The following is a 57,671-nucleotide window of genomic DNA, read 5'->3' on the forward strand; positions in this document are numbered from 1 at the left end:
TTAGCATTACACGTATTGTTGTACAGAGCTTTTGGTTGGACTGCACCAAAATTTGCGCATTTACCATTAATCTTAAAGCCTGTTGGTAAAGGTAAGTTAAGTAAACGTGATGGAGATAAATTAGGTTTCCCTGTTTTCCCATTAGAATATACCAATGAAACAACAGGAGATGTTTCACGTGGATACAAAGAAGACGGTTATTTCCCAGAGGCATTTGTAAATATGCTATCGTTATTAGGATGGAATCCAGGTACTGAGCAAGAGCTTTTTAGTTTAGAAGAGTTGATTCAGTTATTTGATTTACAAAGAGTTAGTAAATCTGGAGCTAAGTTTAGCCCTGAAAAAACACAGTGGTTTAACGAACAATATTTACAACAAAAATCAGACAAGGAATTAGCTGGTTTATACCAACCTATTTTAGTAAATAACGGAATATCTGCAGATGCAGAGTATGTAGAGAAAGTAGTTGGTTTAATAAAAGAGAGAGCTACGTTTGTGGCAGATTTCTGGGACTTATCTAACTTTTTCTTTGTAAACCCTTCAGAATATGATGCAAAAGCAAGTAAAAAGCAATGGAAAGAAGGAACACCTGACTTAATGAAAGAATTGGTAAAAGTAATTGATAACATTGAAGACTTTAGCTCAGAAAATACAGAAGCAAAAGTAAAAGAATGGATTACTGCTAAGGAAGTTGGATTTGGTAAAGTAATGCAACCGCTTCGTTTAAGCTTAGTAGGAGCTTTAAAAGGCCCTCACCTATTTGATATCATATCAATGATTGGTAAACACGCAACTATTGATCGAATAAACAATGCAATAGCAACATTATAAAAACAAAAAAGCGGCCTTAAGAGCCGCTTTTTTTATGTTTATATATGTCTAATACTGTTAGAAACAGTGTAAGTTTCCTTTTGCTGTTCTAGCGGCGTTATTACCACCTGTAAAGATGTTATCCCAGTTCAGTCTAAATACCACACCTAAAGTACCTTGTAAGTGAGAACGCATACTTTCAAACCCTTCAAAAGAGTGCTTGTAATATACCTGAGGATTAATACCAATAGCCTGATTTATCCAATAAATACCACCGGCACCAATATTTAAAGTAGGTGTCATTTTTCGATCTGAATCTACAATACTACCACCTGCAAATACATAAGGAGCAAAGTTCTTAAACAACGGATTAAAATTGTAGCGAACAGAACCATCCATAGAAAAATACTTTGCAGAGTTTTTTATAAAACCAACATCAATGGTGTTAAAGGAAATCGCTCCATCAATAGAAAAACGTTCACCAACTGGCATGGTAAGGTTTAAACGTGGAACCTGAAATAAGTGTTGATCTCCAATATAAGCTCCATCATTTTTTCCAAACTTTACAATACCTATCCCCGCTCCTATTTGCCAGGAACTATTGAGGTTTTGAGAAATAACGCTTGTAGTAATTGAAAAAATAAGGGCTAAAAAGAAAGCTTTTTTCATCATCTGTAATAGTTTTTATAGTAGTATAACAAGTTTACAGCAAATTTAGTATGTTTTAGTTATACTGCATTTACTTTTTTTATCGCAGATGTAAAATCCTCTAAATCATTGTCGTTCATGACTAAGTGAATGGCTTCATCACAAACTTTTTCAACATTGTCTAAAGGAAATTGTAGAGCTACAGCAATTTTGCGCATTAAACTAACTTGGTCTTTATCAATGTTATCATCTGCAAAAATCATTTTAGTTAATCGGTATAAACGTTCAATACGTTCATCATAGCTAACAGGAGCATTAACCGGAAATTTTTCTGGAGATTTTAATATCTCTTGATACTCATGTTCATTAATATGTAATTTTTTAGCAGCAAGATCTAAAAGTTTTTGTTCACCTTCAGTAATTACATTATCTGTTTTTGCAATTTTAACGATGCTTGCAAAATGACCAATTTCTTGTTTGTGTTTTCCGCTTGAATATAAATCTGAGATTGACATGATATTTTATATTTTAATAGTTAAAAATTCTTTATACTTTTTTAGAAGCAGGGTTGCATAAAAAGTCACGAAAAACTTTTTTACTAAAGTTAAAAAAATCACTTTGAAAATCAATATTAGTTTTTCTTATAATGATTAAGATTAAAATAAAAATACATAATAAAACTGACTTTTTTTAAGGGGGTTTTTAAGATTTTAAAAAAGTGAGTAGATAGATTCGTTGTTTTTAGTATGAAAACCTCTAAAAAAGGGATTAAAATAAGTTTTTACCCTTGTTGCAAACAAAATTAAGAAATCTAACATTTTCCGTTATTAAGAGAATTTTTCCGCATCAATTTTTGAGTAAAATTTTAAAATATGACATTCACATAAAAAATTGAAATTCTCAATTTTTAGTAGTTAAGTTTTTTTAGAACGTCATTGCGAGTGAAACGAAGCAATCTGTTTTTTTTAATTTTTAATTTTAGTTTTAAGTGTCACTTCGAGTGAAATTATATGAAGCGTTAGCCGAACTTAATTTAGTATGGAGAAGTATATGTTTTGAGAATTGTTCTCGATACAATTTTTTTTCTTTTCAGCCAGAAAAATCACTCGAACTGACAGTAATTTTTGCTCGTCATTGCGAGGAGGCACAACGAAGCAATCCGTTAAAATTGTATTCTGAGTTATCAATGTACAGATTACTTCAGTCATAAATCCCTTCGTAATGACGTTTGTTTTTATCTTTTTGTTAGTGTTTTTACTCGTCATTGCGAGTGAAACGAAGCAATCTGTCTGTGGTTAGTTTTAACTAAAAAAGCTCTCCTTGGTAGGTAGAGCTTCTATTTTTTATATGTTTATAGTCTTATGAACCGATAGTAACACGCCTTGTTTGAATAGTAAGTTCACCCAAACCTGTTGCATGTGGAACAATGGTTTCCCATTCTAAACAAGCAGCATCAAACCATACTTGTCCTACATTGGCATCTTGTGCGTTTTGTGCGTTTTGAGTTTTAGTAATTATTTGAGAAAGTTCTGTTCCTAAAGAAGCCCATGATACTCTAAGAACTTGTAATGAACTAGCAATTAAATTCATATCATCTAAAACAATCCCTGTTCCTAATAAAAGCGACTTTAAAGAAGCAATTTCTTTTTGGTCTTTTGATAGGTTTGCTTGATCAGATACTATTGATTTTTGGTACTTAGAAATAGAACTTTTCATATCTGATATTTTATCTTCAGCTTCAGCAATAGAAGCAACTCCGATACCTGCTAAAATAAGAGATGCTCCAAAAGTAAAAGGAGCAAAAATTACCCCGAAAATTGTTTCAATAATTCCTTTTTTACGAGCAGCTTTGGCTTTAGCTATCGCCTCTCTATCTGTTTTAATTTGTGCTTTAAGATTGGCTATTTTTTGATTGATTTCGTTGATTTCACTTTTAATAGTTGCTTCTTGTGCTTGTATTTTACCAATGGTAGTTTCCATATTGCTATGAATTACCTGCATTTTTTTACCAAAATCAGTTAGTTTTTGTGAATAGGCATCAATTTGAGTTTCAATATTGGTAATTGGTGCACTTAAGCTTTGCAATTGACTTACAATTTTAGCTTTAAGTGAATCGGAATAATTTGCGTTTAATTCGGTAAAAAGCTCATCAATATTCTTTTGATTATCTAAAAATTGATTTCCAGTAGTGGTCATCGTATTTAGAATAGCAGATTTAAAATATAAAAAACCATTATTTCTCCATTGAACAACTAGTTCCTCTGCATTTTTTAATTCGCCAGAGAGTGTTGCATACCAAGGAGAATCAACACGTTCTATATTTGACTGTATAATACCTTGACAAGAAGAGTTTAGCATTAACATGGCATTCATGCTAGTATTTGTTTCTTCTTGAATTTTAGATGCTTGAAAACCCATAATATTTTATTTTAAAAAGAAAAGGTTGTTTAAAATCACTTTTAAACAACCTTTTTGTTATGAATGATTAAGCAGCTTGTGGTTCAATAGACATTTCGTGCTTAGTCGTTTCTACTTTTTGGTTAAGTAATGATTGTGCAAACTCCATTACAAGAGCCCACTCCTTCTCTGCTGCATCTGTAAATGTTCCTGCAACAAGAGTACTTAATGAAGCTTCTCCAGCCTTTAATTTAGTAACAATTCCTTCTAATTCACCTTGGAATACTCCCCAAGAAGCACGGAAGTCAGCTAATGCAGCAGTAGCATTTGAAATAGATGAAATACATAAGTTACTTGCTTGTGCTAATCCTTGTAGTGCTACAAGTTGTCTCTTATCTTGATCTAATTCTTTTTGATCTTTTGCTATTTGATCATATTGCTCATTAATTTTGTGTTGCATAATTCCCCAAGTAACAGCTCCACCAACTACAGCAACTGCTCCAGCTCCAGCAACAACTGCTCCAGCTCCGAAAGTAACGAAAGCTAATGCGATACCTGCGATCATAGCAAAAATTCCAACTCCTACAGCAATAGCAGCAGCAGCAATGGCTTTGTTTTCTCCATCGATCATCTTGTGTAAATTCGCAATAGCGCTATTCATTTTGTCAATATCAGCTTTTAAGTCTGCTTCTGCGGCTTGAATATTGGCAGCACCAGTAGTTAAATTATCATGAGCAGCTTGCATTTGCTCTCCCCAAGTCTTCATACTTTCACTTACCTTTTCAACATTTGATAAGATCTCATTAAGCGCTGTTAAAAGCGTTTCAATTAATGTATTTACTTGCTTTACGTATTGATTATCTGCTCCAGTAGCATCTGGGTGTGCATTAGCAATCTCTCTAATTCTTTGAGAAAAAGCAGCATAATCGGTTCCATAATCAACAATTGAAGTAGGAATACTCTTAGTTACTTCAACCGAAATGTTATTAACCCAATCAGCAGCTACTGTTTTAGCATTTACCAAGGCTGAATTTAAAGCATCAAACCAGTCTGGTTTCGGATCTGGTGCCGTAAATGTAGTGTTTTGTACAGCTAAACAACTTGCTGTAATAATGTGCAGGGTAGACCAACCTGCCCAGGTGTTTTGGTTAAGGTCCTTACTTTGATCAGTTTTTAACATAATATCTAGTTTTTATGAGTTTCAAGTTTTTTTTGAGGATTAAGAATCACTTCTTGACCAGTTTTAATTGGCATGTTTACAATTTGGTTAGTAAATGCTAATAATGCCTCCCAATTTTTATTGGCAAGATCCATGGTTAGTATATCAAAGAAACTAGCCGGATCTGCACCTGCATTAATAGCATTAATGGCTTGCGTTATTTTATCCTTTTCATTTTTCCACATGGTTAGAAGACCGTTTCCGTGTTTTTTAAGTGATAAAAATTGAATTTCAATGCCATACAAGTATTGAATTAATGCCTTGGTGGCAGCAGCAGCTTGTGCTTCTTCACTAGCTTTTACTTGCAGTTCAGTAATTTTTTCCAAGTCTTCGTTTATTTTGTTGGTATCAGAAATGATATCATAAAATGTTTTACCAATGGTATAAGCCAAGGTTACAATAGAAAGGTATGGAACGGCTACTTCTCCTGCTGCAGTTATAATGCTATAGGCAATTTTCACATTGGTTTGAACAAATGTTTTTCCTCCTGAAATTGCCGAAGAATCTATTTTAGATTGTAAGCTTGATATTTCATCTTGTAATTGCGTGATTGCTTCTGCAATGGCAATCATTTCAGCTTCTTCTTCTTTCAATTCTTCCCATCCAGATTCAATACTTGCATTTAACGAAGGAAAAACATTAGTAAACTTCTGTTCCATGCCAGTTAAGGCATCTAATGCAGCACTTGTTTTAGTAGCATTTGTTTGTAATTCAGATTGTAAAGATTGAAGCATTTCAACAACCTGTGCTTTTGTTAAGGTTTTTACGTTCTTTGTTATTTCTGCACTAAAGGCAGAAAAAGTAGTTCCGTAATTCACAAAAGCGGTTAATATTTCAGGCCAATACTCAGGATATGAATTCACCCAATTGGCTCCTGCTTTTGATAGTAATCCCATTTCGGTTCTAACAGCGGGAATCCAGTCTGGTTCTTTGGCTAAAGTTCCTATTAGTGTGTCTTGTACACCAATTGAGTATCCGGTAACCCCTTTCATTTCATTAACTAAGGTGGTTAATTGGTTTTTTGTGGTATTAATATCTGGTGCAAACATAATGTTGGATTTAAGATTTGTTAATCAGTAGACTTTTTTAAACGCTTACTACTAAGTAAGGATCAAATGTCATTGCTTTTCCGTCTATTGACAGTGTTGCATTGTATTGAATTGTTTGTGCTTTTCCTTGCACTTCAACACGTCCTTCCCAATACTCTTCTCCAGTAAGTCCTTGCTTTTGAGGGTTACAGAAGTTTCCAGTAATCATTTGTCCAGAAAAGCTTACGATTTCTACATCATTTCCTGGATTAATTGCAGCTACCCGCCAGTTGATAATTTGACCGTCTTTACAAGCAGTTCTTAATTCTGCCTGTCCTTCACTGCCAGAACCCACGTATTTGTTTGTGTCTATTAAATAAATGTTTGAAGTAAGATCGTTACTTGCCAACGCTCCTAGAGTGTCAACAACCATTAAAACATCAATTTGTTTCATAATAATAAGTGTTAAGTTTATATAATTTATAAGTTGGTTATACTACTTTGATATATGCATCAAAAGTCATTGCTTTCCCGTCAATAGAAAGGGTAAGATTGTATTTGTATTGTCCAATTCCTCCATGAGATTGCACGTTACCTTTCCATGATTCAGCTCCTGAAATTCCTTGTTTTTGTGGATTACAGATATGACTGCTTACCATGGGGCCAGAAAAGCTTACAATATTTACTTCGTTACCAGGGTTTACGCTTGTAACACTCCAGCTTAGACCTTGTCCATCTTGACAAACAGAAACGAGTTGAGAAGTTCCTTCGTTCCATGATCCTTCGTAGCCATTTGTGTCTACTATATAAGTGTTGTTTTTTAAGTTTCCAGATGCAATTGCACCTACGCAGTCTACTACAACTAATATGTCAATAGTTCTCATTTGTTGGTTGTTTAAAGTTTAAATCTCCAGAGAGACATACAAGGTTTTAGATTTCTCTAAACCGTATTTAACTATCTAATTGGTTAATTAGTAGTTATTTATAGTAGTAGGTTTTCCAAATTTCTGAATTAAAAAGTCTGTATTTTTAAATAAACCCATAGAGCTTGAATATTTGGGTACGAGAGTAAAAAATGGAGTGTTAAAAGAAAATATGCTGTTTTCTTATTCGTCATTGCGTGCAATTGAAATAATCTTTCGATTGGTAGTTTTCAGTGTTTAGTTGTGAGTTATTAAGTCGTTTATTAAGTCGTTTCTACCGTCATTGCGAGGAAGTATGACGAAGCAATCTGCCGGTTAATAGTTTTGAATTTTTAATTATTAGTTTTTAGTGGCACTTCGAGTGAAATTAGATAAAGCGTTAGCGGCATATAATTTATTATCGAGAAGTAGGTGTTTTGAGAATTGTTCTCGATACAATTTTTCTTTCCTTTTCAGTCAGAAAATCACTCGAACTGACAGTGTTTTCTTATTCATCATTGTGAGGAAGTATGACGAAGCAATCCGTTAAAATTGAGTTCTAAGTTTTCAATGCACAGATTACTTCAGTCGTAAACTCCTTCGTAATGACGTTTGCTTTTCTTTTTATTTCGTCTGTTTTCTAATAAAATAAACAGATAAAGCGTATATAAAACAGAACAAACTATCATAGAATCTTATGATAGTTTGAAAATAGGTTGTTGTTATAAACAACAGTAAGCAATTAGAATAGATTGCTAGTTTATTTCTTTTTTTAATTAAAAGTACATTGAATATCGATTTCACCGTTGTACGTACCTTCTAAATTTACATAAAGCTCATTCGCATTTGCTGGGATATTTGTTTCTATTTGAGCATCGCCTAATTTGTTAGCATGTACTTTAATTGTCAATTGCGAATCATGAGAATTAGACTCTAATTTGATAGGTCCATAGATTCCTCCTCCGGCAATTTGGGGTGTAGATAGCTCTAAAGCATCTTTCGGAAAAAAATGCACCACAGCATTTACATTATCACCACCTTTTACAATGGCGTTTAAGTTGTTCCCCACTTTTACGTTTGTTGTTTTAATACTCATTTTGCAGTAGTTTAAGTAGTTAGTATTAGGTTTATTACAGGTTTTTAAATTGTAAGTGTTTGAAATTAAATTTGTTACCTGTTGTTTTACTCAAAATTCAGAAATAAAAGAGCCAATTTTAAGAAGAAAGTCATGGAGATAAGATATTGAGTCACAGAAGTAAAAAAAATGGCGATAAAAGAAAACGACACAAAAAATAACCCCGTATCTTTGCTTAAATTTTTAGTACGTTGAGCAAGCAAACTATTGTAAATTACTACCAACAGTCTGCTAGAGTAAGCAAGATTGTTAGTGCGCTTCAACAAGAACAAAACCATTTTCAAATATCGAATTTGGTCGGTTCTTCGTTGTCTTTTGTTATTTCCGAAACTTTTAAACAAGCCAATAAACCTTATTTATTTATCTGTAATGATAAGGAAGAGGCTGCCTATTATTTAAACGATTTAGAGCAGTTGTTAGGTGATAAAAATGTACTCTTTTATCCAGGGTCATATCGCCGTCCGTATCAAATAGAAGAAACCGACAATGCCAACGTGCTTTTACGTTCTGAGGTATTAAATCGTATCAATTCGCGTAAAAAACCTGCGATTATTGTTACCTATCCTACTGCCCTATTTGAAAAAGTAGTGACTAAAAAGGAACTCGAAAAGAATACCTTAAAAGTATCTATGGGAGAGCAATTATCGCTCGATTTTGTGAATGAAGTATTGTTTGAATACAATTTCAATCGTGTTGATTTTGTGACAGAACCTGGTGAGTTCTCGGTACGTGGTGGAATTATTGATGTTTTTTCATTTTCGAATGATGAACCTTATCGCATTGAGTTTTTTGGAGATGAGGTAGACAGCATCCGTACTTTTGATGTAGAAACCCAATTGTCTACTGATAAGCTGAAGAAAGTAAGCATTATGCCTAATGTAGAAAACAAGGCATTGCAAGAAAGTAGAGAAAGCTTTTTAAAATATATCTCTTCAAAAACAGTGGTTTTTTACCAAAATTTAGAGTTATTGTCTGATAAACTAGACAAGTTTTATCGCAAAGCAGAATTGTCTTTTGAAGAATTATCTAAAGAAATCAACCATGCAAAACCAGAAGAACTGTTTTGCAACGGAGCATTGATTCGAAAAGATTTAGAAAGTTTTACGAGAGTAAACCTAGGAAGAGAACGTCATGCTGAACTTGATTCAGCATCGCATCCTTCAGAAACGATTCTTTTTGATACCCATCCGCAACCTTCCTTCAATAAAAAATTCGACCTGTTAATTCAGAATTTCAACGAATTTTCAGTAAAAGGATTTACCAACTATATCTTTTGTGCTAACGATAAACAAGCGCAGCGTTTTAAGGATATTTTTGACGATAACGAACAAGAGGTTTCTTATGAAACAATTGTGTTTCCGCTGTACCAAGGATTTGTTGATTTAGATAACAAAATTGTGTGTTATACGGATCATCAAATCTTTGAACGTTACCATAAATTCCGATTAAAAAACGGATATGCTAAAAAGCAATCGATTACCCTTCAAGAACTCACAAAATTAGAAGTGGGCGATTATGTAACACATATAGACCACGGAATTGGAAAGTTTGGAGGACTGCAAAAAATTGATGTAGAAGGAAACAAACAAGAAGCCATTAAGTTAGTGTATGGCGATCGTGATATTTTGTATGTAAGCATACATTCCCTGCATAAAATTTCTAAGTTTAACGGAAAAGACGGAAAGCCACCGAAGATTTACAAGCTCGGATCCAATGCTTGGAAGAAAGTAAAACAGAAAACCAAGAAACGTGTTAAAGAAATTGCTTTTAACCTAATTCAACTGTATGCAAAGCGTAAGCTAGAGAAAGGCTATGCTTTTGGACCAGATACGCATATGCAACATGAGTTGGAAGCAAGTTTTTTATATGAAGATACTCCAGATCAGTTTACAGCTACACTAGATGTAAAAACCGATATGGAAAAAGAGCAACCCATGGATCGTTTGGTATGTGGTGATGTAGGATTTGGTAAAACAGAAGTTGCCATTCGTGCTGCATTTAAAGCAGTAGACAATGGAAAGCAGGTTGCTATCTTAGTACCAACCACAGTTTTAGCGTTTCAGCACTTTAAAACCTTTTCTAAGCGATTAAAAGACTTTCCGGTTACAATTGACTACTTAAACCGTTTTAGGACCACAAAACAGCGTAAAGGGGTTTTAGAAGGCGTAGCCGATGGAGGTGTAGATATTGTGATAGGAACACATCAGTTAACCAATAAAAGTATCAAGTTTAAAGATTTAGGACTGTTGGTGATTGATGAAGAACAAAAATTCGGAGTAGCGGCGAAAGATAAATTAAAGACCATTAAGGAGAATGTAGATACTTTAACGCTAACTGCAACGCCTATTCCGCGTACCTTACAGTTTAGTTTAATGGCAGCGCGTGATTTATCGGTTATTAAAACACCACCGCCTAACCGTCACCCTATTGAAACCAATGTGATTCGTTTTTCTGAAGAAACCATTCGTGATGCCATTTCGTATGAGATTTCACGTGGTGGACAAGTGTTTTTTATCCATAACCGAATTGAAAACATCAAGGAAGTTGCTGGTTTAGTACAACGACTAGTGCCAGATGCAAAGATTGGTATAGGTCATGGGCAAATGGAAGGAAAAAAGTTAGAAGAATTGATGCTAGCTTTTATGAACAATGAGTTTGATGTACTGATTTCTACGACTATTATTGAAAGTGGATTAGATGTACCAAATGCAAATACCATTTTTATCAATAATGCCAATAATTTCGGATTGTCAGACTTGCACCAAATGCGTGGTCGTGTAGGACGTTCGAACAAAAAAGCATTTTGTTATTTTATCACACCGCCATATCATCATATGACCGATGATGCCCGTAAACGTATTCAGGCTTTAGAAATGTTTTCTGATTTAGGAAGCGGATTAAATATTGCCATGAAAGATCTTGAAATTCGTGGTGCCGGTGATTTATTAGGAGGTGAACAAAGTGGATTTATCAACGATATCGGGTTTGATGCTTACCAGAAAATCTTACAAGAAGCTATTGAAGAGCTGAAGGAAAATGAGTTTAAAGAATTATATGCTTCAGAAGGAAATAATGAACCAAAAGAGTATGTAAAAGAAGTTCAAATTGATACCGATTTTGAGATTCTATTCCCAGATGATTATGTAAACTCTGTAAGTGAGCGTTTAATCTTGTATAACAAGTTATCTACTTTGACTACAGAAGAAGAATTATTAGCGTATGAAAGTGATATTACTGATCGTTTTGGAGAGTTCCCAACACAGGTAGTTGATTTGTTTGATAGTGTTCGTATTAAGTGGTTGGCAAAGTCGTTAGGATTGGAAAAAATCATCCTAAAAAAGAAGCGTATGATTGGGTATTTTGTTTCTGATCAGCAAAGTGATTTTTATCAAACAGAGGCATTTACAAGAATGTTACAGTATGTACAAAAGAACCCGAAGAGCTGTGTGATGAAAGAAAAGGAAACCAAAAGTGGTTTACGCTTGTTAATTACATTTATAAAAATAGATTCTATAGGAAAAGCGTTGAGTACGTTGCAGAAGATATAACAGCTTACTAATTAGTAGTTTTTAGTTTTGAATTATTAGTTGGAAGCTGTTTTCCAACTTGTCATTGCGAGCAAAGCGAAGCAATCTGTCAATTCTGAGTTCTTAATAGGCAGATTACTTCGTCGTGCCTCCTCGTAATGACGTCATTTGTTAAGGTTTTTCTATAACAAGAACCTTCTACTCGTCATTGCGAACAAAGTGAAGCAATCTGTTAAATAAGAGTTTTGAATAGAAAGATTACTTCAGTCGTGCCTCCTTCGTAATGATGAGGATTTGTTGAGGTTTTTCAATAACAAGAATATCCTTACCCGTCATTGCGAACAAAGTGAAGCAATCTGTTAAATATGAGTTCTTAATAGGCAGATTACTTCAGTCGTACCTCCTTCGTAATGACGTTGTTTTATATTCATTGCGAATGAAATCAAGCAATCTGTTAATCGGTTAATTCTTATCAACATTAAAAATCAAAAATCCATCCTTCGGATAAATCTAACCAATCTGAATTTTCGTTATTAATTAGATCTTCTTTTCTTTTTCTATTGCTCGCTTTTAATTGCTTTTCTCTAGCAATAGCATCCTCCATTGTAGAAAATTGCTCGAAGTAGACTAGTTTATCGCAATTGTATTTATAAGTAAATCCCTTATATTTTCCTGATTTATGCTCGTAAATCCTTTTGATAAGATTGGAAGTAACACCGATGTAAATAACGGTATTGTTTTTATTTGATAAAAAGTATACGCAAGGCTTTTTCTGTTTCATAGTATTAAATTACAAATTTTATTGAATGTTGTTATTACACGTGAAACAATTTTATTCTGTCATTGCGAGTAAAACGAAGCAATCTGTTAAATATGAGTTTTTAATAGGCGGATTACTTCGGTTGCATACTCCCTCGTAATGACGTTTTGTTTTATATTGCAACTACTAAAAAACCTCAATAATAATAATGGCATCAATCTTCGGACATGCACTTACCGCAGTAGCAATCGGAACTAGTTTTTCAAAGGCAATTCAAGACAAAAGGTTCTGGATTCTAGGGATTGTTTGTACTATTATACCCGATGCAGATGTATTGGGGTTTCAATACGGAATTCCTTATGAAAGCTTCTGGGGACATCGCGGTTTTTCGCATTCCATTGTTTTTAGTGTGCTTTTTGGAATACTTATAACCCTGTTGTTTTATAGTAAGGTTCTTTTAAGTAAAAAAGGGCTATTGTATATCCTGTTTTTTAGCTTATGCACCATTTCACACGCTTTATTAGACGCCTTAACCAATGGAGGAATGGGCGTTGCATTATTTGCTCCTTTTGATAATACGCGTTATTTCTTTCCTTGGCGTCCAATTCAAGTATCTCCACTAGGAGCAAGTCGCTTTTTTAGTGAATGGGGATTGCGTGTGATTTATAGTGAACTACTATGGATTGGAATTCCTGCTATAAGTTATATGGTTCTTGCACTTGTAGGAAAGAAAATGATAAGAAAACAGTAATACTTACCATTGTCCTTCATAGTAGGTTATTCTTTTTTTGTTGTTAACAATCTCAAAAGTTCTACTTTTTGAGAAGTTATGATCTTTATAATGCATGGTATCTACTTTTGTGCTTATCGGTAAATCATAACTTAAGGAAAAAGAATAATCAGGTAAAAAACCTTCATACTCGTAATTATAACTAATGTTTTCAGCACCTTTAGGTATTGTAGGAAACCATTTAATTTTAGTTATTTCATGGTACTCTTTTTCAGTTAAGTTTTCTGCAATGTTACCAAACCAACTTCCTTGATAAGGTTTTACTTTTTGAATAACTTGAGCACGCAATTCTTTGTTAATAAAACGATTGTTGTAAATTCTTCTGCTATAGTCTATATAAAAAGAACTGCTCAAAACAATTACCAAACAACTTGATAAGAGTACTCTCTTAGAGTTAATTTTAAAGTGACGAAAGAGAAAAACCAGTATTCTTAATAGCAAAAGAAAAAGAATTGATAATCCAATTAGTTTAAGAGATTCAAAAAAATAAGCGTCTTTGTTAAACTCAAATTCAAAGTTGTCTAACCACGCTAAAAGTAAGAGCCATAATATCATGAAATTGATAAAGACAACGGCCAGATATTTTAAAGATTTCCTAAACATTTTAAACTTATTTTAAGCTAGAGATTTCATCATTTTTGTAAGTAATTGAACTACATCTTCTTTGTTATACTTCCAAGATAAATAAGAAATAGGAACAATTTGAATACCTACACGATGTAAAATACGATAGCGTTCTATGTCAAAAGCTGCTGTATAACTTCCAGGATATCCGATTAAATCAATTCCGAGGTATTTATGGTCCTTTTCTAGCAATAAATCTATATTCAACCCTGCAATGACATATCCAACATGAATAGTGGCTTTAAATGGCTTTAAAAAGGCTTGTATTTCTTTACTAAACGTATCTTCCTCACTATTTGAACTTGGTTGTTGAATAATTCTTTGTTCAAAAGAACTCAAATAATGTCGTAATTGAGATTTTTCAGGAAGTTCTTTAGGGTCTACCGAGTAAAAAATATGCTGTTCATTACGGGCTCTGGTGATGGCTACATTAAATACATCTTCTTTGTTTAAGTAGTTTAAACTAGCAAAATGAGATTGACTGCTTACCGCCATTGATAGTAACATCACATCACGTTCCTCTCCTTGAAAATGATAGGGAGTTCCTAGTTTTATTTGGTGTTTTTTGATGGTAGCTAGTTCAAAAGTTTCTTTGATCAGTTTGGTTAAATGATTGGTTTGTTGTCTGAAAGGAGATAATACACCAATGCTAGTTGCCAAACTTTTATGGGTTTCTAACTCTGCTTTTACTATTTTCTGGATGTGTTGAACAATTCTTCGAGCTTCTTTTTTATTCACTCCAATATCATGTTGCACTCCAGTTGTTTTATGTAAGAAAACCGCTTGTTTTTCTTTGTTGGATGGCGTTTGCGTCATAATACGAAGCGCCTCTCCGTAAAAAGAATGATTGCTAAATCGAATAATATCCGGAAGTGATCGGTAATGCTCGTCTAATAACACAATTTGATTTCCTTTTGCGGTATGTTCCAAGGTGAAATCTAACAAACTCTTTTTTCGATAGTCAAAACGTACTGCATCGTTGATTCCTTCTTGTTGCTGAAAACGATACATTTGTGTTTTAGACAAAAAACTAATATGTCGTAATTGATTGGTATCACCAGCCACTACTACTTTTTTAGCACGTTGAAAAACAGGCAAACAAGAAGCAATATCACATTGGGTAGCTTCATCAACTATCGCAATATCAAACAACTCTTTTTGTAAAGGAAGACTAGTAGCAATTTCATCTATTTTCACTAGCCAAACGGGTAAAAAGTGGGTTAGTGGTTTTGCATTTAGGTTTTGCAGTTGTTTGCTTACCAACGACTTTTCATTGGTTTGAATAATGTTAGAAAGCGTTATTAACTTTTGTAGTTCTTTGTTAGAATACCAAATAATGGTTGAGATGAGGTTTTTAAACAAATCATCTTTAGCACTTTTTTCAAATAAGGTTAAAGTGTCAAAATACTGTTGTATAATATTCCACTCATCTCGTTCGAAAGAATGAATAAATAAAATATCTATTTTAGATAGGGTTTTTTGAACAAAACTCTCCGAAAGGTACTTTTCCATTCGGCTGATATCTCTTTCTGTTTTTTCTGTAAAATCCTTTTCTAACTGAACTAGCTTATTATATAACCGGTTTCTTTTAAGACGCGCTTTGTATGCTTCCGTTTTATGATTTTCCTTATAATAATTACCATTAATAATTCTTCTAAGCTTTGCTAACAAAGTTCTCTTGTAGTAGTTACCCCCTACTTTTACTGAGAAATCTCCAATTTTAGAACTCATTAATTTATCAGAAACTACTTGTAAAGCCTGTGCTGTTTTGGTAACAATCAATACGCTTTTTCCTTTGCTTACATAATCTTGTGCAATAGCATTGATGGTATAGGTTTTTCCAGTTCCTGGAGGTCCAAAAATGACCGATTTATCATAATTAGAAGCATTTTGTACAATGCGTTCTTGTGCCGAATTTAACAGTAACGGAATTTTAATAGGTTCGTTGAGTTTAAAAGAAAACTCTTGAACTTCCGAAGAAAAGAAAGCCTGTAAACCTTGCGAATAATCGGGGTTATTCTTTAAAATTTCCAATTCATTTACAACAGAATTGATGTTATTAGCACGACTTGAAACAAAAATACCCGCGCTGGCAATCGTTGTAAACTGCTCAACATCCGTTGCGTTTTGAAGCTGTTTTTTTACATAGGTTTGATTCTTCAACTTAGGAAAAAGCAAAAAATCAGTATCAAAAGTCAAGTTTGCAATATGCTTTTCAACAACTCTTTGTAATTGACTTATAAATCCAAATGTGATATACGGTTGGTGCTCTAGAAATGTTTCTATCTCCGTAAAAAAATCGTCAAAAGAAGTTTTAAATAACAAACTTCTACAAAAAGCAATATTCAATAGCCTCGATTCATGATTAATTCTTACAAAATAGTCGTCATCTTTTTCTTCAATAGCTGCTTTGTAAATAAATAAAGGTGCCACTACAGAAGTCGTTCTCTTTTTAAAATTAGTGCGTTTTCCTGTACAAAAAAGGCTCCCGTACCAAAGCTCTTTATCGTTTTTAAAAAGCTCTAAAGTTTGCAAGCTATCCATAGCTTGTTTAGTAGGAATAAATTGTAAGGGATATTTGTTATTAACTAATTCTTCTTCAGTTTTAATAACAAACTGATTTTCATATTTAGAAGAAAAGAAATTTAAGACTCCAGCTTCTTTGTTATCGGCCTGATAGCACTTGTGAAAATAAGAGATGTAATTAGCAATCATAATTTTAAAAGAGATGCTAACATACACAAAATTTAATTATCATTGCACAAAACGAATTTTGTGAAACAAAACCATTCCAATCATCTCTTTCAATTAGTTTTAGCTACCTTTTTTATAAGTACTTCAGGAGTATTAGGAAGGTATATTGCCATGCCGTCTGAGGTAATTATTTGGTTTCGTTCTGCTTTTGCAGTAGTTTTCTTGTATGCTTTTTGTAAGTATCGAAAAATAGACTTGCGTATAAAATCGCCCAAGCACTACCTTCCGTTTATTATTGGAGGTATTTTTATGGCAGCCCATTGGGTAACCTATTTCTATGCATTAAAACTATCTAATGTGGCTATTGGAATGTTGTCGCTATACACATTTCCAGTAATGTTGGCCTTTTTAGAACCCTTGTTTTTAAAGGTAAAATTCAATCCGATGCATATTGTATTGGGAATTTTAGTGCTGATTGGACTGTACATTCTTTCTCCAGAGTTTAGTTTAGAAAGTTCTAGTATTCAAGGGATTTTATTTGGATTATTATCTGCCCTATGTTACTCCATTCGAATTCTAATTTTAAAGCAATATGTAACGCAGTATAACGGGGTAATGTTAATGCTATACCAAACCATAATTATCTCTATTTGTTTATTTCCTGTATTGTTTTTTATGGATGTTTCGGGTATCGAAAGTCAGTTTCCGTATATACTAATGTTGGCTTTGTTAACAACCGCGATTGGACATAGTTTGATGGTACATTCTTTACAATTTTTTTCAGCCTCTACAGCAAGTATTATAAGTAGTGTACAGCCTATTTTCGGAATCATACTAGCCTTTTTCTTTTTAAATGAAGTACCTACTCTGAACACTGTTTTTGGAGGTAGCTTAATCTTAGCTACGGTAGTTATTGAGAGTATTCGTAGCAAGAAGAAATAAGTTTTAACAGCAAATTAATAATTAGCAACTATAATTTTCACGTACTTTATACAAACCAAACTAATGTCATGAGAGTTATTGCTGTACTATGTAGTCTTTTTTTGTTGAGTTGTGCTCCTAAAAAAGAACCTTTATCTGCTGAAGAAATAATTGAAAAAAGTATTCAGTTTCACGATGCTAAGAAACAATGGAATTCTGCCAACCTTTCTGTTCATATGCAAGAACCTCGCGTTGGAAACCCTAAGCGATTTTCGGTTGTCAATCTTAACAATCAAGAGAATTCTTTTCAGTTACAAAGAAATAGAGATACGCATGTTTCGAAGCATATTGTTGATAAAAACGGACAGGCTACTACCCTACTTGATAATGCAATAGTTACCGATTCTATATTGATTAAAAAATACAGATTGGAACCTAAACGAAATGCAAGTTACCATCGATTTTATAAGGTAATGCTAGGTTTACCAATGTCTTTACCAGAAAATACTCAAGAGATAAAAGACATTAGTGAAGTCGACTTTAATAATCACAAAAGTTATAAGGTTGAAATTGTTTTAAAAGAACCACTATTTTCTAAAAACTGGTATGTGTTTTTCTCTCAAAAAGACTTTAAAGTGTTAGGTGTTGAAATGTTCTTTCCAGATAACCCAAACAAGGGAGAACGCTTACTATTTGAAGGAGAATTTGAATCAAATGGAATAAAAATACCTAGAATGAAACATTGGTACGAGTTAAATAATGAATATTCAGGAAGTGATATTATTGTGAGCGAGTTAAAAGAATAACTAGGAAACACGCATGTTCTCATAATTTCGTTTAACAAAGGAAAGAGCATTTTCTAGTATTCCGCCCATATTTTCACTTCGCTTGAAAAGAATATCTTTTGTAAAATCAAAAATTTGTTGTTTTAATAGATGAATATTTTTGTCTGTAGAAATCGTGTCATTTTTCATGCATGAAACAAGTTCATTTATTCTTTTTCCAGAACTTAAAATTCGCTTGGCAACAATAGAACGCTCTTCTATTTTATATTGGTTGATAGAGGTTTCTTGTAGCTTCTCTCCTACCAAAGCTACCATTTGCAGGTTTTCTTTAAAAAACTGCGGATAATACACTTTAAACTTTCCTTCAAAACACTGCTGATCAAAATCAATTGCTCTGATTTTATATACTACATGATCAAAATCGTGTGTGGGAACAATTACATAGTTATATGAACGCATGTCTCCTAGCAAACGAATCATACAACGCTCATTAAACTTAACAAACTCCTTAGCTATTTGTGCCTTTTCCATTTCTGTACAATTAGGTAACATTTCTTTGATAAAAACATCTCCAGGAATACCAGCAATATGCTCTTCAATTAAAGTGTTTTTATATACCAAATAGTTGAGGTTGTACGGAGAAAGCATGTGCTCTAATTCCAAACCATAAATACGAGAAGCATCGGTTTTTTTAACGTAGAAATAGGTGTAATTGTCGTTTAAAATGTTTCGAACCTTTATTCTAAAAGGTTTAGAGTTTCCGAAGGTACAGTAATCAACTGCATCAATATTTAAGTACGGAATGGTGTCTTCATTACCATTCGAATGTAAAATAGTATATACTTTTTTAAGACTTAAATCAATTTCTTCACGTTCAAATTCAGAATAGTATACACGAACCCATAAAGTATCTTCATCATTTTTATCATATACCACAATAGAACCCTGAAAACGTAATAAATCTTCATAAAACACAGGGATTTTTATATTTCTACTATGCTCAGATAAATAAATATGCAACTGCTCAGTTACTGGAAAAGCAGGCTTTTTTTGTGACATTAGTTTTTCTTCTGAAGACATATGATGTGTTTTATTGCTACTAATGTAAATGAATTCTTTGGAATAATATTTGTTGAATTTAAGGAAACTATAAACTATGAAAAACTATTCACTACGTATTCCAAAACCTTGCCATGAAGATTGGTCAAAAATGACACCGAATGAAAAAGGAAAATTCTGTAGTTCTTGTGCAAAAACGGTGGTTGATTTTACCAAAAAATCACCTCAAGAAATCCAAGAGTATTTGATTGAAAACAGAGGACAAAGAGTATGCGGACACTTTTATAGAAAGCAATTAGACAGTATTGTAATTCAATTACCGGAAACTACATTTTTACAACCTCTATCTTTTCAAAAACTTTTTTTGTTAACCCTATTGTTAGTAATGGGAACAACGTTGTTTAGTTGTAAAACAGACACTGGTAAAACCCAAAAAATAGAAAAGGTTGAATTGGTTGATATAATCGTAAAACAGGATAGCGTTATTGAATTGGATAGTATCAAAGGTTCTGAGTTGGAAGGGTTTGTTGTACCAACTTCTAAACAAGACTCTGTAAAGAAAGACTGTAAAATTCCACCATCTGGACCTATTGAAGAAATAGTAATTGAATCAACTGGGGAGATTGAAGGTGAAATAGCAGAACCTTTTGATATCGATAAAGTCATAGAATTGCCTGAAGAGGAAGAGCTGGAAGTACCTCTTTTTCAACAACCTAATGATAGTCTTCCAAAAGCAGAAATCATGGGAGCTATTGTAGATGGAGAAATTGAGCTTGTTGAAGGTCCACCGTATCCTTTTCTTTCAGTAGATAAGTCTGTACGATTTAAAGAAGACGCAGACCTTTCCGAAGAAAAGGCGAAACAAAGTTTTGAAAAGAAAATACACGAATTTGTAAATAGCAAATTTCAACCAGATACCTCAATTAATCCGAAATTGAACCGACAAAAATATAGATTGTATACGCAATTTATTATTGACGAAAAAGGAGTTGTTTCCGATATTAAAGTAAGAGCACCTCACCCTAAATTAGAAAAGCATGTGATCGAAATTGTACAAAAATTACCGCAGTTTATCCCAGCTACAAAAGAAGGGAAAAAGGTGTCTATGAAATACACATTACCCATAACGTTTAAAGTAGACTAAACTTCAAATAATTTACCTGGTAAAGGTTTAATTACTCCTTTAAGCTCCATTTGTAAAAGAATGGAAGAAAGTTGGTAAATAGGTATTTCGCATGCTAGAGCTATGGTATCTATATGTTGTTTGTTGTTTTTTTGAAGATGATCATACACTTTTTGTTCGGTATCAGTAAGCTGCACAAATAGTTCCACTTGTTTGGGAGTGGAGGTTTTTGGTATATCCCAATTAAGCATCGAAATAATGTCTTGTGCAGAATTTAATAAATGAGCCTGATTGTTTTTTATCAGATTATTACAACCTTGACTATATACATCGGTAGTTTTTCCAGGAAGTGCAAAGACATCTCGATGGTAAGAGTTGGCAATATCGGCAGTTACCAAAGAACCACCTTTACTAGCAGATTCAATGATAATAGTTGCTTTTGAAAGTCCTGCTACAATACGATTTCGTTTTAGAAAATTTTCACGTTGCGGTTTTTCATCATGCCAAAACTCAGTGATAAATCCACCATTTTTATGAATTTCATGAATGTATTGCTTATGTGTTTTTGGATATACCTCTTCCAAACCATGGGCTAAAACGGCTAAAGTTTGTAAATCATTTTTCATGGCTGCTTTATGGGCACAAATATCTACACCATAAGCAAAACCGCTAATAATAATGGGTTGATGAGGTTGTAATTCTTCAATCAATTCATTGCAGAAATCGCGTCCATAAGAAGTCATATTTCTTGTACCAACGATAGAAATTGTTTTTGGGTTGTTTAAGTTGATGTTTCCCTCCTTAAAAAATAAAATAGGAGCATCAATACAGTGTTTTAGATTCTCAGGATAATCTTCATCTAAAAAATAGGAAAAAGAGATGTTGTTTTGCTGAAGATATTGAAGCTCATCCTCTGCTCCTTTTAGGTTTTTTTCATCCAATAAATTTTGAATAGTAAAACTTCCAATACCAGAAATAGCAGCTAATGATTTTCGGCTTTCCTTAAATATCTGTTCAACACTTCCTGTAACATTAATAAGCTTTTTAGCAATAATATCACCAACATTTTGGGTTGCTTGTAGACGTAAAACAGCCAATAGTTTTTCGGTTTTCATAGCGCAATTTTTTGATTATCAATATACAAAAAACTGTTGATAAAAATCTTGATAACTTTACCAAACCAAGCTTTATTTTTCTATTTTTGTTTCTATGACATTAGCCAACTATATCAACGATTTATTATACCGATACGATTGTGTAATTGTTCCTAATTTTGGAGGTTTTGTAACTAACAAAATAGGTGCTAAAGTGAACCACTTTACGCATACTATGCAACCACCAAAAAAGCAAATCACTTTCAATACGTATTTAAAGCACAATGATGGATTGTTAGCTAACTACGTAGCTTCAAGTGAGAAAATCACGTTTCAACAGGCTGTAGTAAGAATACAGGATGAAGTTGCAAAGTGGGAAATAGAATTAAAAGAAGGTTCTGTAGAAATTGCAGCGGTAGGTACTTTGTCATTAAACAATGACAATCAAATTACTTTTGAACCAAATAAGCAGAGTAACTTCTTAACAGAGTCTTTCGGATTGGCTGAGGTTACTTCTCCAGCAGTTGGTAGAATTCAAGAGATTGCAGAAACTCCAGAGGTAGTTTCTGAAGAAGAAAAGAAAACAATCGTTATTCCAATGATTGCAAAACGTGCTGTTGCAGCTGCGGTTGTTTTAGGTGTTGGATATTTAGGTTGGAATATGATTAACAACAACCTAGAACAAAAAGAAATTGCAGCGCAGAACGAAGCAACAGAGAAAAAGATTCAATCTGCAACGTTTGTGATAGACAATCCGTTACCTACTATTAACTTGAATGTTTCAAAAGAAGAAACGAAGGACTTTCATATTATCGCAGGAGCTTTTCAATTAGAAGAAAATGCTACGAATAAAGTAAATGAGTTAAAAGAAGCTGGTTTTGATGCGCATATCGTAGGTCAAAACAGACTAGGTTTAATTCAAGTTGCTTTTGCAAGTTTTAGCACTAAAGAAGAAGCTAGAAAAGAGTTACTTGAAATTAAAGACTTAGTGAGCGAAGAGGCTTGGTTGCTTGAAAAATAAGCTTGTTTTTTAGAACGTATTCATGAGTGCCTTTTTTGAAGGTTTGTGTATCTTTGCGCCAAAATTTAACCATGAGTACAAAGACACCTAAAGAGTCATTAACCATACTTACCGATTTAGTTTTACCAGGTGAAACTAATTATCTAGATAATCTTTTTGGAGGTGAATTATTAGCTCGTATGGATAGAGCTTGTAGTATTGCTGCACGTCGTCATTCACGTAGAATTGTAGTAACAGCATCTGTAAATCATGTTGCTTTTTCTAAATCAGTACCCGTAGGAAGTGTGGTATCTGTAGAAGCAAAGGTTTCACGTGCTTTTAGATCGTCTATGGAGGTGTATGTTGATGTTTGGATAGAAGACCGTCAATCAGGTGAAAGAACGCAAGTAAATGAAGGTATTTATACTTTTGTTGCTGTAGATGAAACAGGAAAGCCTGTACCAATTCCACAAATAGAACCAGAAACGGAATTAGAAAAGAAACGTTACGATGGTGCTTTACGTAGAAAGCAATTAAGTTTAGTATTAGCAGGTAAAATGTTACCTAAAGATGCAACTGAACTAAAAGCCTTATTTACAGAATAAGAATTAAGTATTATATATTAAAAAAGGAAGCTGTTGAGCTTCCTTTTTTTATTGTTCTAATTCGCCGTTTTCAGAGAGAAAAACAGCGATTGTTTTTGTTTTTTCGAATTGAGAAAAGATAATAATCATTATAACCGTAATAGGTACGGAAAGAATCATACCGGTAATACCCCATATTTTACCCCATATTGCTAAAGATAATATGGTAACCAGCGGACTTAAATTCAACGATTTTCCAAATACTTTTGGCTCAATAATATTTCCTACCACTACTTGAACGGCTCCTACGGCGGTTAATACAATTAAAAATGGAGTGAACTCACCAAATTGTATCAAACTAAAAATAGCTGGAAATACGGTGGCTATTAAAGACCCAATAGTTGGAATGTAGTTTAATAAAAAGATTAAAAATGCCCAGAAAGGAGCGCTATCCACACCTACTAAAACTAATACAATATAACTTAAAACACCTGTAAGTAAACTCACATAGGTTTTTAAACGTAAATAGTTAGATATAGAAGTCTCAATCTTTGATAAAATAGGTTGAACTTGAGAGTTTTCTTTAAAAATTACACGACGTAGCTTTCGTTTAAAGCTAGCTTCCTCTAAGAAGATAAATAAAGCGTATATAACAATCATAAACGTGTCTCCTAACAATCCGCTTATTCCATTCGCAATATTACCTAAAACAGCCCCATAATCGAAATTACCCACTAAAGATTTAACCGACTTAATAATGTCTATATGGAAATAATTGTCAAGTTTTTGAATAATAGCTCCAACATTTGGTTCGTACTTCGAATACGATGAAGATAAGTCGGTAATACTATTACTAATGATTTCTGATATAAAACCAAAACTTAAAATAATAAGCGTAAACACCAAAATATTACTTAACCAACGAGGAATAAAACGTTTAGCAAAAGGAAGTTTATAAATGGTTTTGCGAATTTCTCTTGTTAAAAACCAAAAAATTAAAGCGAAAACAAAAGGAATTAAGATACCTTTTCCTATTACTAAAGTGGCTATCACCGCAATAGTAACAATAACAAAGTTAGCTGCGTTCTTCATGAGTTGAAGGTACTAATTTTTTCGAATCCAATGTTGCGGATTCAAACGTGTTAAATTTTTATATAAGATAAAGCCAAGTCTCGTTTTACCAGAAACCTTGTCGGTAAATACTTTCCCTACGGTGTCTCCTGTTTTAATTATATCTCCTTTTTTAACGGAAACAGATTCTAAGTTGTTATAAGCAGAAATGTAATTACCATGTTGAATTAAGACTGATTTTTTACCATCATTATTGGCTTGAATTGTAAGTACTTTTCCATTAAAAATACTTTTGGCATTTGTTTTTGCTTTGGTGACAATATGTAACCCTGGACTATTTATTTTTATTCCTGGAAAAGTAGGGTGTGGTTGTACACCGAATTTACGAGTAATAATACCATTTACAGGCCAAGGTAAACTACCTTTATTTTGCTCAAAATTGGCTAATAATTTTTTCTCCGCGGCGTCTAATACAAATCCAGATGATTTTTTAGCTCCTTTTTTATTCTTGTTAGCACGTGCAATTGCAGCTCTAATAAGTTTATCTATACGAGCAGTAATACGTTTCTCTTCTTTAAGCTTGTTTTGTAAACTTCTCTTGTATTTGCGCTCTTGTCTTTTAATTTTAGTTACTAAACCTTCTTGACTCTTCTTGTCTTTTTCAATAGCCTCTTTTTGATCTTTCTCATCTGCTAAAAGAGACTCTTTAGCTTTTTTTCTCTTGGATAAAGAATCGTTAAGTTTTTCAATTAGTTCAATTTTACCAATGATTTCTTCACCTTGTTTTTTTCGAAAATCACTGTATTGCTGCATATATTTTAAACGTTTATATGCCTGATAGAAGTTCTTTGAAGAAAGCAAAAACATAGTTTTACTTTGCTGTGATTTACTCTTGTAGGTTTTTACAACCATTTCAGAATAATCCTTTTTAAGTGTTTTTAACTCCTTGTTGTTTTTCTTAATTTCTTTTTCGTTGTTTTTGATTTCAGAAGCTAGTTCTTGTGCCTCCAAATCAATAGTCTCAATCAAACGCTCACGGGCACTAATTTTTTGATTTAGATCTTTTAAATCATCTAATGCATTGTCTTTTTTCTTTTTAGTATTAAAAAGAAGTGAGTTCATTTGTTTGATCTCCTTTTTAATCTTTTTACGTCTATTTTCAAGCTGTTTTCGAGATTGACCATACGATGACATCCCTATTAGAAAAAAGGACAAAAATGATATGTAAAAAAGCTTTTTAGTCATTAGAGTTTAATTTCTTTATATCCAGATGGAATTCTAAAATCAAAAGTTAAGTTTTTATTGAATTCTACCGAACGATATGTAATATCAATTTTAGTAAAATTTTGCTTGTTCTTTCCATGTATTAAAACTTTATTAGGAAAGGTTACTTTATTTTTAATGCTATAACTAGGATATTTAATATCTAAACGTTGTTCTTTTATTGAATTTACTACCGATTGTTGATTAAGTTTAAAATGTGTTGGGTTTATATCAAAAAACACGTCAAACAAGGTAGGTTGTTTTTTAGGAGATAGTCTATAAGAAGCATTCATAATTTCTACTTCTTGCTTCTGCGAAGTAACATCTAAGCTGGCCTCACCAATTAACATATTTTGTAATTGACCAAATGTAACATCAACACCCAAGAGCTCTTTAAGCATTGAAAAATCACCTTCAAAGAAATTCTTTTTATAAGGTGAATAAAAACGTACTTTTTGAGGTGTAATTTTAGCTTTGAATACCGTTATAAACTTAGTTCCTTTTAACCAAATAACTTCATCTTTCTTCAGTTTCATATGAACTGAAAAACTTACATCTTCTTTTCGATCTTTATATTTTACCTTTAGTCTAGCATCAATTGTTTTTTCGTTAAATGAAGCTTTCTCATGTTTTTTAGCAACCCTCCTAGCTGATAGATTTTCTAAAACCACATTATCTGAAGTAATGGTCTTTGCCGATTTACAAGAAGCAAATACCAAGATACTCACTAAAAGATACTTAAATATTCTCATCAGTTTTACAACTTAACTATTATAAAGCTTTAAGCTTTTTTTGAAATTTATTTATGTTTTTTTGGTCTCCTAGCTTTTTATATGCTTTTATCAATTCCTTATAAAAATCAGATTCCATTCTTGAATTGTCTATCACAAAATCAATACCATTTTGCAAACTAGCAATTGCTTTTTTATATTTACTATTATCTAGAAGTGCTCTACCATTCATTAAATATACAAATGGTTGTGCAGGAAAAAGAGCTAGACCTTGTTCACTAAACGATAATAATTCTGCATCTTTATTTTTATATAATTGAGACAGCAAGTTTTGTAGGGTAGTATAACTTTTATCTTTTGTAAACTGAGTTTTTAAGTCCGTTTTACCCTCTGTATTCTTAGTAATTGGAGTAGTTGATTCTTTAAGAATGTTTTTTCTTGGAGGGCTATTTAACTTCTCTAAGATTCTTTTTAATCGAGCATTCAATAATTTAGCTTCATCTAATTCAACCAAGACTTGTTTGGCTTTAGGAAGATCTCTGTTTTGAAGATGTAAATATACAAGAGCCCTTTTTTTCTTTGGAAAAAGCGTGGCTATTTTTTCTTGTGTTTTAATAGCATCCGAGAAAGAGTTCATTCTTTTTTGAATGCTTACGATATGCTCTAATATCCAAACATTATTTGTGTCTAATTCTAAGGCTTTATTGGCATATTCGATTGCTTCAAAATTTCTATTTAATCTTAAATAATTTTTAGAAAGTTCAAATAAAACAGCCTTATTATTGGGTAGTATAGTATTACACTCATCTAAAGCTTCAATGGCCTTTTGCCATTCGTTTTTAGCTTTTTCTGAAAGTGCTTTAAAAAAGAATTGTTGAAACTTGATGTTTTTTTCTTCTTGAATAGAAGATTTTAACTGGATGCTATCTTGAGAATAGGTAAATAAAGAGCAAAGGACAAAGAATAAAGACAATACAACCTTTATTCTTTGTGTTTGCTTTGCATATTGTTTTTTATGTAAGTTCTGTATAATCACCTATACTTACTGATGTATAATTACCATTGTATTTAGCATGATTTCCAATCATTGCATTATCTAATTTGGCATTAGAAACTTGAACATTCGTTTGAATCAAAGAGTTCACAATTATTGAATCTTCAACAACACTATTTTCACCAATAGATACATATGGACCTATTTTAGTGTTTTTTAACACGACGTTTTTCCCTACATAACAAGGTTGGATAATTTCTGAGTTCTCTAAAACAACATCGCTTGAAACTAAATCATTACCAGCAGTTTGTTCAAAACCTAATACTTGCTTATTGGTATCAACCGTAGGGTCTTTTTTACCACAATCCATCCAAGCATCTACTTTACCAGGAATAAACTGAGCTCCTTGTTTTTTTAGAGATTCTAAAACATTTGTTAACTGATACTCTCCATTCTCTTTTAAATCGTTATCAATTAAATATTGAATTTCTTCTTTTACTTTATCACCATCTTTAAAATAGTAAATACCGATAATAGCTAAATCAGAAACAAACTCTTTTGGTTTTTCAACAAAATCAGTAATGATTCCATTATCTAATTTAACAACACCAAAAGCACTAGGGTCTTCTACTTGTTTTACCCAAATAGCACCGTCTGCATTGGTGTCTAGAGTAAAGTCTGCTTTAAACAAAGTATCAGCATATGCTACAACACAAGGACCAGAAAGAGAATCTTTAGCACAATAAATTGCATGTGCTGTTCCTAAGGCTTGTTCTTGAACATAGACAGATCCTTTAGCTCCTAAACTTTCTGCAATTCCTATTAATTTATCTTTTGTGTTTGTAGGAAATCCTTTAGCAATTGGTCCAATGATGAACGCAATTTCTTCAATAGGTTGATTCACTACAGAGGCAATATCTTCTACTAAACGTTGTACAATTGACTTACCGGCAATAACCGTTAATGGCTTAGGAGTTGTTAATGTGTGGGGTCTTAAACGAGATCCGATCCCTGCCATAGGTACAATAATCTTCATAATCTTTTCTTCAGTTTTTTTAACAGTGCAATATACTACAATATGTAGTATAGAAAAAAGTTAAATTCCTTTCGGAATGGCGTTAATTAAAGTTTGTGTGTAGTTGGTTTTAGGATTGTTATATATTTCATCGGCATCGGCTATTTCCTCTATTTTCCCTTTGTTCATCACAATAAGCTGATCTGCCATGTACTTTACAACAGATAAATCATGAGAAATAAAGATGTAAGTAAAGTTAAATTCTGATTTTAAACTGTTTAATAAATTCAAAACTTGTGCTTGTACTGATACATCTAAAGCAGAAACAGATTCATCGCAAATAATTAACTTAGGTTGCAACGCTATGGTACGAGCAATCCCTATTCGTTGTCGCTGCCCTCCAGAGAATTCATGCGGATATCTATAAAAATGCTCTTTTGAAAGCCCTACTTTTTCTAGCAAATTCATAACATATTCCATTCTTTCTGAATTAGAATTCAAAATATGATGAACTTTCATGGGTTCTAAAATCGCTTTACCAACCGTTATTCTTGGGTTTAAGGAAGAAAAAGGATCTTGAAATATTATTTGAATCTCTTTTCTTAAGAGTTTCAATTCTTTCTTGGGTAATTTGGTAATATCTCTATTCTTGTAAAAAATGCTGCCGGCAGAGGCTTTTTCTAGCTGAAGAATTGTTCTACTTAAAGTGGTTTTTCCACATCCGCTCTCCCCTACTAAACCTAATGTTTCTCCTTCATAAATTTTAAAAGAAACATCATTTACAGCTTTTACTACTTGTTTTTGTTGAAACCAAAATCCACCAGAAACAAACTCCTTTTCTAAATTAACTATTTCCAACAAAGGTTTTTGGTTATAGAGTTTTTCGTGAAAAGAATTTCTTTCTTCTGAAGTATAAACCGTATGATTAACTGTGTTATTGATGAAATTTGAAACAGTAGGTAATGTTTTTAAACGCTCTTTAATATTAGGTTTAGATTTTATAAGTGCTTTTGTATACTCTTTTTGAGGATTTAGAAAAACATCTGAGCTGGTACCTTGTTCAATAATGCTACCTCGATACATCACTACTACTCTATTTGCTATTTCTGAAACTAAAGATAAATCATGAGAAATAAATATGATACTCATCTTTGTTTCTTGTTGTAACTCCTTAAGAAGTTGAATTATTTCTTTTTGAACAGTAACATCTAAGGCTGTTGTAGGTTCGTCTGCAATTAAAAGCTGAGGTTTACAAGCAATAGCCATGGCAATCATGACACGCTGTTTTTGTCCACCACTAATTTCATGGGGATAGGTATTATAAATTTGCTCAGGTCGAGGAAGCTTTACTTTATTAAAAAGAGAAATTACTTCTGTTTTTATTTCTTGAGAGGAGAGATTTGTATGAGTTTTTAAGATTTCAGCAACTTGAAAACCACAAGAAAGAGTTGGATTTAAAGAGCTCATAGGTTCCTGAAAAATCATTCCTATTTTTTTTCCTCTTATTTTTTGAAACTCCTTTTCCGTGTAATTTAAAATAGATGTATTGTTGAACAAAATTTCTCCTTCAATATGGGCGCTAGGAGATAACAATCCTAAAATAGCCAAAGTACTTACAGATTTACCACTTCCACTTTCACCAACAATTCCTAAAATTTCATTTTCCTTAAGAGAAAAAGATATGTTATGAATAACATTACTTTTCACATTCTGATTTAAAAAGCCAATAGAAAGGTTGTTTATTTTAAGCATATTAGGTAATAAGAAAACAAGAGTTTCAACGAAATTAATAAAAATGTTTTAGTGGTGATAGTGTTAAGTATAACTTAATTCCATTTTGTGAACAGAATTACAAAATCCCAATCCCCCTGTATTTCGAACTTTTTATTTCTTAGCTTATGATAAAGTTGACTCAATTTTTGAATATACGTTTATCGAAAAATACTCGTAATTCTTTGGTTATTAGATAATAAAAGTTATTTTCGTTAGCAATTTGATAATATTTTAATATAATTTATGATCAAATGTCAGAATATTAACATAAGTATTAACTATAACCAAAACTTTTAACAATGAGAAAAATTACTTTATTTTTCCTTTCACTCATTTTTGTTAGTAGTACATTACTCTCTCAAGAAAAAAGGAATTGTCATTCTATGAACAATTTGGAGTATCGACAATCTTTAGATCCTTCTTTAAAACAAAGAATGGATGAAATCGAATCTTTTACACAAAAAAGGGTAAAAGAAATGCAAAATCTTCAAGGCAAAGTTAATGGACAAATTATAACCATTCCAGTGGTTGTTCATGTTATTTACAACAGCGCACAAGAAAATATTAGTATGGCACAAATTCAATCTCAGATTGATGTGTTAAACGAAGACTTTAGAAGAACGAATTCAGATGCTACCAATAAATGGTCGCAGGCAGCAGATACTCAAATTGAGTTTCAATTAGCAACAGTTGATCCTAATGGAAATTCAACTACAGGTGTTACAAGAAAGTCATCGAGTAAAACATCTTGGGGAACCAATGATGCCATGAAGAAATCTTCTCAAGGAGGAGTAGATCCATGGAATGCTGGGGAGTACCTAAATATGTGGGTATGTAATATCGGTGGAGGAATTTTAGGATATGCTCAGTTCCCAGGAGGTAGTGCTTCTACAGATGGAATTGTAATGAGTCCACAATATTTTGGTAGCTCAGATAAAGGATCAGGATTCTATTTATCAGCGCCATTTGATAAAGGACGTACTACAACCCATGAGATAGGTCACTTCTTAAACTTACGCCATATTTGGGGTGATGGAGGATGTAGTGTAGATGATTTTGTTTCAGATACACCAACATCAGATGCTGCAAATTATGGTTGTGCAACAGGTCATAATTCTTGTGGTAGTGAAGATATGGTTGAAAACTATATGGATTATTCGGATGATTCTTGTATGAATTTATTTACTACAGGACAAAAAAATAGAATGCGTGCAGTGTTAGAAGCTGGAGGTTCTCGTAGAAGCTTAGCTTTATCAGATAAATTTGGAGGAGGATCTACTCCAACATGTTCAGATGGAATTCAGAATGGAGACGAAACAGGAATTGACTGTGGAGGTTCTTCTTGTGCTCCATGTCAAACATCATGTACAGATAATGAAGCAACATTTAGTTTAACTTTTGATAATTATGCTTCTGAAACTTCATGGACAATTACAAATTCTTCTGGAACTACGGTTGCTTCAGGAAGTGGTTATGGAAGTGCTAATAACGGAACAACGATTACTGAAAACTTATGTTTACCAGATGGTTGCTATACATTTACTATAAATGATTCTTATGGAGATGGAATATGCTGTTCTTATGGAAATGGATCATACTCAATTACAGATTCAAGTGGAAGTTTGGCTTCAGGAGGTTCTTTTGGAAGTTCAGAATCTAAGCAGTTTTGTGTAGGAGGTTCTGCACCACCAACGTGTTCAGATGGAATTCAGAATGGAGATGAAACAGGTATAGATTGTGGAGGTTCTTCTTGTGCTCCATGTGATACTGGAGGAGGAAATACCGTTTTACACGAAGGAACATTCGAATCTGGATGGGACGGATGGTCTGATGGAGGAAGCGATTGTTTCCGTTACTCAGGATCAAGATCAAGCGAAGGAAACTATTCGATTAGAATTAGAGATAATTCTGGAACAGCATCGGCAATGACTTCTGAAACATTTAACTTATCTTCATTTAATCAAGTAGAAGTAGCATTTGAGTTCTATGCGTATAGTATGGAAAACAATGAAGATTTTTGGTTACGTTATTATAATGGATCTAGTTGGTCTACATTAAAAGAGTGGAAAAGAGGTACAGATTTTAATAACAATACCTTCTATTCTGCTACAGTAACAATAAATGCATCTGATGTGAATTTTGTAAATAATGCTCGATTTAGATTTCAATGTGATGCAAGCGGAAACGCTGATCATATTTATATAGATAAAGTTAAAATTACAGGAATTGGAGCAGGAGCAAGAAATGCTGGAGGAGATACTTTAGTTGCTCTAAGAAGTTTAGATACTCATCGAGAAGGTGGTACTTTAGAGGAAGAGTTTGCAGTTTATCCAAACCCGGTTAAAGGAAATACACTATTTGTAAAAGTATTGGAAGAGTCTAATGCAGACTATAAAATCATTAATATGTTAGGTCAAGTTGTTAAAAAAGGAAAACTATCGAAGCAAATCGATGTTGGAAATTTACAATCTGGCATTTATTTGTTCGAAATAAACGATATTGATGAGAAAATAACACGGAAATTTGTTAAAAAATAAAAAAATTAACTCTTTTTAAGATTATTTATAAACCCAGTGAGTCACTGGGTTTTTTCGTTTTTTAACGCTAAAAAACGAGGGGCTGTGTTTGGTTCTTGATTTTTATTTGTGCATCTTTTTTATATATTTGACGCGTTTTCGACAAAAAAAACGAGTTTTTGTTATTGTTTTAATTATAAAAACTTCATTTTGTTTAAGTATTAACTAAGTCAAATAATTTAATTAAAAACCCTTCGTTCATGAAAAGAACAATTACCCTGGCACTTTCGTGCTTATTTCTGGGTACTGCTGCTTTTGCTCAGCAAAAAACTACCCTAGTAAAGCGTACCTGTGACGCAGACGTTATAATGAAAGAGCGTCAAAAAAGAAACCCAGAAGCCAAAAAGTACATGTTAGAGATGGAAACCTATACTCAAAAGAGAGTACAGGAAATGAGATCTTTACAAGGAAAGATAGAAAATGGAGTATACAAAATTCCAGTTGTAGTACATATTTTATATACTAACTCTACTAACAATATTAGTACTTCTCAAATTCAATCACAATTAGATGTATTAAATGCAGATTTCCGTAGAACAAACTCTGACGCTACTAATAAGTGGTCTCAAGCTGCAGATACTAAAATCGAGTTCTATTTAGCAAAAGTAGATCCGAATGGTAATGCTACAACAGGTGTTACTAGAAAACAAGTAACTAAATCTACCTGGAATACATCATTAGGTGATAGTGATAGAATTAAAAAATCATCGCAAGGTGGTGTTGATCCATGGGATACTGCAGAGTATTTAAATATGTGGATTGTTGATAACATCGTTAGAAACACTGCTACTGGAACTGCTACAATTTTAGGATTTGCTCAATTCCCTTGGGATACAGATAAGTCAACTGATGGAGTTGTAATGGCAGATCAATATTTTGGTACAAATGGTACAGCAAAAGCTCCTTTTGATGGAGGTAGAACTACAACTCACGAAGTAGGTCACTTCTTTGGATTACGTCACATTTGGGGTGATGCTCCTTGTGGAACTGATGATTTTGTATCTGATACTCCAGAATCTGATGCGGCTAACTACGGTTGTCAAACGGGTCATAACTCTTGTGGGTCTGAAGATATGGTACAAAACTATATGGATTATTCAGATGATTCTTGTATGAACTTATTTACTGCTGGTCAAAGAGACAGAATGCATACATACTTAGCTGCTGGTGGAGCAAGACGTGCATTAGCTTTATCTGATAAAGCTGGTAGCGGTGGAGGAGGAACTAACCCTCCTGCAACTTGTTCATCAACTATTTCATCTTTCCCATATGCTGAAGGATTTGAATCAGGAGATGCTTGGACTCAAGTTACTGGTGATGCTGGAAACTGGGTAAGAAAAAGTGGAAGTACTCCTTCTTCAGGAACTGGACCAAGTTCAGCTACTCAAGGTTCTTATTATATGTTCTTAGAAGCTTCTTCTAACAGTAGTACTGGACAAATCGGATCTAACGCAACTGCTATTTTAGAAAGTGCATGTTTCGATTTAGCTGGTAAATCTTCAGCTTCTTTTACATTCAAAAACCATATGTATGGAAATAACGTTGGATCTTTAAAGGTACAAGGGTTAAAAGATGGACAAACATCTTGGACAGATTTATGGTCTGATTCAGGAAATAAAGGAAACCAATGGAATTCGGTTTCTGTAAACTTAAGTGCATACTTAGGAGGAAAAGTTAAATTAAGACTAGTTGGTACAACTGGAAATGGATGGTCTAGTGATATCGCAGTAGATGACTTAGCAGTTACTACTGGTGGTGGATCTTCTGCAGATACACAAGCACCAACTGCACCAGGAAGTTTAGCAACTGCAAATGTTGCTCAAACTACTTTAACATTAAACTGGAATGCTTCTTCAGACAACGTAGGAGTAACAGGATATGATGTATATCAAGGATCTTCTAAAATTGGATCTACAACAAATACAACAGTAAACGTAACTGGATTAACAGCTGCTACTGCTTATACGTTCTCAGTAAGAGCTAAAGATGCTGCTGGTAACGAATCTTCAGCAAGCTCTGTAAATGTTACTACTTTATCAAACGCATTAACATATTGTTCATCTAAAGGAAACCGTTCTTCATATGAATGGATTGACAATGTAGAACTAGGTGGAATGACAAATGCTACTGGAGATAACGGAGGTTATGAAGACTTTACTGCTAAGGTAGCTACTTTAGCACAAGGAAGTTCAAACCAAATGGTTGTAAGTGCTGGATTTAGAAGCACTGCTTATACTGAGCATTGGGCTGTATGGATTGACTTTAACCAAAACGGAACTTTTGATGCTTCAGAAAAAGTAGTTACAGGTTCTTCTTCAAGCGCAAACAATTTAACAGCTACTGTTGCTGTGCCTGCTGGAGCTACTTTAGGTTCTACTAGAATGCGTGTATCTATGAAGTATAACGCTGCGCAAACAGCTTGTGAAACTTTTGATGATGGAGAAGTAGAAGATTATACTGTAAACATCGTTTCAAGTGCAAGACAAGATAATCCAGTTAGCGCTGACAGATTAGGAAATGAAACTGCATTAGATTTCGTAGCTTATCCTAACCCTGCATCTAATTTTGTTCAGGTGAAGTTAGCTTCTAAAAATGATGTAATGAACTATAAGATTGTAAATACTATTGGACGTGTAGTTAAAGCTGGACGCTTAAATGGAAATAGTATCAATATCTCTGATTTAAATACAGGAATGTATATCTTAGAAGTGAACGATGGTCAAAAATCGTTAACAACTAAGTTAATGAAGAAGTAATCAATCTAACAGATTATAACAATATTAAATCCGGGTTATATTTTATAACTCGGATTTTTTTCTCAAAAATTTTATTAACCAAAACCCTTCAAAAATGAAAAATAATTTCAAATTATTAGTTGGTGGTTTGTCTTTAGCAGTGGCCTCTACGGTCGGCTATAAAGAATTTCAATCTTATGAGGCACAAAAAGAGATTGAAAGCAAACGACAAACACATGCAGCATTTTTAAAGAACAGTCCTTACAAAGAAACTTTAAAGTGGGATAAAAAAACTAGAAAGCTTAATGGGCTTCCGCCTAATAGGTATTTCGAGCAAATGGCAGAGTTAACAATGAACCCTGCAACAGGAGAGCTTGAACAAGGAAATGTTACAAAGCTTAGGCAAGAGCTTGTAAACATGAGACAAGCGCAAAAAAACCCTGGAGAAAATACAAATGCTTGGGTAGAAAGAGGTCCGAACAATGTAGGGGGAAGAACAAGAGTTATTTTATTTGATCCAAACGACGCTACCAATAGAAAAGTATATGCTGGAGGTGTTAGTGGTGGTTTATGGGTAAATAATGACATTACGAATGCCAATTCTCAATGGCAAAGAGTTCAAAATGTACCAGGAAATTTATCGGTAACATCTATTACAGTTGATCCAAGAAATTCTAATACTTGGTATGTAGGTACTGGAGAACAATATACAGCAGGTGATGTTGTTGGTAATGGAGTATATAGAACAACAGATGGTGGTACTACTTGGACGGCTATTAATATTCCAGCTGCAGGAGGAGGAACCATTAACTTTAATGCATCAAATGTATTCTTATCTGGAATTCATTATGTAAATGATGTTTTAGCATGGGATAATGGTACTTCTACAGAATTATTTGTAGCAGTAGGAGCGCATGTGTATGGAGCTTCATCTTCACCTAGAAACTGGTTAGGGTTACAATCTGCCGGATTATATCGTTCAACGAATGGTGGTACTACGTGGAATAGAATTGAAACTGCTGGAATGCGATATGAACGTGATGGTAATAACTACTACTATATTCCAAATGATTTAGAAGTAGGTTCAGACAATAAGATTTGGATGGGTACTATCAATTCTGCTTTAGGACAAGGTGGAGGAAGAGTATTTAGCTCTACAAATGGTTCTACATGGACGGAAGCTGCCGCTTCTCCATTAACAGAATCTAATAGAGTAGAGATAGAGCCTTCTGCTTCTAATGCAAACAAATTATATGTTTTAGCACAAGGAACAACAGATGCAGCACCAGTAAGAATCTTTAAAACAACAAACGGATTCTCTACAGTATCAACTGTAAGTTTACCAAATGATGCCGATACAAATATTGCAGCAAATGACTTTTGTCGTGGACAGGCTTTTTACGATTTAGTAATTGAAGCAGATCCAAGCAACGATGATACAGTATATGTTGGAGGTATCGATTTATTTAAGTCAACAAATGGAGGTACTTCTTGGAGTCAGTTATCTCACTGGTATGGTGGATTTGGTGTTTCTAACAATGTACATGCCGATCAACATTCTATTGCTTTTGGTAACAATTCTTCAACAAGAATGTTATTTGGTAATGACGGAGGTATCTACTATTCAGGAAATGCAGGAAGCACTATTAGTGTAAGAAACAAAGGGTACAATGTTACTCAGTTTGTTAAAGCTGCTATTGGACCAGATGGTGCAGGAGATACAAATGGTATCTTTAGTGCAGGAGCACAGGATAACGGAACACAAGCATTTAGAAATGCTTCAGCAGGAATTAATAGTTCTACTGAATTAAGTGATGGTGACGGTTTTTACACGTTTGTTGATAAAGACGGTCAATATATGATTGCTACGTATACTAACAATGTAATTTACCGTTTTAACTTACCTTGGAATGGTCAAGGAAGAAGACAAGGAGGAGCAACTACTTTATCGAATGATCGAAATGCAGGAGACTTCGTAAACCAAATGGGATACGATAGTAATGCGAATAGATTATTAGCTAACAACTCATCATCTTCTGCAAACTCTATTTTAAGTGTTAATGTAGCAGGAAACAGTAAAGGAACATTAACCAATAGTTTATTAGATGCAAAACCTACCGCATTTAGAGCTTCTCCGTTTACAGCAAATCGTTGGTTTGTTGGATTAGCGAATGGTAAGTTATTAAAACTTTCAAGCGTTGGTAATTCAAGTGCTACGTTTGCTAGTGTTACAACTCCGTTTGTAGGATCTGTTTCATCAGTTAGATTTGGAGCTACAGAAAACGATATTTTTGTAACAATGCATAATTATGGAGTTACTAGTGTATGGGCTACTACAGATGGTGGTGCAAACTGGGTAAATAAAGAAGGGAATTTACCAAACATCCCAGTAAGAGATTTCTTACAAAACCCATTAGATAGAAATGAAGCAATTGTAGCAACTCAATTAGGAGTTTGGTCTACATCTAATTTCAATGCAGCATCTCCAACATGGTCTCAAGCATACAATGGAATGAGTGATGTAAGTGTAACTGCTTTTGATTATTGGAATGTAAATGGAACAAATACTCAAAACAAAATTATTGCGTCTACCTATGGTAGAGGAGTGTTTACAGGAACATTTACAGCAAATACTGTTGCAGATACACAAGCACCAACTACTCCAGGTAGTTTAGCAGCTTCTAATGTTGCAGCTACTTCGTTAACCTTAAACTGGAATGCATCTACAGATAATGTAGGGGTAAGCGGATATGATGTATATCGTGGAGCTACTAAAATTGGAACTTCTACAACTACATCTTATAATGTAACAGGATTATCGGCAAGTACAGCATATACATTTACAGTAAAAGCAAAAGATGCTGCTGGAAATGAATCTGCAGCAAGTAATGCAGTTAATGTTACAACTACAGCAATTACTATTTCTTGTACATCTACAGTTACTTCTTTCCCATATGCAGAAGGATTTGAATCTGGAGATGGATGGACACAAGCAACTGGTGATGCAGGAAACTGGGTAAGAAAGAGTGGAAGTACTCCATCTTCTGGAACTGGACCAAGTTCTGCAACACAAGGATCATATTATATGTTCTTAGAAGCTTCTTCTAATAGTAGTCCTGGACAAATTGGTTCTAATGCTACTGCTATTTTAGAAAGTGCATGTTTCGATTTAGCAGGAAAATCATCAGCATCATTTACATTTAAAAACCATATGTATGGTAATAATGTAGGGTCTTTAAAAGTACAAGCATCTTCAGATGGTGCTACTTGGACAGATGTATGGTCTGACTCAGGAAATAAAGGAAACCAATGGAATTCAGTTTCAGTAAACTTAAGCGCTTATTTAGGAGCTAATGTTAAGTTAAGACTTGTTGGAACAACTGGAGGTGGATGGTCTAGTGATATTGCCGTTGATGATTTAGCAGTAACAGTTGTGAATGAAGGAGCAGATACACAAGCACCAACAGCACCAGGTAGTTTTGCAGCAGTTAACGTTGCACAAACTTCGTTAACATTAAACTGGGCAGCTTCTACAGATAATGTAGCAGTAACAGGATATGATGTATTCCAAGGAGCAACTAAATTAGCTACAGTAACAGCTACAACATACAATGTTACAGGTTTAACAGCTGGTACAGCGTATACATTCTCAGTAAAAGCAAAAGATGCTGCTGGCAATGAATCTGCTTCAAGTACTGTAAATGTTACTACACAAGCAAATACTACACTTACTTATTGTGATTCAAAAGGAAACCGTTCTTCTTATGAATGGATTGATAATGTTGAATTAGGTGGAATGACCAATGCAACAGGAGACAATGGAGGTTACGAAGATTTTACATCGAAAGTAGCAACTTTAGCTCAAGGAAGTTCAAATCAAATGGTTATAAGTGCCGGATTTAGAAGTACAGCCTATACAGAGCATTGGGCAGTTTGGATTGACTTTAATAAAAACGGAACTTTTGATGCTTCAGAAAAAGTAGTTACAGGTTCATCTTCAAGTGCAAATAATTTAACATCTACGGTTGCAGTACCTGCAGATGCTGTTTTAGGAAACACAAGAATGCGTGTATCTATGAAGTATAACTCAGCTCAAACAGCTTGTGAAACTTTTGCAGATGGAGAAGTTGAAGATTATACAGTAAACATTGTTGCTTCTGCAAGTTCAATTTTTAATGCATCAGGTACTTCAAGTGGAGCTACTGAAGTTTTAGGAACTGAAAGAAACTTAGGTTTAACAACATTCCCGAACCCAGCAAGCGATTTTGTAACAGTTAAGTTAAGTTCAAAAGCTGAAAACTTATCATATACTATGATTAATAGTTTAGGAGCTACAATTAAGCAAGGAAAATTAGATTCATCAACAATTGATGTTTCTGATCTACATACAGGAATTTATATTTTACAGGTGAATGATGGTCAAAAAACATTGACTTCAAAGCTGATGAAAAAATAATTTCAAAAAATTAACATTGCAAAAACCCCAGTAAAACACTGGGGTTTTTTATATATCTCTTTGAAATACTAAGCATTAACTTGTTTTTATTGTTTTTAACTTTGCAAAAAATTTATATATTTGGTTCGTTTTTAACAAAAAAATAAGATTTTTTTAAGAATTATATTAAAAAAACTTATTTGTTATTAATGATCAATTAACTAAATAAACCCTTCAAAAATGAAAAACAAGTACTTCAAAAGTCTTGTTTTGGCAGGAGCTGTCGTAGGATTAAGTTTCCAGGCTCAAGCCCAAAACAAACAAGAGGTAGATCAAATTCGTAGTAAGTACAATTTGACAAAACTTCAATCGATGAAGCAAGATTTCGCAAGAAAGGCTTCAAAAGAAAAACAACAAGCACTTCAAATTGCGCAACAACGAGGATGGAAAACTACGTTTACCACCAAGGATGGACGCATGATGGAACTTCAAAGAGTAGTAGATGGTAAGCCAATTTATTATACTACTTACAACGTAGATGCAGCTAAATCTACAAGAACAGACCACTTAAACTCTGGAGGATCATTAGGATTGAACTTAATGGGACAAGGAATGACTGCTTACGTATGGGATGGAGGTATCGCAAGAGCTTCTCACCAAGAGTATGATGGAGCAGGAGGTAACAACCGTTTCTCTGTATTCGATGGTAGTTCATCTTTAAACTTCCACGCGGCACACGTAACAGGAACCATTATGGCTTCTGGTGTTCAAGCAAATGCAAAAGGAATGGCACCACATTCAAAAGTAAGAGGTAGTGACTGGAACAGTGATACTTCAGAAGCAACAAATGCAGCTTCTAGTGGAATGTTAGTGTCTAATCACTCTTATGGTTTTGCGGCTAGAAATCCTAATACAGGACAGGTGCAATTACCACAACACTACTTTGGTGGATATATTACTACATCTCGTGATTGGGATCAAATTATGTTTAATGCACCAAACTACTTAATGGTAGTTGCTGCAGGTAACGATGGTAATGATAACACAGCAAATAACAACCCAACTGGAGGTTCTGGATGGGATAAATTAACAGGGCACTCTACTTCTAAAAACAACTTAGTAGTTGCAAATGCTCAAGATGCAAACATTGATGCAAGCGGAAACTTAGTTTCGGTTTCAATCAATAGCTCAAGTAGTGAAGGACCAACGGATGATTTTAGAATTAAGCCAGATATTACTGGTAATGGTACAGGAGTATATTCTACATACCACAACAGTAATACTGCTTATAACTCTATTACAGGAACGTCTATGGCGTCGCCAAACGTTACAGGTTCTTTATTATTATTACAAGAGCACCATAAAAACTTAAACAGTGGTAGCTTCATGAAAGCAGCAACGTTAAAAGGTTTAGCATTACACACTGCTGATGACGCAGGTGCTTCTGGACCAGATGCTGTTTTTGGATGGGGATTATTAAACGCTAAAAGAGCTGCTGAAACGATTACTAAGAAGGGTAATCAAGCAAAAATGGAAGAGTTAACGTTAACTTCAGGTCAAACATATACTATTACTGTTGATTCTGATGGAACGAATCCTTTATTAGCTTCTATTTCTTGGACAGATAGACCAGGTACTGCTAATACTACAGTAAACTCTACTACTCCAGTTTTAGTAAACGATTTAGATATTCGTGTTTCTAAAGGAGGAACTACATATTTACCATATAAGTTAACAGGACCAACTACAAGTGCTAAGCAAGATAACAATGTAGATCCTTTCGAAAGAGTGGATGTTACAGGTGCTTCAGGTACGTATACTATTACAGTAACTCATAAAGGTTCTTTAACAGGTGGAAGCCAAAACTATTCATTAATAGTAACTGGTATTACTGGAACTCCAGTAGTATGTAATGCAACTATTCCAACAGGAGTTTCAACATCTTCTGTAACTTCTTCAGGAGCATCAGTTTCATGGACAGCAGTTCCAGGAGCAACATATGATGTACGTCACCGTCAGGTTGGTACTTCTTCTTGGACTACAGCTGCAGTTTCAGGAACGTCTACTTCATTAAGTGGATTATCAGCTTCTACTCAGTACGAAGTGCAAGTACGTAGCAAGTGTTCTTCAGGAAACTCTAACTATAGTGCTTCAGTAAACTTTACTACACCAGCAGTAACAATTACTTATTGTAACTCAAGTGGTAATACTTCATATGCTACAGGAATTACCAGAGTTCAATTTGGATCTATAAATAATGCAGATGGACCTGCAAAAGATAAAGGATACGAAGACTTTACTAGTATTAGTACTACAGTATCTAAATCATCTTCAGTAAACCTTACAGTATCAGTAAATACTGACGGAAACTATAGAGTTGATGCTATTGCATGGATTGACTGGAACAAAGATGGAGACTTTGCAGATAGCGGAGAAACTTATGACTTAGGAAATATTAGTAATGTATCTAACGGAGCTTTACCTACAGTTGCTGTAGCTGTACCAGCTGGTGCTGCAACAGGAGCAACTAGAATGAGAGTATCTGCAAGATATAACTCTAACCCTACTTCTTGTGGAACTAACTTCGACGGAGAGGTAGAAGATTATACAGTAAATGTACAAGCTGGATCAGCTGATACACAAGCGCCAACAGCGCCAAGTAGTTTAGCTGCATCTAATGTTGCACAAACAACATTAACATTAAACTGGACTGCTTCAACAGATAACGTAGGAGTAACTGGATATGATGTATATAGAGGATCAACTAAAATAGGAACTGTTACAGGAACAACAACAAATGTAACTGGATTAACAGCTGCTACTGCATATACATTCTCTGTAAAAGCAAAAGATGCTGCAGGAAATGAATCTGCTTCTAGTAATACTGTAAACGTAACCACTTTATCAAATTCAGTAAGCTATTGTGCTTCTAAAGGAAACAGAGTTACTTATGAGTGGATTGATAACGTTGAGTTAGGTGGTATGACTAATGCAACTGGAGCTAACGGAGGTTACGGTGACTTTACTTCTAAAGTTGCAACTTTAGCTCAAGGAAGTTCAAACCAAATGATCGTAAGTGCTGGATTTAGAAGTACTGCATATACTGAGCATTGGGCAGTTTGGATTGACTTTAACCAAAACGGAACTTTTGATGCATCAGAAAAAGTAGTTACTGGTTCTTCTTCAAGTGCAAATAACTTAACTGCAACAGTTGCTGTACCAGCAGGAGCTACTTTAGGAAACACAAGAATGCGTGTATCTATGAAGTATAACTCAGCTCAAACAGCTTGTGAAACTTTTGCAGATGGTGAGGTAGAAGATTATACAGTAAATATTACTGCTTCTGCATCAAGCTTTACAACGTTTGGAGTTACTAGCGCTGGTGATCCATTAAGAAACGAGCCTGCTTTAGATTTAGTAGCTTTCCCTAACCCTGCATCAGATAATGTACAGGTGAAGTTAGCTTCAAAGTCTGAAATGAGCTATAGAATTGTAAACATTATTGGACGTGTAGTAAAAGCTGGACGTTTAAATGGAAATAATATCAATGTTTCTGATTTAAATACAGGAGCATACATTTTAGAAGTTAATGACGGACAAAAATTATTAACTACTAAGCTGATTAAAAAATAATAAAACCCTTCATCATTATATTAATCAGTTATAACCCGAGCATTTGCTCGGGTTTTTTGTTTCTTTGCAAAAAAGAATTTTAGATGAATTACCTATCAGTAGAAAACATTGCTAAATCCTATGGAGAAAGAGTCTTATTTGATGATATTTCTTTTGGAATAAATAAAGATCAGAAAATTGCTTTTGTAGCAAAAAATGGTAGTGGAAAAACATCTATATTAAACATTATAGCAGGAAAAGATACTCCTGATACTGGGCAAGTAGTAAGTAGAAAAGGAATTAATATTGCTTATTTAGCACAAGACAATAAGTTAAACCCTGAATTAACTATTGAAGAAACAATTTTTTCTACAGAAAATAAGATTCTACCCATTATACAACAGTATGAAAAAGCTTTAAATAATCCAGATGATACGGAAGCGTATCAGCAAGCATTTGAATTAATGGAACAACATAATGCTTGGGATTTTGAAACACAATACAAGCAAATACTATCTAAACTTAAATTGCATGATTTAACGCAAAAAGTAGCTAGTTTATCTGGAGGACAAAAAAAGCGCTTGGATTTGGCTGTTATTTTAATTAACAAACCCGATTTATTAATTTTAGATGAGCCAACAAACCATTTAGATTTGGAAATGATTGAATGGCTAGAAGCGTTTTTTACAAGAGAAAAAATTACGCTGTTTATGGTTACACACGATCGATACTTCTTAGAGCGTGTATGTAATGAAATTATTGAATTAGATAACGGAAAACTATATAAGTACAAAGGAAACTATTCATACTATCTTCAAAATAAAGAAGAAAGATTAGCACTAGAGGCAACCAATTTAGGTAAGGCTAAGAGCTTATTTAAAAAAGAACTGGAATGGATGCGTCGTCAACCAAAAGCACGTACCACAAAATCTAAATCTCGTATTGATGATTTCTTTGAAATCAAGAAAAAAGCAAAACAACGTAGGCATGAACATCAAGTTCAGTTAGAAATCAATATGGAACGTTTAGGAAGCAAGATTGTTGAGCTTCATAAACTGAAAAAGGATTTTGACGATAAAAAGATACTTGATGGTTTTGACTATGTATTTAAAAAAGGAGAACGAATTGGAATTATAGGGAAGAACGGAACGGGAAAATCGTCATTTTTAAATATTCTTACAGGAACTATTCCTGTTGATGGAGGAAAAGTGGTGGTAGGAGATACTGTAAAGTTTGGATATTATACCCAAAAGGGAATCAATATTAAAGAAGGTCAGAAAGTAATTGAAGTTATCAAAGAGTTTGGAGAGTTTATCCCATTAACAAAAGGAAGAAAAATATCTGCAGCGCAATTACTAGAACGTTTTTTATTTGATAGAAAAAAACAATACGATTTTGTTGAAAAACTTAGTGGAGGAGAACAAAAGCGATTGTACTTATGCGCTGTATTAATTCAGAATCCTAATTTCTTAATTTTAGATGAGCCAACCAATGATTTGGACGTGGTTACCCTAAATGTATTAGAAAGCTTTTTGTTAGACTATCCAGGAAATTTAATGGTGGTATCTCACGACCGTTATTTTATGGATAAGATTGTTGATTCTTTATTTGTGTTTAGAGGAGAAGGTGTGATTGAGAATTTCCCAGGAAATTACACTGATTTTAGAGCTTATGAAGACTCTAAAGTATCAGAACCCAAAACGGAGAAAAAAGTTGTAGAAAAGAAAGAAAAAGCACCTCAAAAAGGAAAGTTAAGTTATAATGAAAAACGTGAGTTTGGAGTTTTAGAGATAGATATTGAAAAACTGCAGAAAAAGAAGGTACAATTAGAAGCACAATTTACCAATGGAGAAATTCCAATGGAAGAAATTAATGATAAGTCTATCGAACTACAGCAAATCATAGAAAGCTTAGAAGAAAAAGAAGAGCGTTGGTTTGAATTATCTATGAAATTGGAAGGGGAGTAACGACGTATTTGTATAACTGTTGTTCCAGAATTAAAGTTACATATTTTGTTCAAAGTCCACTTTGAAATAACTTCTTGTTAAAAACTTTTTAGCAGGCTTAAATACCACATTTTTTATTTTATTTCGCTCAATTATTGGCGTTGCACTTAAACTTATGCTTTTAAAAACTGTATAAGTAAGATATATTCCTCCAATTAAGTAAAATCCAAAAAACACCCAATTTTGATTTTTAAAATCATTAAATATCGTATACCTTTAATTAAAGGTAACGTTTTGGCTAAGCTGCGTTTTAATGTAGTTTAGGTGGTGTTGTAAAACGTTATTTGATATTTATAGGCTTTGTTTCTGCTTCAAATACGTTACCATTCATTAATGTTAATGTTAATTTAAATTTCACATTATTTGCTGACTGGTTTTTGGTAGAGAACTCTATGTAAAATTCATTATAAAATTTAAAGGTTGAGTCATATTTATCTCTATAGTCATTGTTTATTATATCAATCCATTCACTTAACCTATGTCTTTTATAATTAGAATCAATACTCTCACCATAATCATCTGAAATAAGTCCGACATAGTCATAAATTCTAAAATTGTCAAGATCAATTTTTTCTCCAGCTATAGTATTAAAAATATTAGCATTTGAAACAATATTTAACTCTTGAATATTACTTTTGAGTCCTTTTTTTCTACTGATGCAATCTTTATCTTGTCTTTTATTAATTTCATTTATATTTAAACGAAGTTTAATTCTATAACTGTTAACATCAACATCTTTTAAGGAGTCAATTGCAGTAAGAAAAATGGAATTGGTTAAGTTTAATCCTGTAATTTCTGGTGTGCAGTAATTTTTACAAGCAAACAATAATTGCAACAAAATAATTGATGTTATATAATAGTGTTTTTTCATATGTTTTTATTAATGCTTTACAATGTTTTGTGTATGATTTGTTGCGATTTTTTACCGAATGTAATTAAAATTTATTTGTTTTTAGATTTAGCAGTATTTTCTAAATGGATAAAAACTAGCAATTAATTATACATTTTGTTATACCTATTTTATCTCTTCTTTTAATAATTCTTTTATCATTTCCTCAAGATATCCTTTATATTTTACTTCAGACTCAATACTTTTTCTGTTATTATTTAAATTAGGATATATTCTCATTTTATTATCACCTAAGAAAACTATTCTTATTTGTGGTTTATCTTCATCAATACCTTGTCTTTTAGCTCTTGATAAAATTAAAACAGACAATTGCGAACCTATTCGTAATGATTCATCAAGGTTAAATTTTCTCATTTCTTGAACTAACTTTAATTCATCTTTAGCCTCTTCATAATATTCAATTGAAAGACCTTGAATACGACTATTTTCGAGTATATCCCAACTTTCTATAAACTCACCTTTAATACCTTCTCCTTTCTGATAGTATTCAGCAAGTTTATTGAGTCTTATCTCAGGAAATTGAGTTTGTATTTTTGATGGTAAAGTTTTATTTAAGACCCAACTTTTTATTATTTCAACTTGCCTTTTAATATCATTACTTGATATTTTAAAAAGAGGACAATCATCCCATTCGAATTCATATTTAGGAATTTCGCTACTAAAATGGTATGGGTATATTCTACAACCTCTATCTTTGTCTTTTAACTCAATATGGTCTTCAAAACTAAAATCAGAAATAATATTTATTTTATTGCTATCTATTTTACGTAATTCATCACAATTTTTTAATATCTCCCATTGCAATAGTTCTAATTCTTTACTCATTTCAATCTTAATTTTTCCTAATTAGGTATAACGTTTTGGCTAAGCTGCGTTTTAATGCATTTTTACACTTTGTTAGTAAAGGTTTTTATTTATTTTTCCCATTGATTATCTCCCCGAAATTCTTAGCATCTCTAATTTCAGCTATCCATTCTAAGCTAATTTCTTTCGTAGCATCAGAATCAAACCTTTTAATTCCTCTTATTACATCCTCTTTAAAATGGTTTAATTCTATTTTCTTGGAAATTTTTTTAAAAATCAATTTTTCTCGATAAACACCTGGTAAAAATTTGAACCATTTTCTAAAAATACTTTGAGGAGGTTCGCTACCTACAACTTTGAATATTTTTCCTTTAGAGTCTATAAATTCCTTATTGAAAAAGTAGGTTTTGAAAATTTGTTTATCGGAAGAGTATATATATCCATCAAATAAAGGAAAAAGCTCCTCAGAGTCAATCCAAGTATTGGAATTAATTCTAATCAATGGATATTCTATTTTTTTCATAATTTTTTGCTAACTATGTTATATGCGTATAAAAAGTGTTGTTATACTCCTATTTTGAGTAGTATAAACGCACATTTTATGTTGTTTATTTAATTCTTAATTGAGTGCTAAATTAATTTTAGCACCTAGTATTTCTTTACGGATCCTCGTATAGAAAAAATATCATTAACTGGTTAAAAAATAAAAAGGAATAAGGAATTATTTCTTTCGCAAATTTCTGAGTCAAATGTATTAATTATAGCCAACAAAACAAAAGTAGGCTTATACACTTACTATTTGTTTTTCTGTAATTAAAGGTTTGTTTAAAAAACGAAGTAAGAGTTGTGCAATAGCAACAGTATCGCGTTCGCAATATTCAACAATACGAGGAAGATTTTGCTCTTCATAGTATACCTTGGCTACTTCACTACCATCAATATCTTGTTTAGGAGAAGGAATGTTTAAAATGTAGGTGAGTAGTTTTAAAGAAGTATAATGTTTATAATCTCCAAACTTCCACAATTCCATGGTATCCAAATGTGGAACCTCCCAAGGTTTTTTACCAAACAAGTTTAGTTTTTCAGGTAATTCAATTTGATGAACAATCATTCTTCTGGCAATAAATGGAAAATCAAATTCTTTACCATTGTGAGCACATAAAAGATGTTTTCTTTTATTAAAATGTGTGTCGAGCAATGATTTAAAATCTTTTAAAACTTGAACTTCGTTATCAGCATAAAAAGAGGTTACCCGAAACTCTAATTGTGTATCTCTTTCAACAAAGTAACCTACAGAAATACATATAATCTTTCCAAACTCTGCCCAAATACCTGCTTTGTGATAAAACTCTTCAGCCGAAAATTCATCTTTTCTTTGATATTGGGTTTTGTGTTCAAATAGTTCTTGCGCTTGGGTGGGCATCTCTTTCCAATGCTCATATTGAGGCACCGTTTCAATGTCTAAGAATAAAACATTCTGAATATTAATGGTTTTCAACATAGTGATGATAGCAATTTTTATATGATTAAATATACAAAAAAGAGGAAAACTATAGTGAGAAAGTGATTATTTGCGTACAGGAGGGTAAGAAAAAGGCAACAATGTTTCTACAACATTAAATCAACGTTAAGTTAGAATAGTAGGGGTCAGATTTATTATTTTATCGTTATTTTTGAGCAACAGATAATATTAAAAAATACTATGGATACTAGCGATATTAAAATTTTACTAGTAGATGATGAACCAGATATCTTAGAAATAGTTGAATACAACTTAAAAGCAGAAGGATACCAGGTTTTTACAGCAAACAATGGAGCAGAAGGTGTTAAAATGGCTAAAAAGGTTACTCCGCATTTAATCTTATTAGACATTATGATGCCAGAAATGGATGGAATTGAAGCTTGTGAAAAAATTAGAAATATAAAACCGTTAGAAGATGTAATTATATCGTTTTTAACGGCTAGAGGAGAAGATTACTCTCAAGTAGCAGGTTTTGATGCTGGTGCTGATGATTATATTACAAAACCAATCAAACCAAAGGTATTGGTAAGTAAAATCAAATCATTATTACGTAGATTAAAGACAGAGGAAAAAACAGATAGTACTACTAAGATAGGTGATATTGTTATCAATAGAGATGAGTATGTAGTATTTAAAGGAGATAAGAGAATTTCTTTACCTAGAAAAGAATTTGAGTTATTCTCGTTATTAACATCAAAACCAGGAAAAGTATTTAAAAGAGAAGTTATTTTAGATACAGTATGGGGTAATGAAGTAGTTGTAGGAGGAAGAACAATTGATGTACATATTAGAAAGCTTCGTGAAAAAATAGGAGATGAGTTTTTTAAGACAGTAAAAGGAGTTGGGTATAAATTTGTACTTGAGGGTTCAGATAAATAACCACTAAACTTAATAAAATTATGTAGATTGCCTAAAAGCAATCTACTTTTGTTTTATATATATACAAGATGAGAAAAATAAAAAAAACATATAGTTATGCGCTTTGGTCAGCGTTATATTCTACTTTATTGTCTGTAGCAATAGCAGTTTTGTCGTATTTACTTTTAATCAATTCACTAGGAATTGGGTCTCTGATTTTTTTTGCAATTGTAATGTTTATCGTGTCATTTTTTGTAATCCAATACAGAGCTGAACATTTTATTTATTTGCGAGTTAAAAAGTTGTATGAAGATATACCTATTTTAGATGTAGATGATTTGGAAAGAAAGAAGGTTACAACTGATGTTGAAGCGTTAACCAAAAGTGTACAGGAATATGTAGAAGAAAAAAGCGAAGAAATTGCCAATTTAACGCAGAGAGATTCTTTTAGAAGAGACTTTTTAGGAAATGTAGCGCATGAATTGAAAACACCATTGTTCACAGTACAAGGGTATATTTTAACGCTTATTGAAGGAGCGGCAGATGATGAGGTAATTAGAACGAAATATTTAGAAAGAGCTAATAAAGGAGTGGAACGATTAACTTCTATTGTAAAAGATTTGGATATGATTGCCAAATTAGAAATGGAAGGAATGAAAATGAATATAGAAAGCTTTAATGTTTTAGAATTGATACAGAACGTTTTTGATCTGTTTGAAATGAAAGCAAAGAAGCGTAACATCACCCTGAAGTTTGATAAGGTATATGAATTTCCACATCATGTAAAGGGAGATGTAGAGCGTATAGAGCAAGTGCTTATTAATTTGGTTGTAAACTCTATCAAATATGGTAAAGTAGGAGGAGCAACAACCGTTAGTATTGAAAATTATAACGCTAATAAATACGTAATTAAAGTAAGTGATGATGGAGAAGGAATTAAGCCAGAGCACCACAACCGTTTATTTGAGCGTTTTTATAGAGTAGATCAAAGTAGATCTAGAGAACAAGGAGGTTCTGGATTAGGGCTTTCTATTGTAAAACATATCATAGAAGCACATAACGAAACTATATTACTAAAAAGTGATTACGGAAAAGGTTCTGAATTTTCCTTTACAATAGAAAAAGCTTTATAAATAGTTTCATGTAAACTTTCTTCTTAATTAAAAAGTAGGTGATTCGATTACTTTTTTTACGTGAAACAACTACCTAAGTGTTGTTGATAATATATAATTTTACAACGTGAAAAAGTAATAAATAAAAAGATTGAAAAAGAAAGGGTATAATAAAGAGCTATGAATTATGCTATGAAATTCAACAAGTATTATTAAAAGACAAAAAAGGAAGCAATCGCTTCCTTTTTTTGTTTGTGTACTTTTTATGTTAAATCAAAACCGATGTCTTTTCGGTAATTCATTTTTTCAAAAGTAATTTTATCTATGTTTTTGTAAGAAGTGTTTAGTGCTTCTTGAATACTATCTCCAAAAGAAGTTATGGCCATTACTCTACCACCACTAGTTACTACATTACCTTCTTTTTCTGTAGTACCAGCATGAAATACTATAGAATCCTCTACAGTATCAAACCCAATAATTTCTTTACCTTTTTCATATGCTTCAGGATATCCACCAGAAACTAACATAACCGTTGTTGCTGTTTGTGGAGTTACTTGATATGATTTACTATCTAAAGTTTGGGTAGCTACTCCTTCAAATAAATCTACCAAATCAGACTGTATACGAGGTAAAACTACTTCAGTCTCCGGATCTCCCATACGAACATTGTATTCAATCACAAATGGATCTCCTTTTACGTTCATTAAGCCAATAAAAATAAAACCACGGTAATCTATTCCATCTTTTTGTAAACCGTCAACAGTAGGCTTTATAATGCGTTCTTCTACTTTGTTTAAGAAAGCTTCATCTGCAAAAGGAACAGGAGAAATAGCCCCCATACCACCAGTGTTTAAACCAGTATCTCCTTCACCAATTCTTTTATAGTCTTTTGCCGATGGTAATACTTTATAGTTTTTTCCGTCAGTTAATACAAAAACTGATAATTCAATTCCGTCTAAAAACTCTTCGATAACTACAGTAGAAGATGCCTCACCAAACTTTTCGTTGCTTAGCATTTCTGTTAATTCTTCTTTAGCTTCTTCTAAAGAGTTTAAGATTAAAACACCTTTACCTGCTGCTAATCCGTCTGCTTTTAAAACATAAGGAGCATCTAGAGTTTCTAAGAATGATTTTCCAGCTTCTAAAGTGTCTTTTGTAAATGATTGGTAACGTGCAGTTGGAATGTTGTATTTTTCCATAAACTGCTTAGAAAAATCTTTACTTCCTTCTAATTCAGCACCATCTTTTTTAGGTCCGATTACTGGAATATTTTTTAATTCCTCATCAGCTAAGAAGAAATCATGCACTCCAGCAACTAAAGGAGCTTCAGGTCCAACTACAACCATATCAATTGCATGTTGTAAAACCGTTTCTTTAACTTGAGTAAAATTAGTTGGACTAATGTTAATATTAGTAGCAATTTGCGAAGTACCCGCATTCCCTGGTGCTACAAATAAAGAGTTGATTTTGTTACTTTCAGAAAGTTTTTTAGTAAAAGCGTGTTCTCTACCGCCAGATCCTAAAATTAGAATGTTCATTATGTTGTGTTGTTGTGTTGTGCTTGCAAATATAGAATAATACCAATTCTTACTTAAACAAAAAGACCTCTTTTACGTAAAAGAGGTCTTTTTTATATTCTTAATAATCGCTGAGCGATTAAAAATGTCATTGCGAGCAGAGCGTGGCAATCTATATATTTATAGTTCTTGATAAACAGATTACTTCACTTGGTTCGTAATGACGTATAGTTTTATTAAAATATCTGTTCTAGTATTTTTTGTGTAATAGCATAGGTTGGTGTAACTCCGCTCATTCCTAATCCTCCAGAAGCAAGTGTTGCACCCGTTTCTAATGGGTTATCTGATGCATAGTACGCGTAACGAACTTTTATATCTTCAGAAACATTTCCTCTAATTCTAGAAGCCGATTGAATTGCTTTTTGATAATGAGCACCTTCCATTTCTAATCCGATTACATTCCAAGTAGAATCGTGGAAGAATTTCAATAAATCTTTATTTTGTAATGAAGTTCCTAATACAGTAACCATAGCACCATCAAAAACTTCCACACCAAATCCTTCTAAATCTTCTTTAGCTAATTCGTTTTTAAACGGATAGTTATCTGCAGTTCCTTCGAAAATATGTGAAGAAGGAATCATAATATCTCCTTTACCTCCTTCTAAAATACCTGCTTTACCCATTATTGAAACAGATCTTACATCTAAATGAACAGCTTTTCCACCAGTTTTATATGGTTTTAATAATTCATCCATTGTTTCGTAAGCTTGCTCACCAAAGGCATAGTCCATTACAATAATTACTGGATTTTCTCCTACTGAATGTACTTTGTTAAAAGCAGTAATATCTAAGTTGATCTTTTGGGTGTCTATGATTTGAACATTAATATTGGTTCCAGACGTATCTTTTAAATAAATCAACCCGTTTTCAGAAGCATAATTTTTAACTGCTTTTTGTAAAGGTTGACTGTTTGAATTACTTAGTAATTCAAATAATTCAAAGTTTTGATGCTTTTTTGCTTCTTTTTCAAGAGCATTTGGTGCATAAATACTGTTTAAAACACTGTGCATGTTAGCACTAATAATGTGAATTGGCCTTTCTAATAAACCATTTTCAGCCATGGTTTTCTTAATGTTGTTAGCCCAAATTTCACCGTAAATATGATGTCCGATTTCTTCGTTTAACACAGAGCTAAACTTAATAGAACGTTTTTGATCAAATAATACTTCGTTAATAGCTAATTTACCTAACCAATAAATTAGATGGAAAAATCTATTAGGATTTTCTTCTGAAGAAAAAGTATTGTAAGCATCATATACTTCATCATATGTTCTACCTAAAATACCACCTAAGTGTACAACCAATACATCTTTTTCTTCATCGGTAAGAGAACGGTTATGTAAAACAATATCTTCTAAGTGATTCCACTCTCTGATAAATTTTTCTCCATTACCAATAATTACTCTATCCTTTATTTTGTGAGATTCTATAAATAAAAAAGTAAGGTGTGTAAGAATATCATAAATCTCCGAACGACCTCGGGTAATTTCAATATTCATTTGATCCTTATCAATTCTATAACAATTTCTTCTTCTCTTAGGAGGAATAATTGCTTTGAATTTAGAATTTCTATATCCTTCGTCTGCGGTTAAATTAATAAACTGACATTCTTCAATTCCTTCAGGTAAACGCTCAATAACATATACTAAACCATTTAATTCAGTTTTGTTTTCAGCAATAGAACCATAAATTTCAGGACGAAGTGAAAGAAGAGATTTACGTAAAGTTTCACCCGAAACCCCCATAGGCTTATAAAAACCACGACTAAATAAGTGTCGCATTGAAATATATAAACGTTCTATGGCATTGGTTGATTCTTGGGCTCTTGTACGTTCTTTATTTATAGATTTTGACATATGTTTTTTGATGTGCAAATATACAAAAAAGTTGATTTGCTATTTTTTATTTAAAATTTGGTTGTATTTACTTGAGTTGTTTAACAAGGCTACAGCTTCTTTAATGGTATTATCATTTTTAAACTGGTATTGGTACAAGCCTTCAAGATAAAAAGCATGTTCTACAATTTCATTCTGAATTTTTTCCATTAAAAGATCTTTATTCTTTGCTATACTAGCAACTTTTTCTTCTTTCAATGTTTTAGTAATGGCATTGTAATTACTAGTTATAGAAGTATTGTTTTTTGAAGCTTTATATGCATCTTTAAACAACTTTTCTTGTTTAGAAACAAAAGAGGTATCAGCTGTAATTAAATAGTTTTTAAACTGATTAAAATTGGTGTTTGAATATTGGAAAGTTTCCGAACTTAGATTAGGTTGTTTTCTTATAAAATCAATCGCGTAGTTAAAAATTGCTCTTGATTTTAATAAGTTTTCTGTGTCTTCTGTTTTTTCTGAATATTGAATTTCAACATCGGGCATTACACCACCTCCATCATATACCGTTCTTCCGTTTTCAGTTTTAAAAGCACTAACTGTACCTTCTGAAAACTTTGGTACTTTACCTGTTTTCGAATCGCGATTTGCATAATCTAATTCCTGAATACAACGTCCACTAGGAGTATAGTACTTAGAAATGGTAATTTTCATTTGTGTACCATAATTCAAATCAAAATAGCGTTGTACTAGACCTTTCCCAAAAGAACGCTCTCCCATAATTACACCTCTATCATAATCTTGTAGCGCTCCCGAAACAATTTCAGAGGCAGAGGCAGATCTACCATTAATTAAAACAACAATAGGCATTTCGGTATCTAAAGGATCTCTGTTTCCTTTGTAAGACCTACTATTCGCTTTTACTTTACCACGAGTATCTACTATTTTCTTTCCTTTTTCTATAAAAAGGTTTACAATATTAATGGCATCAAATAAAGAACCTCCAGGATTACTTCTTAAGTCAAAAACTAACTTTTTCATCCCTTTCCCTTTTAATTCTTTAAAAGCATTCCTTACTTCTTCAGCTGCTCTTGAGGCAATAAAACGAGTTAAAACAATATATCCAGTATCTTCATTAATCATTTCATAAAAAGGAACCGGATTAACAATTACTTTATCCAATTTTAAAGAGAAGTTTTTAGAAACACCATTTCTATCAATCTTGATACTTACTCCTTTATTTGGAACTCCTTTAAGTACTTGAGATAATTGATTTCTTTCTAATTTTTCTAAATCTTGTCCGTTTACATTGGTAATTAAATCACCTGGTTTTATACCTGCTTTATCGGCAGAAAATCCTTTATAAACATTTGCAACAATAATTCCTTTTTTGGTATAATAGCTAGCAATACCAATACCTCCATACTCTCCTTCCCTACGAATACGAGCATCTTCTACATCTTGTTCGTTGTAAAAATTGGTATACGGATCTAGATTTTTTAACGTGTTTTTAATCGCTTTGTCGGTTAAATCACCCGGATTAATTTCATCAATATAATTGATGTTTAATTCTTTAAATAGGTTGTTATAAATTTCGATTTGTTTCGCAATTTCAAAAAAGCGATTTTGAAATGAAAACAAAAATGAAATCGTCACCAAGGCCCCGATAAAAAATAAATTCCTTTTTTTCATATCTATTGGAGTTGAAAATTAATTTAAGTAAGAAAAAATGTATTTAACTTTTTTCTTTTTTGGAAATGTCTTGTACAAAAAGAGTCAATAATTTCGTCATTTTATGCTCAATATTGGCATATTCCCATTCTTCTTTTGCAAGATAGGAAATCATGAACACATAAGGTTCATCAATATTGTTATAAACTGTTAATTTTTCTTTTCGATATGCCTCTCTAAGTAATCTTTTAATTCGGTTTCTATCTACCGCCTTTTTAAAATTCCTTTTAGGCACAGAAACCCCAACTTGTGCAGGGTAATTTGAAGTGTGTTCAGATTGTATATATACCATGCGAAGTGGAAAAACTTTAATTGATTTTCCCTCCTCGTATAATTTACCTATTAGCTTTCTGCTCTTTAATCGTTCCTCTTTCCCTAACGTAAATCTCATAAAATACAAACATACGGAAACCATAGTTAAAAATCATTTTTTTAATTACATTTGGAAGAATTCTAAAACTCAAACAACTATGGATTTATTTCAAGCTCCAGATTATTATAATATAGACGATTTATTAACAGAAGAGCACAAACTTGTAAGAGATGCCTCTAGAGAATGGGTAAAGAGAGAAGTGTCGCCAATTATTGAAGATTATGCACAACGTGCAGAGTTCCCAACTCAAATCATTGGTGGATTGGCAGAAATAGGAGCTTTTGGCCCATATATACCAGAAGAGTATGGAGGAGCAGGATTAGATCAAATATCATATGGTTTAATTATGCAAGAGATTGAAAGAGGAGATTCTGGAGTACGTTCTACTGCGTCGGTACAATCTTCATTAGTAATGTACCCAATTTATAAATACGGAACAGAAGAACAACGTAAAAAATACTTACCAAAATTAGCATCTGGTGAATGGATGGGGTGTTTCGGTTTAACAGAACCAAACCATGGATCTAACCCAGGAGGAATGGAAACCAAGTTTAAAGACATGGGAGATCATTACTTATTAAATGGTGCTAAAATGTGGATTTCTAATGCTCCTTTTGCACAAGTTGCTGTAGTATGGGCAAAGAATGAAGAAGGTCGTATTCATGGATTAATTGTTGAGCGTGGTATGGAAGGTTTTTCAACACCAGAAACACATAATAAATGGTCATTACGTGCATCTTCAACTGGAGAATTGATTTTTGATAATGTTAAAGTTCCAAAAGAAAACTTATTACCAAATAAATCTGGTTTAGGAGCTCCATTAGGATGTTTAGATTCTGCTCGTTATGGTATTGCTTGGGGTGCTATTGGTGCTGCTATGGATTGCTATGACACTGCTTTACGTTATTCGAAAGAGCGTACACAGTTTGGTAAACCGATTGGGCAATTTCAATTACAACAAAAGAAATTGGCAGAAATGATTACAGAAATTACCAAAGCACAGTTGTTAGCATGGAGATTAGGAGTATTGCGTAACGAAGGTAAAGCAACTTCTGCACAAATTTCTATGGCAAAACGTAACAATGTAGATATGGCAATTAATATTGCTCGTGAAGCGCGTCAAATGTTAGGAGGAATGGGTATTTCTGGTGAGTATTCAATTATGCGTCATTCTATGAACTTAGAAAGTGTAATTACCTATGAAGGAACACATGATATTCACTTATTAATTACAGGATTAGATATTACAGGATTAAACGCTTTTAAATAGTTAAAATAAATTGTTATGAATATGAAATTTAAATATGGTTTGGTTTTTTTCTTTGTTTTTTCTTTGGGGGTTTTTGCTCAAAGAAAAGATTTTGCAGATGTTAATATGGACAAGCTTTTGGAAGAAACACAAATATCTAGTAATTCCGATGCAAACATGGAATTAGTTTGGTGGATACCAACGGAGTATTGGCAAGTAGCATTTTCGCAAGACAAGTCTATAAGTAAGGCCGAAAGAGAAATGATTATAAATATGATCAAAGAATATGTCTTTGTGGTATTTATAAAAGGAGAAATAGGAGTGTTTGGAGGAATTACTTATGAAGATAAAGAGTTGGTAAGAAAAAACTCAAACGTTTTTTACAATGGAAA

Annotated in this window: 44 protein-coding genes (2 of these 44 only partly in view); 17 read left to right on the forward strand and 27 right to left on the reverse strand. The window is 33.0% G+C overall.

The window, feature by feature from the left end; translation table 11 throughout:
* Positions 1 to 831, forward strand: partial view of a glutamate--tRNA ligase gene (gene gltX, locus Q0873_RS07970; RefSeq protein ID WP_299105792.1) — the 3' portion only. The gene continues 684 nt to the left of window position 1, outside the view; only the last 831 of its 1,515 coding nucleotides appear in the window; its start codon lies off the left edge, out of view; it ends in the stop codon at positions 829 to 831.
* A gap of 57 nt (positions 832 to 888) precedes the next feature.
* On the opposite strand, the gene Q0873_RS07975 is transcribed toward gltX, so the two are convergent.
* The 8 genes from Q0873_RS07975 to Q0873_RS08010 form a co-directional block, all read right to left on the reverse strand.
* Entirely contained in the window at positions 889 to 1,482 is a 594-nt protein-coding gene (locus Q0873_RS07975) for a hypothetical protein (RefSeq protein ID WP_299105794.1), read from the reverse strand.
* Between the two features lie 56 nt (positions 1,483 to 1,538).
* Positions 1,539 to 1,973, reverse strand: a complete 435-nt coding sequence (locus Q0873_RS07980) for a TerB family tellurite resistance protein (protein ID WP_299105797.1) — start codon at positions 1,971 to 1,973, stop codon at positions 1,539 to 1,541.
* An 844-nt stretch (positions 1,974 to 2,817) separates the two neighbouring features.
* The gene (locus Q0873_RS07985; RefSeq protein WP_299105799.1) at positions 2,818 to 3,876 is read right to left on the reverse strand and encodes a hypothetical protein; all 1,059 of its coding nucleotides are present in this window, start codon (positions 3,874 to 3,876) and stop codon (positions 2,818 to 2,820) included.
* A 67-nt stretch (positions 3,877 to 3,943) separates the two neighbouring features.
* Positions 3,944 to 5,035, reverse strand: a complete 1,092-nt coding sequence (locus tag Q0873_RS07990; protein ID WP_299105801.1) for an HBL/NHE enterotoxin family protein — start codon at positions 5,033 to 5,035, stop codon at positions 3,944 to 3,946.
* A gap of 5 nt (positions 5,036 to 5,040) precedes the next feature.
* Entirely contained in the window at positions 5,041 to 6,123 is a 1,083-nt protein-coding gene (locus Q0873_RS07995) for an HBL/NHE enterotoxin family protein (protein WP_299105803.1), read from the reverse strand.
* A 37-nt stretch (positions 6,124 to 6,160) separates the two neighbouring features.
* Positions 6,161 to 6,556: a hypothetical protein gene (locus Q0873_RS08000; protein WP_299105806.1), complete on the reverse strand. Its 396-nt coding sequence runs from the start codon at positions 6,554 to 6,556 to the stop codon at positions 6,161 to 6,163.
* A gap of 37 nt (positions 6,557 to 6,593) precedes the next feature.
* Complete coding sequence (locus Q0873_RS08005) at positions 6,594 to 6,986, reverse strand: hypothetical protein (protein ID WP_299105808.1); 393 nt, start codon at positions 6,984 to 6,986, stop codon at positions 6,594 to 6,596.
* 790 nt (positions 6,987 to 7,776) lie between these two features.
* Positions 7,777 to 8,100, reverse strand: coding sequence for a hypothetical protein (locus Q0873_RS08010; RefSeq protein ID WP_299105810.1), 324 nt, complete (start codon positions 8,098 to 8,100; stop codon positions 7,777 to 7,779).
* Between the two features lie 230 nt (positions 8,101 to 8,330).
* Here Q0873_RS08010 and mfd point away from each other — a divergent pair, with 230 nt between their 5' ends.
* Positions 8,331 to 11,687, forward strand: a complete 3,357-nt coding sequence (gene mfd / locus Q0873_RS08015) for a transcription-repair coupling factor (protein WP_299105812.1) — start codon at positions 8,331 to 8,333, stop codon at positions 11,685 to 11,687.
* Between the two features lie 457 nt (positions 11,688 to 12,144).
* Here mfd and Q0873_RS08020 read toward each other — a convergent pair whose 3' ends face one another.
* A complete protein-coding gene (locus Q0873_RS08020; RefSeq protein WP_299105814.1) occupies positions 12,145 to 12,447 on the reverse strand; it encodes a GIY-YIG nuclease family protein in 303 nt (100 codons plus the stop codon).
* A 187-nt stretch (positions 12,448 to 12,634) separates the two neighbouring features.
* On the opposite strand from Q0873_RS08020, the gene Q0873_RS08025 reads away from it, so the two are divergent.
* Entirely contained in the window at positions 12,635 to 13,177 is a 543-nt protein-coding gene (locus tag Q0873_RS08025; protein WP_299105816.1) for a metal-dependent hydrolase, read from the forward strand.
* Between the two features lie 3 nt (positions 13,178 to 13,180).
* Here Q0873_RS08025 and Q0873_RS08030 read toward each other — a convergent pair whose 3' ends face one another.
* Positions 13,181 to 13,570: a hypothetical protein gene (locus Q0873_RS08030; RefSeq protein ID WP_299105818.1), complete on the reverse strand. Its 390-nt coding sequence runs from the start codon at positions 13,568 to 13,570 to the stop codon at positions 13,181 to 13,183.
* A 261-nt stretch (positions 13,571 to 13,831) separates the two neighbouring features.
* Positions 13,832 to 16,555, reverse strand: coding sequence for a DEAD/DEAH box helicase (locus Q0873_RS08035; protein WP_299105820.1), 2,724 nt, complete (start codon positions 16,553 to 16,555; stop codon positions 13,832 to 13,834).
* Between the two features lie 60 nt (positions 16,556 to 16,615).
* Between Q0873_RS08035 and Q0873_RS08040 the strand changes: the two genes are divergently transcribed.
* A complete protein-coding gene (locus Q0873_RS08040; protein ID WP_299105822.1) occupies positions 16,616 to 17,476 on the forward strand; it encodes a DMT family transporter in 861 nt (286 codons plus the stop codon).
* A 68-nt stretch (positions 17,477 to 17,544) separates the two neighbouring features.
* Entirely contained in the window at positions 17,545 to 18,261 is a 717-nt protein-coding gene (locus Q0873_RS08045) for a DUF6503 family protein (RefSeq protein ID WP_299105824.1), read from the forward strand.
* Here the strand turns inward: Q0873_RS08045 and Q0873_RS08050 are convergent, their stop codons facing one another.
* Positions 18,262 to 19,320 carry a hypothetical protein gene (locus tag Q0873_RS08050; RefSeq protein ID WP_299105825.1) on the reverse strand — a complete coding sequence of 353 codons (1,059 nt, stop codon included), beginning with the start codon at positions 19,318 to 19,320 and terminating at the stop codon, positions 18,262 to 18,264.
* A gap of 76 nt (positions 19,321 to 19,396) precedes the next feature.
* On the opposite strand from Q0873_RS08050, the gene Q0873_RS08055 reads away from it, so the two are divergent.
* Positions 19,397 to 20,443 carry an energy transducer TonB gene (locus Q0873_RS08055; protein ID WP_299105827.1) on the forward strand — a complete coding sequence of 349 codons (1,047 nt, stop codon included), beginning with the start codon at positions 19,397 to 19,399 and terminating at the stop codon, positions 20,441 to 20,443.
* On the opposite strand, the gene dprA is transcribed toward Q0873_RS08055, so the two are convergent.
* The gene (dprA, locus tag Q0873_RS08060; RefSeq protein ID WP_299105829.1) at positions 20,440 to 21,537 is read right to left on the reverse strand and encodes a DNA-processing protein DprA; all 1,098 of its coding nucleotides are present in this window, start codon (positions 21,535 to 21,537) and stop codon (positions 20,440 to 20,442) included. The two genes, Q0873_RS08055 and dprA, sit on opposite strands and share 4 nt — an antisense overlap.
* Positions 21,538 to 21,631: 94 nt before the next feature.
* On the opposite strand from dprA, the gene Q0873_RS08065 reads away from it, so the two are divergent.
* Both Q0873_RS08065 and Q0873_RS08070 read left to right on the forward strand, forming a co-directional pair.
* Positions 21,632 to 22,537 carry an SPOR domain-containing protein gene (locus tag Q0873_RS08065; RefSeq protein WP_299105832.1) on the forward strand — a complete coding sequence of 302 codons (906 nt, stop codon included), beginning with the start codon at positions 21,632 to 21,634 and terminating at the stop codon, positions 22,535 to 22,537.
* Positions 22,538 to 22,608: 71 nt separating this feature from the next.
* Complete coding sequence (locus Q0873_RS08070; protein WP_299105835.1) at positions 22,609 to 23,121, forward strand: acyl-CoA thioesterase; 513 nt, start codon at positions 22,609 to 22,611, stop codon at positions 23,119 to 23,121.
* A gap of 48 nt (positions 23,122 to 23,169) precedes the next feature.
* Here the strand turns inward: Q0873_RS08070 and Q0873_RS08075 are convergent, their stop codons facing one another.
* The 6 genes from Q0873_RS08075 to Q0873_RS08100 all read right to left on the reverse strand — a co-directional run bounded on the left by Q0873_RS08075 (position 23,170) and on the right by Q0873_RS08100 (position 29,926).
* Entirely contained in the window at positions 23,170 to 24,192 is a 1,023-nt protein-coding gene (locus tag Q0873_RS08075; RefSeq protein WP_299105838.1) for an AI-2E family transporter, read from the reverse strand.
* A 12-nt stretch (positions 24,193 to 24,204) separates the two neighbouring features.
* Positions 24,205 to 25,293 (reverse strand): peptidoglycan DD-metalloendopeptidase family protein, encoded by a 1,089-nt coding sequence (locus Q0873_RS08080; RefSeq protein WP_299105841.1) that lies wholly within the window; start codon positions 25,291 to 25,293, stop codon positions 24,205 to 24,207.
* A 122-nt stretch (positions 25,294 to 25,415) separates the two neighbouring features.
* Positions 25,416 to 26,186, reverse strand: a complete 771-nt coding sequence (locus Q0873_RS08085; RefSeq protein WP_299105844.1) for a DUF4292 domain-containing protein — start codon at positions 26,184 to 26,186, stop codon at positions 25,416 to 25,418.
* 19 nt (positions 26,187 to 26,205) lie between these two features.
* On the reverse strand, positions 26,206 to 27,201 hold the full coding sequence (locus tag Q0873_RS08090; protein WP_299105847.1) for a hypothetical protein: 996 nt from the start codon (positions 27,199 to 27,201) through the stop codon (positions 26,206 to 26,208).
* A complete protein-coding gene (locus Q0873_RS08095; RefSeq protein WP_299105849.1) occupies positions 27,179 to 28,195 on the reverse strand; it encodes a sugar phosphate nucleotidyltransferase in 1,017 nt (338 codons plus the stop codon). Before Q0873_RS08095 ends, Q0873_RS08090 begins: the two co-directional genes overlap by 23 nt.
* A gap of 60 nt (positions 28,196 to 28,255) precedes the next feature.
* Entirely contained in the window at positions 28,256 to 29,926 is a 1,671-nt protein-coding gene (locus tag Q0873_RS08100; RefSeq protein ID WP_299105852.1) for an ABC transporter ATP-binding protein, read from the reverse strand.
* 320 nt (positions 29,927 to 30,246) lie between these two features.
* Between Q0873_RS08100 and Q0873_RS18245 the strand changes: the two genes are divergently transcribed.
* The 5 genes from Q0873_RS18245 (at position 30,247) to Q0873_RS08130 (ending at position 45,272) form a co-directional block, all read left to right on the forward strand.
* On the forward strand, positions 30,247 to 32,484 hold the full coding sequence (locus tag Q0873_RS18245) for a M43 family zinc metalloprotease (protein ID WP_363322546.1): 2,238 nt from the start codon (positions 30,247 to 30,249) through the stop codon (positions 32,482 to 32,484).
* A gap of 239 nt (positions 32,485 to 32,723) precedes the next feature.
* Positions 32,724 to 35,279: a GEVED domain-containing protein gene (locus tag Q0873_RS08115; protein WP_299105855.1), complete on the forward strand. Its 2,556-nt coding sequence runs from the start codon at positions 32,724 to 32,726 to the stop codon at positions 35,277 to 35,279.
* A gap of 94 nt (positions 35,280 to 35,373) precedes the next feature.
* Positions 35,374 to 39,714 (forward strand): GEVED domain-containing protein, encoded by a 4,341-nt coding sequence (locus Q0873_RS08120; RefSeq protein WP_299105857.1) that lies wholly within the window; start codon positions 35,374 to 35,376, stop codon positions 39,712 to 39,714.
* 219 nt (positions 39,715 to 39,933) lie between these two features.
* Entirely contained in the window at positions 39,934 to 43,326 is a 3,393-nt protein-coding gene (locus tag Q0873_RS08125) for a GEVED domain-containing protein (RefSeq protein ID WP_299105860.1), read from the forward strand.
* An 83-nt stretch (positions 43,327 to 43,409) separates the two neighbouring features.
* Entirely contained in the window at positions 43,410 to 45,272 is a 1,863-nt protein-coding gene (locus Q0873_RS08130) for an ABC-F family ATP-binding cassette domain-containing protein (protein WP_299105863.1), read from the forward strand.
* Positions 45,273 to 45,591: 319 nt separating this feature from the next.
* Here the strand turns inward: Q0873_RS08130 and Q0873_RS08135 are convergent, their stop codons facing one another.
* From Q0873_RS08135 to Q0873_RS08150, 4 genes are all read right to left on the reverse strand, one after another.
* Positions 45,592 to 46,182: a hypothetical protein gene (locus tag Q0873_RS08135; protein ID WP_299105866.1), complete on the reverse strand. Its 591-nt coding sequence runs from the start codon at positions 46,180 to 46,182 to the stop codon at positions 45,592 to 45,594.
* 144 nt (positions 46,183 to 46,326) lie between these two features.
* A complete protein-coding gene (locus tag Q0873_RS08140; RefSeq protein WP_299105869.1) occupies positions 46,327 to 47,046 on the reverse strand; it encodes a hypothetical protein in 720 nt (239 codons plus the stop codon).
* 85 nt (positions 47,047 to 47,131) lie between these two features.
* Entirely contained in the window at positions 47,132 to 47,548 is a 417-nt protein-coding gene (locus Q0873_RS08145) for a hypothetical protein (RefSeq protein WP_299105872.1), read from the reverse strand.
* A 261-nt stretch (positions 47,549 to 47,809) separates the two neighbouring features.
* Positions 47,810 to 48,526 (reverse strand): 3'-5' exonuclease, encoded by a 717-nt coding sequence (locus Q0873_RS08150; RefSeq protein ID WP_299105874.1) that lies wholly within the window; start codon positions 48,524 to 48,526, stop codon positions 47,810 to 47,812.
* 201 nt (positions 48,527 to 48,727) lie between these two features.
* On the opposite strand from Q0873_RS08150, the gene Q0873_RS08155 reads away from it, so the two are divergent.
* Both Q0873_RS08155 and Q0873_RS08160 read left to right on the forward strand, forming a co-directional pair.
* The gene (locus Q0873_RS08155; protein WP_299105877.1) at positions 48,728 to 49,426 is read left to right on the forward strand and encodes a response regulator transcription factor; all 699 of its coding nucleotides are present in this window, start codon (positions 48,728 to 48,730) and stop codon (positions 49,424 to 49,426) included.
* Between the two features lie 68 nt (positions 49,427 to 49,494).
* Positions 49,495 to 50,538: an ATP-binding protein gene (locus tag Q0873_RS08160; protein ID WP_299105880.1), complete on the forward strand. Its 1,044-nt coding sequence runs from the start codon at positions 49,495 to 49,497 to the stop codon at positions 50,536 to 50,538.
* A gap of 242 nt (positions 50,539 to 50,780) precedes the next feature.
* Here Q0873_RS08160 and purD read toward each other — a convergent pair whose 3' ends face one another.
* The 4 genes from purD to rnpA all read right to left on the reverse strand — a co-directional run bounded on the left by purD (position 50,781) and on the right by rnpA (position 56,048).
* On the reverse strand, positions 50,781 to 52,055 hold the full coding sequence (gene purD / locus Q0873_RS08165) for a phosphoribosylamine--glycine ligase (RefSeq protein WP_299105883.1): 1,275 nt from the start codon (positions 52,053 to 52,055) through the stop codon (positions 50,781 to 50,783).
* A gap of 215 nt (positions 52,056 to 52,270) precedes the next feature.
* Positions 52,271 to 53,950: a hypothetical protein gene (locus tag Q0873_RS08170; protein WP_299105886.1), complete on the reverse strand. Its 1,680-nt coding sequence runs from the start codon at positions 53,948 to 53,950 to the stop codon at positions 52,271 to 52,273.
* 39 nt (positions 53,951 to 53,989) lie between these two features.
* Positions 53,990 to 55,618 carry a S41 family peptidase gene (locus tag Q0873_RS08175; RefSeq protein WP_299105891.1) on the reverse strand — a complete coding sequence of 543 codons (1,629 nt, stop codon included), beginning with the start codon at positions 55,616 to 55,618 and terminating at the stop codon, positions 53,990 to 53,992.
* A 43-nt stretch (positions 55,619 to 55,661) separates the two neighbouring features.
* Positions 55,662 to 56,048, reverse strand: coding sequence for a ribonuclease P protein component (gene rnpA / locus Q0873_RS08180; protein WP_299105893.1), 387 nt, complete (start codon positions 56,046 to 56,048; stop codon positions 55,662 to 55,664).
* Between the two features lie 79 nt (positions 56,049 to 56,127).
* Between rnpA and Q0873_RS08185 the strand changes: the two genes are divergently transcribed.
* Both Q0873_RS08185 and Q0873_RS08190 read left to right on the forward strand, forming a co-directional pair.
* Positions 56,128 to 57,300, forward strand: coding sequence for an acyl-CoA dehydrogenase family protein (locus Q0873_RS08185; RefSeq protein WP_299105896.1), 1,173 nt, complete (start codon positions 56,128 to 56,130; stop codon positions 57,298 to 57,300).
* 15 nt (positions 57,301 to 57,315) lie between these two features.
* Positions 57,316 to 57,671 carry the 5' portion of a hypothetical protein gene (locus tag Q0873_RS08190; protein ID WP_299105898.1) on the forward strand. Its footprint extends 319 nt past the window's final position, so the window shows 356 of its 675 coding nt (coding positions 1-356); the start codon lies at positions 57,316 to 57,318; its stop codon lies beyond the right edge, outside the window.

The sequence above is a fragment of the uncultured Tenacibaculum sp. genome, from assembly GCF_947498805.1.
In the GTDB taxonomy this organism is placed as follows: domain Bacteria; phylum Bacteroidota; class Bacteroidia; order Flavobacteriales; family Flavobacteriaceae; genus Polaribacter.

What these genes read in the sequence shown, in the direction of transcription:
- Q0873_RS07975 (WP_299105794.1), bottom strand. Translation starts at nt 1,482, where the DNA reads ATGATGAAAAAAGCTTTCTTTTTAGCCCTTATTTTTTCAATTACTACA.
- Q0873_RS07980 (WP_299105797.1), bottom strand. Translation starts at nt 1,973, where the DNA reads ATGTCAATCTCAGATTTATATTCAAGCGGAAAACACAAACAAGAAATT.
- Q0873_RS07985 (WP_299105799.1), bottom strand. Translation starts at nt 3,876, where the DNA reads ATGGGTTTTCAAGCATCTAAAATTCAAGAAGAAACAAATACTAGCATG.
- Q0873_RS07990 (WP_299105801.1), bottom strand. Translation starts at nt 5,035, where the DNA reads ATGTTAAAAACTGATCAAAGTAAGGACCTTAACCAAAACACCTGGGCA.
- Q0873_RS07995 (WP_299105803.1), bottom strand. Translation starts at nt 6,123, where the DNA reads ATGTTTGCACCAGATATTAATACCACAAAAAACCAATTAACCACCTTA.
- Q0873_RS08000 (WP_299105806.1), bottom strand. Translation starts at nt 6,556, where the DNA reads ATGAAACAAATTGATGTTTTAATGGTTGTTGACACTCTAGGAGCGTTG.
- Q0873_RS08005 (WP_299105808.1), bottom strand. Translation starts at nt 6,986, where the DNA reads ATGAGAACTATTGACATATTAGTTGTAGTAGACTGCGTAGGTGCAATT.
- Q0873_RS08010 (WP_299105810.1), bottom strand. Translation starts at nt 8,100, where the DNA reads ATGAGTATTAAAACAACAAACGTAAAAGTGGGGAACAACTTAAACGCC.
- Q0873_RS08020 (WP_299105814.1), bottom strand. Translation starts at nt 12,447, where the DNA reads ATGAAACAGAAAAAGCCTTGCGTATACTTTTTATCAAATAAAAACAAT.
- Q0873_RS08025 (WP_299105816.1), top strand. Translation starts at nt 12,635, where the DNA reads ATGGCATCAATCTTCGGACATGCACTTACCGCAGTAGCAATCGGAACT.
- Q0873_RS08035 (WP_299105820.1), bottom strand. Translation starts at nt 16,555, where the DNA reads ATGATTGCTAATTACATCTCTTATTTTCACAAGTGCTATCAGGCCGAT.
- Q0873_RS08045 (WP_299105824.1), top strand. Translation starts at nt 17,545, where the DNA reads ATGAGAGTTATTGCTGTACTATGTAGTCTTTTTTTGTTGAGTTGTGCT.
- Q0873_RS08050 (WP_299105825.1), bottom strand. Translation starts at nt 19,320, where the DNA reads ATGTCTTCAGAAGAAAAACTAATGTCACAAAAAAAGCCTGCTTTTCCA.
- Q0873_RS08055 (WP_299105827.1), top strand. Translation starts at nt 19,397, where the DNA reads ATGAAAAACTATTCACTACGTATTCCAAAACCTTGCCATGAAGATTGG.
- dprA (WP_299105829.1), bottom strand. Translation starts at nt 21,537, where the DNA reads ATGAAAACCGAAAAACTATTGGCTGTTTTACGTCTACAAGCAACCCAA.
- Q0873_RS08065 (WP_299105832.1), top strand. Translation starts at nt 21,632, where the DNA reads ATGACATTAGCCAACTATATCAACGATTTATTATACCGATACGATTGT.
- Q0873_RS08070 (WP_299105835.1), top strand. Translation starts at nt 22,609, where the DNA reads ATGAGTACAAAGACACCTAAAGAGTCATTAACCATACTTACCGATTTA.
- Q0873_RS08075 (WP_299105838.1), bottom strand. Translation starts at nt 24,192, where the DNA reads ATGAAGAACGCAGCTAACTTTGTTATTGTTACTATTGCGGTGATAGCC.
- Q0873_RS08080 (WP_299105841.1), bottom strand. Translation starts at nt 25,293, where the DNA reads ATGAACTCACTTCTTTTTAATACTAAAAAGAAAAAAGACAATGCATTA.
- Q0873_RS08085 (WP_299105844.1), bottom strand. Translation starts at nt 26,186, where the DNA reads ATGAGAATATTTAAGTATCTTTTAGTGAGTATCTTGGTATTTGCTTCT.
- Q0873_RS08095 (WP_299105849.1), bottom strand. Translation starts at nt 28,195, where the DNA reads ATGAAGATTATTGTACCTATGGCAGGGATCGGATCTCGTTTAAGACCC.
- Q0873_RS08100 (WP_299105852.1), bottom strand. Translation starts at nt 29,926, where the DNA reads ATGCTTAAAATAAACAACCTTTCTATTGGCTTTTTAAATCAGAATGTG.
- Q0873_RS18245 (WP_363322546.1), top strand. Translation starts at nt 30,247, where the DNA reads ATGAGAAAAATTACTTTATTTTTCCTTTCACTCATTTTTGTTAGTAGT.
- Q0873_RS08115 (WP_299105855.1), top strand. Translation starts at nt 32,724, where the DNA reads ATGAAAAGAACAATTACCCTGGCACTTTCGTGCTTATTTCTGGGTACT.
- Q0873_RS08120 (WP_299105857.1), top strand. Translation starts at nt 35,374, where the DNA reads ATGAAAAATAATTTCAAATTATTAGTTGGTGGTTTGTCTTTAGCAGTG.
- Q0873_RS08125 (WP_299105860.1), top strand. Translation starts at nt 39,934, where the DNA reads ATGAAAAACAAGTACTTCAAAAGTCTTGTTTTGGCAGGAGCTGTCGTA.
- Q0873_RS08130 (WP_299105863.1), top strand. Translation starts at nt 43,410, where the DNA reads ATGAATTACCTATCAGTAGAAAACATTGCTAAATCCTATGGAGAAAGA.
- Q0873_RS08135 (WP_299105866.1), bottom strand. Translation starts at nt 46,182, where the DNA reads ATGAAAAAACACTATTATATAACATCAATTATTTTGTTGCAATTATTG.
- Q0873_RS08140 (WP_299105869.1), bottom strand. Translation starts at nt 47,046, where the DNA reads ATGAGTAAAGAATTAGAACTATTGCAATGGGAGATATTAAAAAATTGT.
- Q0873_RS08145 (WP_299105872.1), bottom strand. Translation starts at nt 47,548, where the DNA reads ATGAAAAAAATAGAATATCCATTGATTAGAATTAATTCCAATACTTGG.
- Q0873_RS08150 (WP_299105874.1), bottom strand. Translation starts at nt 48,526, where the DNA reads ATGTTGAAAACCATTAATATTCAGAATGTTTTATTCTTAGACATTGAA.
- Q0873_RS08155 (WP_299105877.1), top strand. Translation starts at nt 48,728, where the DNA reads ATGGATACTAGCGATATTAAAATTTTACTAGTAGATGATGAACCAGAT.
- Q0873_RS08160 (WP_299105880.1), top strand. Translation starts at nt 49,495, where the DNA reads ATGAGAAAAATAAAAAAAACATATAGTTATGCGCTTTGGTCAGCGTTA.
- purD (WP_299105883.1), bottom strand. Translation starts at nt 52,055, where the DNA reads ATGAACATTCTAATTTTAGGATCTGGCGGTAGAGAACACGCTTTTACT.
- Q0873_RS08170 (WP_299105886.1), bottom strand. Translation starts at nt 53,950, where the DNA reads ATGTCAAAATCTATAAATAAAGAACGTACAAGAGCCCAAGAATCAACC.
- Q0873_RS08175 (WP_299105891.1), bottom strand. Translation starts at nt 55,618, where the DNA reads ATGAAAAAAAGGAATTTATTTTTTATCGGGGCCTTGGTGACGATTTCA.
- rnpA (WP_299105893.1), bottom strand. Translation starts at nt 56,048, where the DNA reads ATGAGATTTACGTTAGGGAAAGAGGAACGATTAAAGAGCAGAAAGCTA.
- Q0873_RS08185 (WP_299105896.1), top strand. Translation starts at nt 56,128, where the DNA reads ATGGATTTATTTCAAGCTCCAGATTATTATAATATAGACGATTTATTA.